Genomic DNA, 57,671 nt, shown 5'->3' with positions numbered 1-57,671 from the left:
ATGCAGGGTGTTCTGACCGGTAAATCGTGACGATGGCCGATCGAGAGGGTCATCCTTAATACTGGAAGCTGCCGGGTCCTCCTTTGCACTGATTTCCAGTACAAGGCGGTGGCCGGCCTCAAATACGATACTGGTTGGCCAAATCTCTACATCTACAGGTACAACTTCACCTGGCTGAAGCAATTGCTCTTCATCATGAGCATGAAACGGCCGATATGGGAGCGTCCGCTCTGGATCCAGCTTGCGGTGCGAAACACGTAACCATCCTTGTGCCAAAAAGGTCGGTTTACCGGTAGGACCGATGCCCCAGACGTCATTGCCATCTGGATCAAGGTTGCGAATACGAACAAAGAGGTCCATATCCTCACAGGAGGCTGAAACCCATAGACGCAGCGACACTGGGCCAGTAATCTCAGTCGCTTCACTAAATGGTTCAGTGCTAAAGCTGACTCCTCCCTCAGGCGCTTGATAGCTGAACTCGGATGAAGCGGAAGGGGCTGTTGTTGAGATACTTTGGCTTTCTGCATCCAGATAGTATCGTGTCCATTGGGTATCCGGCAGAGGCCAGGCTGTTTCGTCACGCATAGAAACACTATTGCCTCGGCGAATGGCGAGACGCACCGGCGGCTCCTCCATCCATCCTGTGTCCTCGCCTTTTAGCCAATAGCCGAAGAACCGTTCCTGCATCCGTTGTGCTTCATCAGAGTAAAATGGCATCAAATGATCCCCGACAATAATCCGCAGCCATTTGTGAGGTGAAGACGCGCGCATATAGGCTTCTGTATTTCCGCGTAGATGCAATAGGAGATTCCCCCAGTTTCCAACTGAGACGAAAGGCACTTTAATCTTGGACAAGTCCGGAAGCCACTGACGATAGAATTCATCATCGAACGGATGCGCGAGAGCAGACTCTGCCGGGTGGACGAATGCTTCCTTTCGTTCCTCTTCACTGACGGAGCCATCTGCCCCATATTGAATGGTCTGTAAGTTCTTTGACCAAAACCGCGGGAAGCCGGCGTTAAAGATACCCCCATGCCGCATAAAATCGCGATAGATATCCGCTGCTCCCTCCCAAGGCATCATGGCGGTCAGGTGCGGCGGTTGTAAAGCGGCTACCGCCCACATCGACATCGCGTAATAGGAAATGCCTAACAGGCCGACCTTGCCAGTACTCCATGGCTGAACGCCAGCCCATTCAATGGCATCATAGTAGTCTTGAGCCTGTCTTTCGGAGAAAACACTCATTATTCCAGGTGAAGCTCCTGATCCGCGAGAATCTACACGCACAACCGCATAGCCGCGGGGCACCCAATCCTCTGGATTCGGGGTTTCCCAATTAAGGAACGGCCCGCCGCCAAGCTCGTTAAAGTGCTCGAGATTTCGCTGCGCTAAGGAGAGATCTTTGCCATAGGGGCCAAAAGTCATTAAAACTGGATGTGGACCATCATTCACTGGACGATACACATTAGCATAGATCACATTTCCATCCCTCATAGGAATAGGAACATTGCGTTCATAGATTATAGATGCAGTCATTGAAATAACCCCTTTCTTTTTTATATTGTCTTAACCCTTTGTTTAAATCATGATCCCTAATAGGATTAAGCCCTGTTGAAATATGGCATCGAATTGTTTACAATAAGCAGGTGGAAGCTGCATTTTTATTAAAAATGCGAATGTCCCAAATTTTTCATTTAAATCGAGTATTCGGCTAATGAATGACTCAATTTAGTCTGTGATTTACCAAGGCACAATACCATTTTTGTCAAAAAAGCCGCCGGTTGGTCCATCTTCTGTAAGTGTGGCAAGGTGTACGACAATGGAGGCGCCTTCTGCTACTGGATGACCCACGTACCCGGTTAAATCAGTAGCTGTATAGCCGGGATCGGCGGAATTAACTTTAATAGGAAAATCTTTAAGTTCTTTGGCAAACAAAATGGTTAAAGCATTAACCGCTGCTTTCGAACTCATGTAAGCAAGCGCAATGTAGTTAAAGAAACCGGACTCTGGATCACTGTTTAAGGTCAAAGAACCTAAACTGCTTGATAAGTTCACGATTCTGCCAGAAGATGATTTTTTAATTAAAGGCAGCAGCGCTTTTGTAACAGCGAACGTGCCGAAAACATTTGTTTCGAATGTCTTTTGTAATTCATCCAATGCCAATTGGCTTGGAGATTTTCCGTTATCCACATTTATACCTGCATTATTAATTAATACATTAAGCGACCCGAATGCCTTATCAATTTGTTGCGCTGCGGCCTTAATTGTATCTTCATTCGTAACGTCCAACACAATAGCTTCAGCATTTATGTTTTCCTTTTTCAATAAAGCAGCAGCTTCTTGACCTTTCTTCTCATCTCTTGCCCCAATCAAAACCGTATATCCTTTAGCACCTAATTGCCTAGCCGTTTCAAAACCAATTCCTCTGTTGCCGCCGGTAATGAGTACAGTCTTTGTATTATTGATAACCGTTCCCTCCAGTTAATTTTTTTAATTAAAGCAGCCCCGCCTTAACCCGCCCTTAACTTAGCTTTATGACGCATGGTACACCATGCCTGCCTGGCCTTTAGTTTGATAGTTTTACTTCCTTGCCCTATAAATGTTGACATTGGTACTTACTTCATTTCGGTCTTTTGTTTTTTAGCTGCTTTCTTTTGAATCCGTTCAGGACTCATTAAGAGAATGAACACAACAGCAAGTAATGCTGGGATAAGTGCCCACATAAATGTTTGTGCAATAGAAGAAGATAGAGCCTCTGTAATTTTATTAAGAACAGCAGCTGGGATTTTCTCACGAGCTTCCGGCGACAACAGTGCACTTGAATCTCCGAAATTTCCATGCGCCCCCGTCTGTTTCATTCCGGAAAACGCATCTTTTAGCTTATCGGAGAACAAGTTTCGCTGAATAATCCCGAAAATCGTGATGCCGAGCGTCATACCAAGAGAACGGAAAAATGAGTTTGAAGATGTCGCTGCCCCGCGTTGTTTCATATCGAAATTATGAATCGCCGCCATGCTTAATGTAGAGAAGGAGAAACCAACGCCAAATCCCATAATGACCATATAGATAGTAACCATAGAACGAGCAGTATCCGGGGATAGCGTACTTAATAAAAATACGCCGGCGACAAAGAAGACAGCTGAGAAAATCATGATATTACGATAGCTTGTTTTTGATGCTAAAATACCGCCGATTTGGCTGCCGAAAACAGAGCCAAGCATCATTGGCGTCAAGATTAAACCAGAGTTTGTCGCTGTACCGCCAAATACCCCTTGAACGAAAATCGGAATGTACACTGTTGCGATGATAAATGTTGCACCATAAAAGAAGGTGACCGCGTTGCTTGTTGTAAATAAACGTTTCTTAAACATTTCAAAAGAAACGATCGGATCTTGCGCTTTTGTCTCTATATATAGAAAAGCAGCGAAGAAAACGGCAAATCCTGCAAATAAACTGATGATGACTCCTGAATCCCATGCGTATTGGTTTCCGCCCAACTCAAGTGCAAACATTAAGCAGACAATGGCAGCGACCAGAGTAGCCGCACCCCACCAATCAATCTTCTGTTCTTTATGCTCCATTGATTCTTTATAGAAGAAAGCAATCAAGCAAAGGGAAACAACCCCGATCGGCAGGTTGATGTAAAATACCCAGTGCCAGTTGATATATTCTGTAATATAGGAACCCAAGAGCGGTCCGAAAATACTCGATATGCCAAATACTGCTCCAATAAGCCCTGTCATTTTTCCGCGTTTTTCAGGCGGAAAAAGATCAAAAATAATCGTAAATGAAATTGGCATTAACGCACCGCCGCCAATCCCTTGAATTGCCCGGTAAATGCTGAGCTGAATCATGCTTTCTGCAGATCCGCATAGAAAAGAACCGATGGCAAAGACTAACAAACCAAAAACAAAAAACCGCTTACGCCCATACATATCGGACAGCTTGCCAAAGATTGGCGTTCCGGCCATGACAGCTACCATGTATGCAGAAGTGACCCAGACAAACTTGTCAAATCCGCCCAAATCAGCAACAATGCTTCCCATCGCCGTCGCTACAATAGTGTTATCCATAGCCGCCATTAGTACAGCCAGTAAAAGGCCTATGACAACAAACCTTGTATTATTTTTTTTGACTATCATGTCATTTCACTCCTTTTCATAGTGGTTTAAACCTAAATACCATCAATTATATTTTTGATTAAATCATTGATTATGATAAATACGCCTTAAAATTTTGCTTGACTTATATTAACTTTTCTTTAGTGAGATGATTCAACTCCCCATCTTCATCAAACAATACAATCAGCGGTTTTTAGTCTTTTCTAATCAACACAGTGTTGATTGATTTGTTATTTGAATTATAATTTGTAGTGAAGGTGAATTCAATAAACAGAGATCGTAAAAGTGACGGATACTGAACACCGTGCAGAAACCTGTTCATTATAATTGAGGAGGAAAAAAAATGCAGGAATCATATATAGACTTACGAATCGCTCGTACAAAAAGCGCCATCCGGGACGCGCTGACGAAATTAATAGAGGAAAAAGGTTTTGAATCCTTAACTGTTAAGGATATTACCACTAGAGCCGGTATTAATCGGGGAACATTTTATTTACATTATCGTGATAAATACGATTTATTGAAGAAATGCCAAAAAGAAATCATGGATGATATATCTAAAATTGTACAAAAAGGCTTTCTTAGGGACATTGTAAGTAAAAATTCGGCTACAATTCCTTTTCACTTTTCCGTTTCTATCTTTGAATACTTGGATAAACACGGAGACTTTATGAAGGCTTTATTAGGGCCCAAAGGGGATCTATCGTTTCACAACATGTGGAAGTCAGTATTTGAAAACAATCTAAATAACTTTATCAAGAGAGAAAATTTATTAGTGCCAGAAGAATACTTAATTTCCTATATAGCTTCCGCACATCTTGGTGTGATCCAACAATGGCTTCATAATGGCAGAAAAGAATCTCCCAAAGAAATGGCCAAAATCCTTTCATCCATTAACTTGAACGGACCGATAGTCGCAGCTGGCTTAAAAAATGATTGATGATCGCCAAGTTCTAAAGGAAATTTGCTTTTTATTTGTTGTACCAAATGATTTGTGCAAATTGATTTTTTTTAAAAAAAGTTTATAATGAGATTGTGTTAGTGATTACTAACAAAATTTTAGCCATTGGGGTTGTAACAAAGCCGATGACGACAACAAAAGAAAAAATCCTTTATGCCGCAATTGAATTGATGTCGGAAAAGGGATATAAAGCTGTCACGACTAAGGAAATAGCCAAAGCAGCAACCGTCAGTGAAATGACGCTTTTTCGGTGTTTTGGATCGAAGAAAAATATTTTAGATTGTGCAATCGATAAGTTTTCTTATTCTATGCCAATCAAAAAAGTATTTGAGGAAAATATCGTTTGGGATCTGGAAAAGGATCTATCCATGCTATGCCGTGTATATAAAGATGTTTTAAAGGAAAACAGGAAAATCTATTTGCTATTCTTTCGCGAAGCTAAAAATATACCGGAATTAAAAGAAAAGATCATTTATAACAATCCGCTAAGGTTAAAAAAAATGTTAGAGAACTATTTTTCAAAAATGCAAGAGATGAAAAAAATGGTGATGATTGATCCGGAAGTTCCGGCGATTAATTTTATATCGATTCTTCTTAAAGGCATTATCGGCATTGAAGAATTAGTTTCGACAATGGATGAAGAATATTACATTGATCAGACTGTTCAATTACTTATTAAAGCTTTAACACCATAAAAAGTTTTTTGGGTGTTAGCTTTTTTTCACCCATTATGTTAGTAATCACTATCAACAATTAAAATAGTGCAAACATTGTACTTGAAGGAAGGGGCACTTAAATGTATACAATACCTTTTAAAACAGCACACCAATATGACGGTTTGGTCGGGTCAAAGGCGAAAAACTTGTCATATATGTTAAATCACGGTCTTCCTGTACCCGATGGGTTTGTTATTACAATGGATGCTTTTAATAGATGTTTAGAAGAAAACAGTTTGGACATTAATGAAAAGCGGCTTGATGAAAAGCTTCATAACATTAAGATCCCGGAGACTGTTGCTAAGGATATAGAACATAACTTTAATGAATTGCTGAAATCTTATCATGCTGCAGCGGTTCGTTCCTCATCTGCAGCCGAAGATTTAGAAGGAGCTTCATTTGCCGGACAGTATGAAACATATTTAAACATCGCGGCGATAAGTGAGCTGTTTGAAAAATTAAAAGCTTGCTGGGCCTCAATGTTTACTGAACAAGTTATGAAATACTTAGAAACAGTGGCGGCTGATCTGAAACAATTATCTATGGGTGTTGTCGTTCAAGGTCTTGTTCATTCCGATATATCCGGGGTCATGTTTAGCGCGAATCCAATCACCCAAAATCAAAAAGAAATCATGATTAACTCAAGTTATGGTCTGGGTGAGGCCATTGTTTCAGGTATTGTAACACCAGACCAATTTATTGTTAATAAAGAAACAATGGCCATACAGAAGGAAAAAGGACTGAAAGAAACAAAAATGATCCCTTCTGATGAAGGCATCGAAACTTTGCAAACGACCGATGCAGAGCAAGGCCAATTTTCTATCACAGATAGACAGGCAAAGAATCTAGCGGAATTAGCCATAGAGGTAGAAAAGTTATATGGTCATCCTGTTGATATTGAGTTCGGCATCCAAGATGACAAAATATATCTGCTGCAAGCTCGGCCAATTACGGCGATCTAATTTTGCTGAATAGTGATCCGCATATCACGGGGTCTGGCCCCAATAAAATAAAGGAGAGAGAAAATATGTTAAGTACAAACAGAGCCACTGAATTTCAAAAAAAATTGTTTTTAAGCGAAGAGGATAAAGAAAATAATTTTTGGCTGCAAGATGATAATCACTACCCAGATAATAAAACACCTTTGTTTTTGTCTTACATGCTGCCTGGCTTTAGCTATGGCTTCAACAAAGCGATGATTGAAAAAGGCAAGAGTCCGATAGAGAAAATAGACTTAAAAAGTTATAAAGGGTATGTCTACCAATCAATGATTCCTTATCAGGGGGACCTTAATGAAAGATTAAAAGAACAAGAAGATCACGCCAGACCGCTTTTCCCTTATTTAAATGAAAGAATGCATCGAATAATCAATGAGTCCTTAATGCCTTATTACAGCCAATTGGAAGCCGACAGCAAGAAAAGCTTATCACTCCAAGAATGCCTTGAAAAAGTTGATGGATTATACCATTTTTACAAAAAAGCATGGGAAGTTCATTTCGATGTCCTTTATCCGACGACAGCTCTTAATAATAGACTTGAAAAACTGTACGGACAGCTTAAAAACACGGAAGAAACCGTTCAAGTCTATGAACTGCTGGTTGGGGTGATGAACAAGTCATTGGAAACAGAACGGGAATTATGGAAGTTTGCCGAAAAAGCTAAGCAAAAATCGGCGCTGTTAGATATTTTTAAGCATTCGCCGATCGATGAACTTGAGGATAATCTATCAAAAACAGATGACGGGCAAACCTTTCTATCATCGCTTAAAGACTTGATGACGGAATATGGTTACCGTAAAGAAAACACCCATGAATTTATTGGCCACACATGGCTTGAAGACCTTCGCGATCCGTTATCGGCCATTCAAGCCTATATTAGGGATGACTATGACTTTGAAAAGGATTTTAAGCAAAAAGTGCAAAAAAGAGAGGAAAATTACCAAGCTTTCTTGGCGAGTGTACCGGATGGCAGGACGAAAGAAGAATTTATTCAGGTTTATCAATGGGCACTCGATGCAGCAAGCATGCGTGATGATCACCATTTTTATATTGATGCTATGCTGACAGCTAAGTCGCGCCTGTTCCTTTTAAATGTTGGAACGACCCTGGTCAAACACCATGTTATCGATAACCCGGAAGATATTTTATTCCTATACCTTGATGAGTTAAAGGCACTGTGTCAACATCCGGAAGATGCAGCCTCATTAATTAATCAACGCAAAGCAGAGTATCAAGAAAACCGCAAGGCGAAGGTGCCAAAGTCATTCGGAACACCGCCAAAAGCATTAACATCATCAAAATTCTTCCAACAAATGTTTGGTTCGGTAGAAGAACAAAAATCAAACAAAGAAAATGCCATCAAAGGTTTTGCGGCATCTAAAGGGCAATATACGGGCCGAGTGAAAGTCATTCATTCACAGGATGAATTTGATAAGCTTCAAAAAGGAGATATTTTGGTTTGCAAAACAACAACACCGTCTTGGACCGTCTTATTCTCTGTTGCCGGGGCTGTTGTGACTGATGCAGGCGGGATATTATCGCACTCGGGGATTATTGCAAGAGAATACAAGATTCCGGCGGTTGTCGGCACAAAAGCAGCAACTGCAGCATTAAAAGATGGCGACCTCGTCACTGTTGATGGCTCAGAGGGAGTGGTCACCATTGAAAACCAAGAATAATGAATGGCTGCTCATCATTTCAATTTTAATGGGGACAACGCTTGTCCCCATCAATTCAACCATGATTTCAGTCGGTCTGTCCTCTATCTCGTCTTTTTTTCATGACAGTATTTCAAGCATCGCTTGGGTTGTCACTATTTATTTAATTGTAATGGCCGTAACGCAGCCGATATCGGGAAAATTAGGAGATATATACGGTTATCGCACAGTTTATATGTGGGGGCTTGGGCTTTTTTTTATTTCTTCAATGGCCTGTGCCTTTTCATTCAATTTGATATGGCTCATTATATTCAGGTCTATTCAGGCTGTCGGGGGAGCGCTGATTACACCAAATGGAATGGCTATTGCCCGCCATACAGTTTCTCAAGAAAGACTGCCTAAGGTGTTAGGCATTTTAGGAATGGGGATGGGCCTCGGGGCAGCTGTTGGGCCTCTGCTCGGATCAACTTTAATCACATTTTGGGGCTGGAAATCTATTTTCTGGGTGAATGTTCCATTCCTATTATTTGGTTTTATTGCCGGACTCCTCGTGATTCCCCGTGTCCAAGGAAGCAAAAGCTCTTCTCTTGATATTTTAGGTTCGATTTATTTAGCGGTGAGTCTCACGTTATTAATCCTTTTAACCAAATCGTATGGACTTTGGATGAGTATTGTAAGCGGCATACTTTTTATCTTATTTTCAGTTTTATTTATTTTACGGGAAAAACGAACCCATTCGCCATTGATCGATTTATCATTGTTTAAAAATCGATCGTTCACGAGTTCAAATGTTTCAATGCTGGCAAGCAACTTTATTATGTATACGATTCTCTTAGCCATGCCGCTTTTATTGGAAGCCGATTTTCATTTTGCGACGAAATCAGTTGGGGCTGTTATGTCCGTTTTTTCGTTATCATCCTCAATATTTGGTTTCTTCGGCGGTCAATTAGCTGCAAAATACGGTAATCGCAAGATGGTCACTTGGACATTTTCAATTATCACTGTTGGGACAGTCCTTCTGTTAGGGATCAAACCTGTCCATATAGTATTTTACCTCGTTATTGGTTTGATTGTGACCGGGATCGGCATAGGATTAGGTAACTCGCCGCTGCAAACCGCAGTACTGCAATCTGTCAGCAAGGAATTGTCAGGTACTGCTTCAGGGATTTTTTCCACTTTCCGCTATTTTGGAAGCATCATCTCGTCAACGCTAATCAGCATCATCACTGGATCAACCGCCTTATTTATATTGCTCCTTATCGTGGCAGTCCTTGGTATTTTTCTTGCACGCGGAATAGATCAAACAAAAAATGCCGCAAAAAGTAAAATAGCAAGCAATCAATAGGAAAAGAAGGGATTTCCCTGTCTTTTTTATAAAAACTAGAACCGAAAAAACAGATTAAAAAAGCGCGCGGCCGAAACCTGAGTGCCCCGCTGTCATATCCAACAAGGATTTCAGAATGGGATCAGCAGAAGCAAAATGCAGGCGGGAAACGATTTACCGGCACAGTTTGAATCAATTTAAAGAAAAGCATAGAAAATGCCTCTGAAGTGTACCGCCCGCTTCAGAGGCAAATGTCATTCATTAGCATTTAATGCAGTTGATTAATGGTTTGAAATACTTCCCCAAGCGTTCTGCATCCTTTATGCTCCCCATTTTCTTGCTGGATCGTCCAGCTTTGTTCTGCAATGGCTAATTCGTTTTTATCATTTTTAACAAAAGGAATATTTATCATATAAATTTTTCCATCTTTTCTAATCGTATAGCCTATATAATAATCCTTCCCTTCGCCTTCTTCTTCGTATATGCCAATATCTTCAAGCCCATAATCATCCATAATATTTTCCATTTCTGATTTCAAGTCGTTTAAGATCGTTTCTCTTGGAACATATTCCATATTCAAGACGTCCTCCTTAGTGCCATCTGATTATTTTACACGGGAACTTTATCCTCTATTTTAGGAAGGATTATCCAATAAAATACAGCTTATACATCAGTTTCATTTATATTGACTTTTAATCAAACGTTTCATTTAAAAACCTTTTGCTAACATTATTTCAGGCTCCCTCCGCCTCTTCTTATCTTTATAGCACTTTGGCGGTTTGCTGTAAAAGACAATGTTTCAGAATAAAGGGATTTATATTAAAATGAGGGATCATAAAACCAAGTTCCAGATAACTTTCATGAAAGAAGGTGAGTATGATGGCCAGCCATCAGCTGTATGCCATTTGCAAAAAATATACAACCTTATCTGAAAGAGATATAAAAAAGCTTCAATCGATTGCTGAGGGTCTGCAAATGACCGCAGATCTTGCACAAGCAAGTGTTTTCATTGATTGCCTTACGACTACAGAGACGCAAGCCATTGTTGCGGCCGAAGCCCACCCTAAGGAAGGACCTGTCTTATACCAACATTCCGTGCTGGAACAATTTGTTCACAAGTCCTATGAACCGGCTGTTATGAATACTCTCCTAAGCGGTAAACCAACATACAGAAACAGAGCCATTACTCAGGAAGGAAAGGTCGTTAAACAAAGCGTTATCCCTATTCAGAATGGAGCTTGTGAAATCATTGGTGTCATGGTGATGGAACAAGATGTCAGCGATCAGATTAAGCATGAACAGCAGCTTGAAGTATTAAGCAACGTTGCTCATCAGCTTAGTGAGACTCTTAGCGGTTTTCAATCAAAAGAGACTGTTATTTCCAATATTATTGAAGATGGACTGTTTATTATCAGTGCCAACAGCCAAATCATTTACGCTAATTCTTATGCGGTCAATCTGCTCGTTGATCTGGGGAATACCGATGAATATATTGGTTTGTCCATTTACAAGGCCTTAAATCTGCCAAATGATATTAATTTTTGTACAGAACCAATTTATTTTAAGGAATTTGCCGTTGATCATAAAACATTTTCACTTAAAAGCATTAGGCTAAATGAAAACAAAAGGTTCAGCGGCGCTGTCATACTTGTTCAAGATATGACAGAGCTGAGGGAAAAAGAACGCCAATTAATGGTCAAATCAACCGTGATAAAGGAAATTCACCATCGAGTGAAAAATAATTTACAAACGGTAGCCAGTCTGCTGAGGCTGCAAATGCGAAAAGATATCAGCAATAGCTCCAGGCTATCGTTTCAAGAGTGCCTTAATCGGATATTAAGTATTGCTTCTGTGCACGAGGTGCTTTCTAATACAGGGGCTGACAGCGTGGAAGCGGCTGAAATGATAGAGAAAGTAGGAACAACTGTCACCCGCAGCGCTGCCGATTCATCAAAAGACATTAACATCACATTTAAATATCATGAGCCCTTCTTTATTAAATCAGACAAAGCGGTTTCATTGGCCCTTATTGTTAACGAGCTGATTCAAAATAGTATTGAACACGCATTCAAAGAAAGGCATACAGGATTCATTAAAGTCGAATTATATAGACTTGCCTCTTCTATTCAGCTTATTGTCAGTGATAACGGCATTGGATATAGAAGAAAAGATCAAACACCATCGCTGGGGCTGGAAATAGTCAGCCAACTAACGAAGCATGACTTAAATGGCACTTTTAATATAAAGGGACAGGCTTCTGGCACAAAGGCTGTTGTTCATTTTCCAGAAGAGTATATCATTGACAAGACTAAAAATTAAATATTGATAATATTCTTATTATATTTTATACTATTACTAAAGTTAGAGCCGGATTTTTACGTTTTTATAAATCTCATGATATGTCTTTCATACGGTTCAAATATAAATACAGCAATACCTTGATTAGGAGATTGATAATGGGAAAGCAGATTTTGGTAGCCGAAGATGAGTCATTGGTTCGTATGGACTTAGTTTTAATGCTTCAAGACGCCGGCTATGAGGTGATCGGAGAAGCCGGCGACGGTGAAAAGGCGATTGAACTGGCTTATCAATTAAAGCCCGATCTGATTGTTATGGACATAAAAATGCCTAAAATGAATGGTCTGAAAGCCAGTCAAATTATCTCTAAAACATTTAACATTCCTATATTATTGCTTACCGCATACAGTCAAAAAGAATTCATTGACAAAGCCAAACAAGCTAACATTGTCGGGTATTTAGTTAAACCCGTCTCCGAAGCCAATTTAATCCCTGCCGTTGAGATTGCATTAAATCAAGGAGCCAAAACCAGTGAATATGAAAAAAAGATTGAATTGGCAAATAAAAAACTGCTTGACCGCAAGACAATCGAAAAAGCAAAAGGGGTTTTAATGACACGGTTTAACCTTGGCGAAGAGACCGCGTATAACAAGATGAGACAGATCAGCATGAATAAGCAAATGGCATTGGAGAAAGTGGCCAAGCAAATATTATTGAAATACGGTTCATGACATACAAGTGAATAGCATAAGCAAAGGCGCTTAGTGACATTTAAAATCACTGGCGCCTTTTTTGCCTTTTACACGATTTGAAAGGGGCTGATGCTCTATTTTAAGTGAATGAATCTTTTAAATCCAAGGTTTTAAAAGCAGGAAAAAAGAGGAGTGATATGAATATGGCGAATAACAGCGAAAATCAAAAGCTGGAAAAAGCGCTTAAACCGATTCACCTATGGTCGATAGGGGTTGGCATGGTTATTTCCGGTCAATATTTTGGCTGGAATAATGGTTTTACAGAAGGCGGGGTTGTCGGATTAATGCTGGCAGTTGCTTTTATGACTATTTTTTATACGGCCTTTATTTTTTGTTTTGCTGAACTGTCAACATCCATTCCTCACGCAGGAGGGTCATCTGCCTACGCAAGAAAAGCAATGGGTTCCTTTGGAGGTTTTTTAACAGGCATAGCCGTCTTAATAGAATTTGTTTTTGCGCCGCCGGCCATTGCGGTCTCTACAGGTTCCTACATACACTTTTTAAACCCATCCATTAATCCTGTATACGCAACAGTAGCTGTCTTTATTTTTTTCATTCTGATTAATATGATTGGCGTCAAAGGGACCGCAATTATTGAAATGGCCGCCACCATTCTTGCTCTTATTGGCTTGACGATTTACTACGTATCAGGCATTTCGCATGTTAAACTTCACTATATGACGAGTGTCAATGCCTTCCCTCATGGCTGGGCAGGCATGTTTATGGCTATACCGTTTGCCATTTGGTTCTATTTAGCGATTGAGGGAGGAGCCATGTCAGCGGAAGAGGTAAAGAACCCCCATCAAGATATTCCGAAAGGTTTCCTGTCAACGATCTTGACCCTCGCATTATGCACTATTTTGACTTTATTAGTGACAGCGGGCCTCGGCGGCGGAATAGGCAGACCCAGCGACAACCCCCTTCCGCAAGCCTTAGCTTCAGTTTACGGCGAACATGCATTTATTCCAAAGTTAATCGCTGTGATTGGTTTGGCGGGATTAATTGCAAGCCTTAACGGCATTATTATCGGCTATTCCAGGCAAACGTTTGCTTTATCGCGGGCAGGCTATTTTCCGAAGTTTTTATCAAAATTATCGAAGCGGCGTATTCCTACATGGGGGCTGATTGTTCCGGGAGCAATTGGGGTTATAGCGGCAGGCAATGCTGATTTTGCCAGCCAGTTAATTATTTTATCGGCTTTTGGAGCCGCATTGATGTATTTCTTAACAATGATTTCAATGATTATTCTCCGTCAAAAGGAACCTGATTTAAACAGGCCGTTTAAAGTCTATTATCCGTGGGTGCCGGTTCTTGCCTTAATATTTAGCGTCATTGCACTCTTTTGTGTTTTTTATTTTACTATTTTGGGAGAAACCATACCGCTGTTTGGATTGAATATCCCAATGATTGCAGTTCTAATCGCTATCTTTGGATTAGGCACCGGTTATTATTTCTTGGTTGGACGCCATAAGCTTTTGCCTATTGAAGAAGAATTCGGCGTACTTGATATATTAGACGAAGAAAACACCGAAACTGAAGAAATGACTAGCGCAAAGTCAAGCGGATGACTTTATTTAAGCGCCGCAGAATCTCTATATCGTGATTATCATTCATCACTTCCGGACGATGAAGTCTCTGAAAAAAATCAGTATGCAGTTTTTAAAAAGCCCCCCAAAGGTTAGATTGTTACTCTAGCTTTTGGGGGACAGTACATATTGTATAAGGGAAAGTGTCAACGATAAAAGGATGGCGGCAATTTTGGAAATAAGATTGTCATATCAACAGAAAGAGAGATAGGTTTATCTTGGAACTTACTGACGAGTGAATCTGAAATGACGTATTTGGAATTCTAAGAGTTTAATTAATTGCAGGCTTTAGATAAGAGGGATCATGATTTATAATTGAGAGAAAAAGGATTATGTTTTACAGGAGGAACGGGAATTAACAGAAGATGAACGGAAACAACTGAATCAAAGATTGATTGATCAAATAGAAGTGGAGTAATAAATATTTTTAAGTAAAAATGTGCAAGCAAGTACCTATTCTAAGGCACTTGCTTACATATTTTAGATGATTAAAAAGATAATATAAACAATTGTTTTAGCATCACTGCGAGGAACGCCAGCTTTAACTAATGCGTTTTCTAATGCTTTTCGAGTTCCTTTATCTAAATTATCTATAGCATTTGCTATTTTACGTCCGTTTCTTTTTGCTATAGTTGCAGCCTTTTTACTAAAAGGTTTTAACATCCAGGACAATGCAGTACCACCATGTCTGAAAACAGGAGCTAAACCTTTAATGGCTTTTAAAGTTGCTCCAAATCCCCCTCTTGGTTGAACCTTTCCTGGTGGTTGATTAGGTATTGAACCGTTTTTAAGTCCTAGTTTTACTTCAGAAAGGTCCTTCTCAAAGTTAGGATTTGCTTTTAATTGTTCTTGATAAAATTGTTGTTCAGTGGTGGTATTTTCTTTTGCTTGAGCCTTATTTTCTAGCAAAGGAACAAAGGCAGTAAAAATTAAAGCAAATACCAAAGTTGATAAAACTAGTTTTACAGTTTTTCTTTTAAGTAATAAATTCGACATTAAAGCCCTCTTTTTTCAAAACTTGATTTATTATACATAATGATCAAGGAGAGGAAAACAATGAAGTTTAATAAAAAAACCGATTTTCCAACGATTTTAGCATTTTTTCTCCTGATATTACTTGGATTAGGAGGAGTTATTTTCATATTATCAATACCCTTTTTTAGTATCTTTGGGTTTACCAGTATATTAGAACTTTTACATATAAAAAATCTAATATCAATCGACTCTTATAGTAGCTTTGCTTTAAGTTTTATTTATGTATGTGGTTTTATACTTTCGGTATGGGCTTTAATAATAATTTTGGAATTAATATTTGTCTTTGCTAAAAAAAGGGGGCTATTTAATATACATTCCAAATCACAAAAAGGTTTTTCGTTTATTGTTTTAATAGCTATTAGTACCTTTATAACCAAAGGAGTAATATTGGATATATTTCAAAGAATACATGCGTCAAATATCTTTGTGTTGGCTTTGTTCTTCATAATATATCTTATATTTTTTACAACTAGTGATACTTACAAGAAAATATAGCGATGTGTATAAGAATCATTAATGCTCCCTTTTTTATGAGGGAGCATTTTTTATTCGAATTCATGGCACCCTTAACTATTTAAGTCCTGCTGAATTCAGGCTTAAACACCTTAAAAAAGTTGTCTAGTTTAGTATTGACGATCCAGCCGTACTTGCCATTAACAAGAGGTGCCTTTAACTGTATGCGATTCAGTTAGATTCATATTTTCCAGGTAGCGGACCGCTGACTCACTCATAACAGCAGTGCCTATTGTCAGAGCCTTTTCATCAAAAATGACGCTGGCGTTGTGTAATGCAGCTTTCGATTCTCTCTTTTCATTATGTGTCCCTAACCGAAATAAGACACCTGGAATTTTCTCCGTATAAATCGAAAAATCTTCACTTCCCAAAGAAGGGTTTTCAAGATAAACTAATCGATCTTCTCCTAAAATATCACGAACGACACGATCGATTAAATCAACCATACGATCATCGCTGATTAGGGGCGGTGTTGCTGAAGTATAAGCCAATTCGGCGTCTCCTCTCATACTTTCAGCTGTTTTGCAAACTATTCTTTCAATCATTTCAGGCATTCTCTTCTGAAGCTCAGCATTGACTGTTCTCACCATCCCTGACAGAGTAACACCTTCAGGAATCACATTAGAGGCTGTCCCGCCGTTAATTTTGCCAATGGTGACAACAGCCGGTTCTGAAGGCGAAATCTCCCTGGCTACGATCGTTTGTAATGCGGATACAACATGGCCGGCAATAACAATCGGATCGACACATTGATGCGGGTGTGCTGCATGCCCGGTGTTCCCTTTAATTGTGATTTCGAGAAAATCGGCAGCCGCCGTTATCGGCCCTCTTCTGATGCCAATCATCCCTGCCGGCAGCTCCGGCCAACAATGCAGTGCGATAATAGCATCAACTCTTGGATTCTCTAGTACACCAGCCTCTATCACTTCTTTTGCGCCTGTCAACTTCTCTTCACCAGGCTGAAAGATTAATTTCACATTGCCTTTAATCTTATGCTTGCACTGGCTTAAAAGGATGGCACTTCCAAGCAAGACGGCCATATGCAAATCATGGCCGCATGCGTGCATGATACCGGGATGACAAGAGGCAAAATCGAGATTCGTCGCTTCGTCTATCGGCAGCGCATCCATATCCGCTCTTAACGCTATTGTTTTTCCCGGCAAATGCCCTTTTATTAAACCAATCACACCTGTGCCCGCAACATTCCGCTGAACTTCAATGCCATAATCCTCTAATAGATTGGAAATAAACGCAGCCGTTTTATATTCAGAAAAACTCAATTCAGGATATTGATGAAAATGGCGGCGAAATTGTACAATTTGCTTTTCTATTCCTTCTGCCATTTGTAAAAAAGACACCTTTCATCTCCCCTTGTTAACTCCAATAATCATTGTTTTATCGAAGGAGACCTTATCACTCTGATATGAATAGCAGCCCGCTGAACATTGATTTAACCTCTTTGTCTATCCAGCCTGCAGTCCCCCCTTATTCATCCCCATTACAATTCTTTTAAAAATAATTGGATGTAATACCGCCATCAACATTTAACAGCGCACCGTTTGTCCAATCCGATTCATCAGATGCAAGATACATAGCTGCATACACGATGTCTTCCGGTTTTCCGAATCGTCCGCTCGGCTGCCTTGATAAACGCACCCGCTTAGCTTCTTTATCCTTTACAAGCCATTCCATTAACAGCGGCGTTTCGATTGGTCCAGGACAGATCGCATTGGTGCGGATGCCTTCCGGACGGAATTGAATAGCCAGGGATTTTGTGAGGGCATTGACAGCGCCTTTTGAAGCGGTGTAAGCATCTTGCGGTACACTGCAGCCCATAAAAGCAACAAATGACGCAATATTGATTATTGAACCTGACTTTTGTTTTTGCATTTCCGGGATGACATATTTGCACATAAAGAAGATCCCTTTGACGTTGACATTCATGACTTTATCCCAAGCGTCTTCCGGTGTGTCGATGACAGAATGATCCTCTGAAATCATAATCCCGGCATTATTATAAAGAACATCAATTTTCCCGTAGTTCTCGACTGTTTTTGCCACTGCTTTCTTGACACTTTGTTCATCTGTCACATCACAGTGAAAGAATAGAGCATCCCCGCCAGTTTGGCAAATCCCTTCAGCCGTTTCGGCACCGTTCTTTTCATCCAATTCAAAAACGGCGATTTTCCCGCCTTCTTTCGCGAACATTTCGGCGGCGGCTTTTCCCATGCCGCTGCCTGATCCTGTAATGATGCATACCTTGTCTTGCAATCTCATATCCAATCCCTCCAAGCTATTCTATATTTTATAAAATTAGCATTGTTCAAAATAGCGGCGGCGTTCCCATTCGGTTACGGCCTGGTTGTACTGCTGTTGTTCCCATTTGGCTGTATAAAGATAATGATTTGCGGCTTTTTCGCCTAATATTTCTTTAACGACGTCACTATTTTCCCAACATTGAATGGCTTCATGAAGCGAGCCCGGAATTTTCGGAACATGGTGATCTTGATAAGCGTTGCCTTTAAACTCTGGTTCAAGATCGAGTCTCTGTTCAATGCCGTATAGCCCTGTGCCTACCAAAGCGGTATAGGCTAAGTAAGGATTCACGTCTGCCCCGGGAATCCGCGTTTCAATACGCAGGCTGTTTCCTTCGCCGACTATCCGGTATCCCGATGAACGATTATCATGGCTCCAAACGATATTCACGGGCGCCCAGCTTTCCTGTGCATAACGTTTATACGAATTAATATACGGCGCAAAAAATAATGTAAAGTCACGCGTATACTTTAGGACACCTGCCAAAAAATGCTTCATGATCTCTGACATGCGGTAAGTTCCGCCGGCCGGATCATAAAAAACATTTTCTCTTTTTTGTTTATCCCAAAGGCTGATATGAATATGGCCGCTTGAACCCGTCCACTGATGGTTCGGCTTCGCCATAAACGTTATCGACAATTGATCTTGAATGCACATTTCTTTGATACCATGTTTAAACATAATGTGATTATCTGCGGCCTTTAGCGCTTCGGCATAGCGCATGTTAATTTCGTGCTGTCCCATACAGGCTTCCCCCTTAGAAGACTCAATCGGGATATCAGCCCTTGCCATATTTCTTCTAATCTTTTGATAAAAAGGTTCATTTCGTGTGCCTTGAAGAAGATTATAATCCTCGTTATAGTGACCGGCCGTTTCCATATTTTCATAACCTTTTTGATAAAGCTCTTCAAACGAATCCCGGAACAAATAAAACTCCAGTTCACTTGCTGTAAAGATCTCAAAGCCTTTCTGCTCCGCTTTTTGAAGCTGGCTTTTTAACAAGTTTCTTGGTGCAATAGGAATCGCTTCGCCGCTCTTTTCATCATAGACATCACAAAGGACAATCGCCGTTTGATCAGCCCACGGCACTGCGCGCAAAGTTGACCAATCTGGAAGCGCAGCCCAATCGCCGTAGCCGTTATTCCAATTCATTGATTCATAGCCATCAGGGGTATTCATATCAAAATCAGTGCCTAATAAATAGTTGCAAAAATGCGTGCCTTTATCGAGACTGTTTTCCAAACAGTACTCCCTCGTTAGACGTTTGCCCATCAACCTTCCCTGCATATCGCAAAACGCTAATATCACAGTATCAATTGAACCGTTTTTCAGTGCTGCTATTAGCGCTTCCTTTGTTATAAGCCCATTCATTTTTGTACCTTCTATTGATTTAAAATTTGCAAGTGCCTTTTCGCTCACATCGGACACCTCCTTATTCATTTTCAAGCGTTAGTGAAATATACTTTAATTCCAAAAACTCTTCTAATCCGTAATGGCCGCCTTCTCTGCCCATACCGCTTTCTTTAATCCCGCCAAACGGCGCTTGCGGAACGCTGAGCTGTGTACTGTTAATGCCGATCATCCCGGCATCGAGCTGTTCAGCCATCCGGTAAACGCGATTAACATCGCGGGTAAAAAAGTAGGCCGCTAAACCGTACGGACTGTTTTCTGTGAATTCCAGAACTTCTTGTTCTTCTCGGAATGATAAGATCGGAGCAACCGGACCGAAAATTTCCTCCTGTGTCAGTTTCATATCGAGAGTGACATCGCTTACGACGGTTGGCGCAAAGAAATATCCGTTCATATGCGCAGCACTCTTTATCCGTTTGCCGCCTGTGAGGACCCTGGCCCCCTTTTCCTTTGCATCCCTGAGAAGCCGCTCTACATTGTTCAACGATGATTCATTTATGAGCGGGCCCAGCTGTACATTGTCAGTACCTATCCCGACTTTCAGGCGATTGACAAGGGCAGCAATTTTTTCCGTTAAAACCTCTCTAATTTCTTCATGGGCAAAGATGATATTAATTCCGTTGCACATTTGCCCGCAATTTTCAAATTTGTTTCCAACGATGGCTTCCGCAGCCAAATCGATATTGGCGTCAGGAAACACAATGACCGGAGCGTTGCCGCCAAGCTCCAGTGATATTCGCTTGACTTGATCAGCTGCTCGCTTCATTAATTGCTTGCCAACTTGAGTTGAACCCTTAAATGAGATTTTGCGTACCCGTTGGTCTCGAAACATTGTGTCTCCAATAACTGAGGCTCTTCCAGTAACAAGGTTTGCAGCCCCATCTGGAAGACCTGTTTTCATTAATTGTTCAAACATGGCAATTGCCGTTCTTGGTGTTTCGGCTGCAGGCTTTAAAATAACCGTGCAACCAGCTGCAAGTGCCGGCGCGACCTTCCTTGCGACCATGGCTCCCGGAAAATTCCAAGGTGTTATCAACCCGCAAACGCCTACCGGCTGCTTAATAACCGAAATGCGTTGATTTTCACTTGCCCCGGCAATCACGTCACCGTAAACGCGTTTTCCTTCCTCGGCATACCATTTAATAAATTGAGCAGAACCTTCAATCTCATCAAGCGATTCAGTTAACGGCTTTCCCTGTTCTTCAGTTAATAGCCTTGCCAGTTTTTCGCGGTTTTCAAGCAAGTTGTCCGCCCAAGCCAGAAGATAAGATGCTCTTCGATTCGGTGAGAGCTTGGCCCATGGTTTAAACGCTCGGTAAGCTGCATCAATCGCAAGCTTTGTCTCTTTCTCACCGCCATTTGGGACTTGGTCAATCACTTGACCTGTTGCTGGGTTGATCACATCAATGGTTTCAGGTACATCAAACTTTTCGCCGTTAATCCATAAATAATTCATTGTGGTTTGTTGCATGAGCCTGCCTCCTTCTTTTTATAAAGACAAATAAAAGCGCCCGGCAATACAACGTTTATTGTTTTGCCAGGCGCCTTTGCCTATGATCATGTTTACTTGTCTTTTTAGCTTTAAAAAATTTTCAAATTCAGCGCTGCCGATGATTCTCATGATGTTTGCGGGTTCATGCTCATTAGTAACCCGGCTATCATTCACCGCTGACTTTTTCATGTTTGACTATACATAAATATTAAACGATTATGCCAATTTTGACAAGCATGCGGCAAACAAAATTCATTAAGGTTTGTCAGTCGGCTTAGACATTTCTTATGTTAAGATAAATACAAATTGGTGTACTAGTCAAAATTTAAACAAAGGAGAGAGTCACATGAGTATATTTGCAAAAGACGCCTTAAAAGGCAAACATGCATTAGTCACTGGAGCCACCGGCGGCATCGGTTCCGAAACGGCAAAATTACTTGCTCAAATGGGGGCCGATGTAACAATTACAGGACGGCGGCATGAAAAATTAGATAAGCTCGCTAAAGAAATTAACGAAGCAGAACCTCATATTAAAGTATTTTCTTATGCGGCGGATCTCGGAAAAGAGGAAGATCGCGAGAAACTGGTTAATGCTGCCGAAGAAGCACTCGGTCCGATTTCTTTGCTTGTAAATAATGCAGGTGTATTAGGCGGCGGCCCCGTCGATGAACTTGAACAAGCGGAAATGGAACGGATTATGCACTTGAATTACACTTCCACCGTGCTGTTAACTCAATTAATCTATAAAACGATGAAGCAAAGAAAAGACGGTGCCATTGTAAACGTCGCATCATTATCGGGGCTAAGGGGAACACATGGAGGAACAGCTTATGCCGCATCAAAATTTGCTTTGATCGGATTTACCCATTCGATGGCTCTTGAAGCGATTGATCATGGCATACGGGTTAACGCTGTTTGCCCTGGCTTTGTTGATACAGAAATGGGAAGAACTTCTGTACAAAATAAAGCGAATCATGAACAGCGATCTGCAGCCGAAGTCATTAAAGCCTCCATTCCATCTGGTCGTATTACGACGCCAAAGGAAGTTGCCAATACAATTGCCTTTTTATTAACAGATGCGGCAGAAAATATCGTCGGCGAGTCAGTCAAAATATCAGGCGGCAGCGTGCTGCGATAGAGTGTTGGACAGCTGATTCATTCAATCGGGCCGCTTATCATCTGATGGAATTTCGCTTAATTTGATTGGTTGACACGATGATGCACTATCCCGGCAGATAGATTTTGGCTGCGAACGTTCTTCATTGTTCATGATTGTACGCATCAGCCGTTTTTGAACAGTGGGTCTATTGTAAAACCAAGATATTATAAACTTTATTTCGAGAAAATAGCTCGCATACCATTGTTAGGCTGATCCGATAAGACATATAAATTTTTAGGGTCAGCCAATTATTTGCAGAGAATATGGAAGCTTTATCTAAATGGGAGGCTGTATTTTAACAAAAACAAAATATAATCCGTCTACCAATATCTTGTTCCCAACAGTTCACTTGATTATTTAAATAGCAAAAGGTGCCATTTCATTTTTAAAGTCGAAACACGTCATTATTTCCCGGAAAATATTCTTGAGAAGCTCTTGGAAATAGAGAAAATTCCACCAAAAGTTTTCAGGCTAAAAAATAGAGATGGGTTGATTAATTCTTGTAAATATATTCAAAATACATGCTTTTTCCTTTCATGACGAAGCAATTAGTTATTCTGGAATCAACTTATCCGAAGCTGGTTTGGGGCCGCTTATTACAGCCGCCTCACTATACATTTTTGTCTTGGGCATTGAAAGTAAATCGGTAAAGAATCGTTATCAAATTTTGATTAATTAAACGTTTATTTAAAAATGCTCTGGATTTCTCCCGGGCATGTAATATTTTCTATTAAATTTCTAAAAACTTGCCTAAAAAACACCCTTCATTTTAAAGACATGTTCAAGGCAGCCGCAACATTTCTCGCTGTATTTTCGATATATTTAGCGGCATTTTCATACGCATCCTGCAGATGAGTAACCCCCGGTACAATGCTGAACAAAGCATCGATCCCGTGATCTAAAACGGCATCACAGTCATTGGAAAGGGAGCCCGCCAATGCTATGACTGGCACACGGTATTTCTTTGATGATTGTGCAATACCTATCGGGGTTTTTCCGTAAATGGTCTGACTGTCAATCCGGCCTTCTCCGGTGACAACCAGCGATGCGTCTTTTACTTGATTTTCAAAATCAACAGTCTCGAGAACAATGTCAATACCGGATTTCATTTCATCTGATAAAAAAGCCGACAATCCTGCGCCGAGCCCTCCGGCAGCACCTGCGCCAGGGATGTCCGTTATTTGTTTTCCAATCGTTTGTTCAATCACATTGGCATAATGATTAAGATTTTGATCAAGCAGATAAACCATGCCAGGGTCTGCGCCTTTTTGCGGTCCAAACACGGCTGATGCGCCTCTTGGACCTGTCAGCGGATTATCGACGTCACAGGCAGCTTCTATCTTAACTTGTTTCAAGCGCGGGTCTAAATTATCCAAATGAATGGCCGCCAATTCAGAAAGTGAGCCGCCGCCCGGACCAATCTCACGGCCATCTCTATCCAAAAGCTTTCCTCCAAGGGCTTGAATCATCCCGGCTCCGCCGTCATTTGTCGCACTGCCGCCGATCCCAATAATAATATGGCTAACCCCTAAGTCCAGAGCCGCTTGAATCAGCTCGCCAGTACCTTTGGTAGTTGTTATGAGCGGGTTTCTCTTCTTCTGCGGAACGAGATGGAGCCCTGAAGCAGCAGCCATCTCGATGACTGCTGTTTTACCGCCGCCTAGAAGTCCAAAGAAAGCTTCGACTGGATCTCCTAATGGACCGGCAACTTTTTTGTGAATAATCCTCCCCTTCGTCGCATCGACTAGGGATTGGACAGTCCCTTCACCGCCATCAGCCATCGGCAGCTTGGTATAATCTGCATGAGGGAAAACAGCCTTAAAACCTTTTTCTATTGCATTCGCCGCTTCAAGCGCTGATAAGCTTTCTTTAAAAGAATCAGGGGCAATAATGATCTTCACGATATCCTCCTCCCCGCAGTTGCTTTGAACAATGTTTGGACTCGCCGCACACAAATGGCAGAGACTGCCATAATAAGCCCTATTGCTGAAAGAATAAATTCAATCCCATTGACACAAGAACGAATATGATGATTTCTAAGCGGCTTAAACCCTTTTCCTGTCTAAATAAAACTGCTTACGATGAACTTTCTTATCACTTTAATTGTCTTTTAAGAATTAATGGCCGCTAATTTTTTAAGGTGTTCATGACTGTTGATAGTAATAAATGCCGTATCTCTGCCATTCATATCAATCATCGTTATGCCTGTATTATATTGTTTAATAGCCCGATAATTCGAAAGCGGCTTTAAGCAATATTTGGGTTGTTTCCCACCACATGATCGGCGCTTGCTTTTCTCCTAACCATAAACCCCTCCATTTTCTTCTTTTTTATACAGGCGAGATTCCGCCGTCCACGTGTCTCCGGGTTTTAATTCAATGAGACCTGTGTGACTAGACGGCAAGTTCACATTAGGACTGTTCACCATGCCCGTTTGCGGTTCCGGGCAAAAGAAGCCGCTTTTGGCATCTTTGTTATAAAACATCCAAAAATGATACTGATTGCCGACATCATAGACAAGTGAAACCTTTTCCTTTTTATCCGTTAATATCATGCAATTGCCACCATTATTTACAGCTGAGTAATGATGGTCAAGGGGGTTAAAATAAGGTGAAATCCCTTCCGCTGCCAGTTTCTTCTCATTTTCATCCAAAGGCAATCGCTTTCCCGTTGGCAAGGAGCGTTCATTTAAATCTATCCTGTCCTTAATGGCTAAATATACTGTATAATCTTCCGGTTTGCTGTTCTTGGCAAAAGGCGCATGGATTGACGTATGAAAGCCAAGCATTAACGGCATTGATATTGTCCCCTTATTGATAACGGAGACTTTTTGACTTAGGCCTTTTGAAGACAGCGAATAACGTAAAATGATTGTAAATGGATGCGGAAAATATCGATAAACTTCCGTTTGTTCATCAATCGTTTGAGAGAGTTCAATATAGCAGCTGTTTTCAGTTTGTCCTTTCCCAGCGACTTCCCAAGGTCTATCATAGAAAAAGCCGTGCAAATGATTGTTCTTAGATTTTTCATTGATTGGAAATTGATAGACATGTCCCTGGAATTCAAATGTGCCGTCTTCATAACGATTGGGCGGAAACAGGACGGGAATCCCGTAAAGACATGGATTTTGTTTAAAATCTTCAATATCTAGAGGTTCCCGAATAAAACGATAGTCTTTTTCGACATCACGAAAGGCGACAAGGTTCCCGCCAAATTCAGGAATAACGACAGCTTGATATGGAAAATGATTTAATTCGTATGCTTGGAATCCATTAAATATGATTTTCTTAACCCCATTATCTTGTTTCTTCTCTATTGCCATATAAGATCACATCCTTTTCTGAGTTAACCCATTATGTGAAACATCTTGCTTGTAAGAAATGGCAAATCTCAAACTCTACAATGATAACAAACATAGTTTATAAATATAAGTTTCCAAGACACCCCCATTATTGCGGTTAGCAAATTTAACATCATGCATCCAGTAAGATAAACTTGGTCCCCTTATAAACGGAAACCCTGTCATGCTTGTTTTATTTTAAAGCGCTATAATATACTTGTCATTGCCTTTTTCAAGGGGCTGATGCCACATCTTCCAAAAATACGTTTAGTAAAAGGCGCTTGAGCTGATGAACGAAGGCTTTGATCTTCCATTTATTCACCGGTTGGCGGGCTCATATCTGTATTGGACAATGAGAATTTAAAAGGTTTCAATTTCAGCGCTCTTTACACCATCCATTGTTCTAATAAGAAAATAAACATCCGTTGTATGCAATTTATCAAATGCCATAATTCTCAAGTCCAATTGAAAATTTCCATCAGGCAAATCTTTAATCCGCAAATTTTTTACTTTTATTTGATTGGCTTTTAATTCACTTAAAATCTCCGTTAGCTTATCGCTCTTATCTATTTGGATAGATACTTTCAATTCTTGATGAAACAGTTTTTTCGGACCGAAACGGGATATAAGAAAGGGCAAGATTTTTAGGGTGAACAAGATTATGATCGCACCCGTGCCAGCCTCTGCATAAAAACCTGCGCCGGTGGCAATGCCAAGACCCGAAGCTCCCCAGATGATAGCCGCTGTTGTCAGTCCTGAAACGCCCAAGACGCCTCTCCTTAAAATAGCCCCTGCTCCCAAAAAACCGATCCCGCTTACAATTTGTGCTGCCAGCCGCATCGGATCAGTTCTAATATTTTTATTCACATCACTAAATTGCAGGGATGCTTCAATAGATACTATAGTTAAAAGACTGCTGCAGACGGAGATGATAATGCACGTTTTTAAGCCTAAAGGTTTTTGCTTTAATTCACGTTCCAAACCAATAATTAATCCGAAAAAAGCAGCAAGCCCAAGTCTTAATACAACAATTTCAATCCCCATGACTCACCGCCTTTAATTTTTTAGTTTTTATAGTTTATAATTGAATGCCAATCAGCTATTCGTTTGATCTATCTTCGTCATTCGAACGACATGATATGAATATTAAACGGCCAAGACTTTTCCAAATGCTTCTTGTCCATTCATTTCAATAGTGCGCCGGTTTTCCAGCTTGAAGCAGATATCATCTTTCTGCTGGAACAGCTTCCTTATCAATACTCTCCATTACTTTCCCCTTTGTTAAATAAATCAACTTGTTTTTTAATTATAGTTTACTTCTGATAGTATTGAAGTATGTTATGCAGCGGCATTTTTTCTAATCGCGCTCATTTTTTCGGAAAAATTGACGGCTCCTGAAATTTTCAGGAGCTTTTGTTTTTCCGGTCGACTGACTTTATATTCAATTTTCAATTATTTTATTTCTTTAAACAGATATTAATCGCATGATGCCTATAAGTCAAATAGGTTCGAAAGGTTATTAATTATGAAAAACCTCTAGAGAGACATTCGGCCCAAGCTTATCAGCACGAAAAGCAACTCATTAAGCATATTTTTCTGAAATATGCTTTGAATAATCGGTAAAGTTAACTTCATCATGCCACATGGTGTTATATTTTTCGGTCCATTCTTTTGCGATCTTTCTGCTTTTGATGATCACGATAACCTCATCATGTCTTTCTTCAGCGCTTCTTGTAAAATTATAGGAACCAACAGAAACCGCTTGATTATCCGCTATCATGACTTTTAGATGCATGTATCCGTCATGTGTGCTCACTTTAACTGGTATACCTTCATCAAGCAAGGCACCTATTGTATTCTTAGCGTATCGTTGGGCTTGTTCGCCATCCGTTATAACCCTTACTTTAACGCCTCGCTTTTTCGCTTCAATGATTCGTGCGATGATTTTATCTTGGGTAATAATAAATACTGCTATATCCAAGGTCTTTTTTGCTTGGTCAATGACTTCATTAACTTTTACCAAGGGAGATGGATATTGATCTGATTTCGTAAAACTGTAATCAATCTTCTCCGCGATATCCGCGTTTGAAGTTTGTCTTTCTTTTCTGCCCTGCCGATACTGAGATACCGCATAACCAATCACCCCGCCTGCGGCTAACATCGAACCGGCCCAAGTCAATAAAACCATGCTGAGCACCCCTTTAAGATGTTACTCAAATATCTATGCCGCAGCGTGATTGTCTCATAACCACTTACATCTTGGCTTAAGCGCACCTGCACACCGTTCTTCATGAACGTTAACCTGCCCTTTCATACGCCAAATTCCCGCATGTCTTCTCTTGCTAACCCCCTTTTAGCAAATCTTCGATAATGAGGTATATAAGCAACTTAACGGGAAAATCATAATAAAAAATGTCTCTTTTATATAAAATAGGCTGAACAAAAGACACGGAGAAAGGATATCAAAAAAATGAACCATAGAGCATTTGATCTTAAAAACGATTCTGTACAGGTTTATTTTTGCGAAAATGATTTGAAAGATAACTGTATAGTCGCTGTTCCCCAATGGAACTGGTGCTTTCTAATGGACTATAATATCAGTTTTGAAGATGAGAAGCCGATGCTGATTAAAGCCTTATCCCGGAAACTTAATCATCAAGAAGCCGAAGATTTAGCTGATAAGTTGTACAACTTTATTTCAGGTCAAAAATAGCGCCCGCCATTAACTCGCTGGATTGTTGGCAAAACTCCATTTGTCAAAAAAATATAAATATATTAATATGTAACAATGATGTCAGATAAGCGTTATGGGGTTGGCCTTTTATTTTAATAGAATAAAAGAGAAAACAAGAGATTTTGTTTTACTTAATATAGATAAAACAGGCACCTAAAAGCAAGGCAGCCTTTATTATCCCTTGTTTGTCTGATTATCCAAGGGCCGAGCAAAGCGAAAAATCGGCTATCATTACAAAATCACTTTGATGCTTTCCCATAAAATTTCTTAATCTCCTTTTTATGATACTCAGAGGATTTTCTTTACCCCATGAAAAGCAGTTATCCAGCACAGCCGTTTTTTCTTATATACGTCTATTGACCCATGATGGAATAATATGCTATTTATTATAATAGCAGTAATTCGGCATATATGGTATTTGTTCCTGCTGCTCTGTATGGGCAGCAGTTTTTTGTTTAAAGCTAAATTATCATGCCGGTTTGCCGATATTAAACATGTGGATACTGTGTTGCATCTCCGTGTTTAACCCTCTTACAATCAACCTCAAAACAAAGCTTCAAATACACAGCCGTCATAGCTTTTCAGCATTAAAATGACTAATGTTTCCTTTCTTTTTTATCTGTAGTTTGAATAAAAATCATTCACTTGCCGTTGATTCATGAATTTTAGCATGTGAGGCATAATAATTGGAATAGAATGAATGCAGGCGCATCCCCCAGTCAATCATAACGATCTCATTCACTCGCCATTCTGTTAGGTTCGGACCGGATTTAGGAATATTGAAACAGGCGTTTTTTTACATATACAAAAGTTCATTTATAATGCCCCCGTTTCTTCAAAAAATACAAAACAGACAAAGTGTTTGGAGGTCTGCACATGAAAAAAACGATAGGCTCATTTTTATCAGTTTGTCTATTCACAGGTTTAATCGGGTGCAGCAATCATTCTTTAACAAGTACCAATGCCTTTCTCTCTTCCCCTACAGCAAATGCCAAAGAAAGTAAAATCGTTCATCTTCATGAACAAGAAAAGCTCGACCATTGGTTTCAAACGGCAAAAAAAGAAGGCCCCACAAATAAACGTATAAAAGCGTTAGAGAATATCGCCATGTACTATAATTGGCACGGCGGCCATATTAAAGAAGCAAAAAAGTTCTTTGGCAGCATGCCGTTACGTGACAATTTAGATGTCGTCGAAGCGGCATTCCGGGAAGCGGCTGTAATGGATCCATATGATATGGATCTGAAGTATGATCTTGCCTCAACTCAAGTATTCCATCATGAAGTGCCCAAAGCCCTGAAAACTTATAAACAAATTTTGAAAATGGATAACAATAACTTTAAGGCAAGATTAGCCTATGCGCTATACTCAAAAGCTGAGGGAGATGAGCAAGCGTTCAAAACAAATTATAATCAATTAGAAAAAATAAATAAAAAAAGAGCCAATAAATATAAAAGCCGATTAAAGGATGTTGAGAGAATTGAGGATATGAAGATAAATGGGGAAATCCCCAATCATCTCCCGGATAACGGCAATCACGCTTTTGTTGTGCTGGGAGCTGGTTTATCCGATAATGGACAAATTCAAAAACCCCTTTTAGAAAGATTGAAAGCAGCGAAAAAGGCAGCGGAGAAGTATCCTCATTCAAAGGTTATCGTCACAGGCGGCGTGCCTAGGAAAGGACGGACGGAAGCGGCAGCTATGTATCATTGGCTGGTCAATAACGGGATTAAGAAAGACCGGATCATCAAAGAAGACATGGCCATGGACACCGTAGAAAACGCCTTATTTTCAATGGATATTGCAGAAAATCAAAAAATAAAAGACATCACGCTTATCACAAGTGCCAGCCATATGAAAAGGGCTCTGGTGATTTTTAACGAGGTCAATAAAGACGTCTACAATGACCCGCATAGAAAAATAACTCATATCGCATATATGGATGAAGACCAAAACAGATCAAAAATGAGCAAACAAGAGGAAATAGCCGTATACCGGGACTTGCTCAGAGCATCTGGCATTTGGGTCTTTCCCGGCTTGCAGAGGTAACCTGCCTCATTTGGTTTTAAACGCTTATTACATTGTAACAAGAACTTTTTTATATATAATTGTTGATAAAACGATAAGGTGGTTGGTCATATGTGCGGCCGCTTCACATTTGTGCATGAACTTAATGATTTGTTTGCTTATTACAATATCGCGCAAATTGATTTACCTTTCGATAAACGATATAACATTGCCCCTTCTCAAAACGTTCTGGCTGTTGTAAACGATGGAAATAACAATAGGATAGGCTATTTAAAATGGGGATTGATTCCGGCTTGGACCAAAGATCCAAAGGCAGGCTATAAAATGATTAATGCCCGCGCTGAGACAATAGATGAAAAACCAGCCTATAGACGGCTGTTGAAAAGACGCCGATGCATTATTCCTGCAGACAGTTTTTTCGAATGGAGAAAAGCAAATGATAAAAAAATACCGATGCGAATTAAAATGAAGGACGACAGCATTTTCTCTTTTGCCGGACTTTGGGACAGATGGGAAAATAACGGCCAAATGATTCAATCTTGTACGATAATCACAACAGCCCCAAACGATTTGATGAAGAACATTCACGACAGGATGCCGGCGATTTTGTCCAAAGACGCTGAATCAGCGTGGTTAGACCGAAGCATTGATGACGAAGACTGCCTTAAAAGCCTCCTGACACCGTATGATGCAAATCAAATGGAAGCATACGAGGTTTCGACACTAGTTAACAGCCCTAAGAATGATGTTGAAGAGGTCATTGAAAAAGTTTAAATAGGTGTCTTTTCTGTTTTTTTTATTTTCATTTCTTCAAAGCCATATACTCATAGACGAACGCAGGAACAATCATAAACTTTATATAAATCACATTGTAATGCTAGTCAATTAAATAAATAAAACAGGAGCTGAGTGTCACTCCTGTTATTTCGTCAAATTTTAATTACTTTCTTATTAAAGCCAAGAGACCAGAGATACCAATTAGAATGCCGCTTAGAATACCGAAGTAGCTCACAAATACTATATTTAAAACACCGCAAATCAAAATAATAATTCCAAAAAGAATGCGGCTTTTGTTAATAATGCAAGAAAATATGATTGCTAAAATAGAGACAACAATACAAGCAGTTCCTAAAACTACAAATCCGCCTTCACTTTCGGTAACAACTTGGGCAATCACTTCAAGAAATATGGCAAAAAGACCTGCAATAATGCCAAAAATACCCCCTGCAATACCTAGAACCATTTCGGCCACTCTGCTTGTAGGGTTCTTAACGCTTTCACTATGTTGCGTTGCCATTTTAATTCCTCCTATATAAATAGATATGTAAACTCTTTCTTAGAGTAAACACCAGATAAATTAAGGATATTGAATGTCACTTTTCGGTAACTTCCAGATTATCTTTTTCTCTTTCAAAGAAAATGGTGCTTCGTACTGTAACTCATAGACATTAACGTTAGGAATATCATAAAAAAGTTTTCCGGTTAAAGTTTTACCGGGGTTTATCCTATCAGAGGCTGATATAGCCTCTTCATCATAGCCATAATAATCTTTATCCATATTTCCGGTTGCATCGGATAAAGAAAAATCAGTACTGTCAATTACATCTGATGAATCTGAAATGTTTTTCACTCGTAAATCCAGTGTTAGAACACTGCCTTTTTTAGCGGGAGTATATTCATCTGGTTTAGTGAAAGTTGCATTTGTTATTGTAATTTCAAAGTTTCCTATTTTAGCTGTCTCGCCAATCTTATATATTTTATTTGACTGGACAGTTTTATTTTCTTCTTGAGGTTTATCGGGTTCTTCCTTTGTTTTCTTTGATTCTTCACTAGCGCTTTCTTTTTCTTCGTTATTCTTATGATCTTGCTCTTTAATGTCTGTCTCTTTAGAGTCTTTACTGCTGTTTGCAGGTTCTGTATCACTGCAAGCAGAAAGAATGCCTAATACTAAAAATACTGATAAAAAAGCAAAAATAATTTTTTTCATATTTTTCTCCTTTACCATAAAATCCTTTTCTTCCTAAAGGTTAATAAAACTATTTTGGACTGTATGACCCTATCTAAGCCAATAAGAGTATAACGGCTGTTACCTTTTCATAACCCCCAAATAACCATTCTTGTCACCGAAATAATTTATTGATTAAGATTATTTGCGATTTGTATAAGTTTGCTATAAAAACTTATACTCTAGTTAATGGATATTCCCCGCTATATCATTAACAACGGAATTAGGCACTAATTACTTGTCGAGCGCTCAATTGTTTTTTGGACTCGCAACATTTCTATTGAATACTTTCAAAACAAACAGTTCGTTCAGCTATATGATATCTCTATCGGTTGAAAAATCTTGTTTTAGATGCAGTGCTCTAATTTGAGATATACCTTTTTTCAGTTCCCTAATTATTTCATTCATTTTATGTATCATTAACTTTTGGGAAAAAAGTAACAAAAGGGCCAGCCGCCAGTGCTTCTTCAAATAATCTTTACCCATGGGCATTTGTGGCTCACTCCAAACCCTCTGTTATTATATCACAAAAAATGTAAAAGCAACGTCATTTTTAAAAATTATCCATCTGCTTTTACATAATAAATATTCGCAATATTAGCACTCGAATTGGCTATTTAGTGTCAAAAAGACCCCAAAGGTTAGATTGTTACTCTAACTTTTGGGGTGCCATACATTAAGGGGCTCTTTTGACCGTATTTTTATAGAATCATCAATCCTTAGATGCAAATATCTTTCACACAAAGAATAGCATGAATCGTTTCTCATGTACTGATAAAAAACGACAAACTTTTTTTTAAAAGTATTCCCACCGGCGCGCTCCAAAAATTCCTTCCGATTATGTAACTTTTGGCGTTTATAAAAAGGCTTGGTACTGGTTTTTGTTGCTGTCAAGTCTTGCATAAAAGTTCGCACCATCCGAATCAGGCAATAAATCGGGAACCGGTTCTTTTGTAACGCGCGTATTATCCGTAATAACATTGAATTGGCTATTTAGGCGATAAATAGACTGATTTCCATTTTCCAGACGATTGTTTCTAATCATATTAAAGTTTGAATCTTTCATATAAATACCCTTTTCACCTGATCCAGTAATTGTATTATTTAATATTCTGGAATAATCCACACCGTTCATGCTTATTGCATCTTTTCTGTTTTTATCAATATCATTGTTTTTTACAATCACGTTATCATAGCCTGAAAGACTAATGGCCGTATCTTTTATATCTTCAAAGACATTATTTTCTATCGTTATATTTTGGGACTTTAATATATTTCCGTTTTTGTCTCTGGCTATCCCGTGAGTGCCTACGCCTCTGATAACATTTTTAAAACGATTGCCTCGAATGGTAATATTTTTCGATATTGTATCGTCATATAAACCATAGGAAGGAAAAGAAACTTTATTTGCTACCTCTATTTGAATGGTTTCATCCAAAAGACGGTAATGACTATAATTAATGAATTGATCACAGAACTCATTATTTTCGATTCTAATATTTTTTGAACTCGCAATTTGAATGGCATGGCCTGCCTGAAAATTATAAAACTTGGCGCCTTTAATCGAAACATTATTGGCATGGTTGATATTAACAAAGAAATTACTTTTATCCATAGGAAGGTTTTTTATATTAAAGTCAAAGTTTCCGCCAATGATATGGATATTACCCTCGCCATCATATTTACCCCGCTGTTTGTATCCTTTATCCTGACCGGCATTCATAAACATAACAATTTGCTCGCCGGTTCGAATAAGGGTTGCGCGCTTATCAAAAATCAAAGTCGTGTTTTGATATAGAGATAAGGCTTTATTAACTTTATATTGCCCCGCAGGAAAATACAATTTAACGCTGCCTTTTCTTTTGGCATAATCTAATGCTTCTTGTATATTATCCGCTGTATTATCATTGTTGTTAAACCAAGTAACATTGGTGACGCCATGATTAAAAAACGTTTTGATTTCGATTCTATTCCAACTGTATATAAGATACACAATAATGATGATAGCAACTGATACGACAATATATCTCACTTTCATAACGCTAATTCATTCTCTACGATATCTTTTAAAACAATTTCATTTAATTGACTAAAGAAATCCACATAATATTTTTTGGAAAAGTGCCACGGCGAAACGCCAAATGCATGCGCACCGTCTGAAGTATAAAAATTGATGTCTTGCCTGATAAAGTCAATGTCAGGGTACTTTTGTTTAATTATTTCATAGAGTTCTCCATAAATTTTGTTTTCTTTATCCAGGAAGCGGTACTTTTTCTTGCTGAAAAATTCCATTTCATTCGCTTCATTAATATATACGTCTGTATATTTAAATTGATTTAATAATAGTTTCGTCTGGGGCAGGTTATTGTTAAGCCATTCAAGCAAATCATCTAATGATGCCATTAACATTTTGAAAAATCTATTTTTGTCGACTCTGTAATTAATTTTTTCATCGAAATGAGTATTTTTATAAAAATCGGTGTGCCTTAATCCATTTGGATTATCTGTAAAACAGCTGTCAGCATACTTCACCGTTCCATATCTCACATCAGCATATAAATCAAAAATGATATAATCCGGTTGAATATCAATCATTTCATCGCGGTACGGCTTTGTTAAATCTCTTAATACGGTATTTTGTCTATGGCGGCTTTTGATGTTTTCAAGATTTAAGTCTTTGGGGACCTCAGGCACTGATTTAGATACAAAGCTAATTATCGAAGATTGCCACGCTGTACTGACACACTCGTAAATGTCTTTATAGTTATTTATAAATTTGCTATTAAAAACATCCCTTGATACACATGAACCGATAACGCCTACTTTTATTTTGCGACTCATCTTTATATCTGATTCCTTTCTAATGTCCTAACAAATCACCAATAATATATGTTAATAGTTTTTGCTGAAAATCAATATAATAACTGGATTCATAATGATTGAATCCTATTCCCCATTTATGTTTCGAATTAGAAAAATATTTTTTGTCTTGCATACTAATGACATGAACGGGCAAGCCATGCGATAGAGATATTTCTTCGAATTGATTGGAAACGCGGTTAATGCGCTCCGAGCGTTTTAAAATGTCTGTACGATTCAAACTGCGCAATATATAATGATCATCATAATATGCTCCTGCAAATTGCGGTATATGAATGATTATTTTTGTATTCGGCAAATGATCTGAAAGGAAACGGCATATCGCTTCAAAGCGATCTTTCAGCAGACCTTCGAATGCTTCCCTATTATGATTAAAAGAATACTTTTCAATATGATCTTGTTCTTCAACAAAAAGTTTCAATCGGCTATTATTTGTAATAAATGAATCCTTGATTAAACATACTCCATAATTGACTTCCGCTAAAAAGTCAAAAATAATATATTCAGGATTAAACTCTAAAAGCCGCTTAAACAAATCTTTATCAATGTCCTGCTTGATGTTTTTTGCGCTAAACGCCGATACATCTTTTAGCTTATTAAAATCAATGTCAAATGGTTTATCCGATGCATAGCTGATAGCAGAGCTTTGATACTGCAGAAGTTCCCAGTTAATTATTTTTTCTAACTTATTTCTATCCGCTAGTTCAAAACAACCCCTTGTAGCGGCTGTACCAATAATCGCTAATTTGATCTTTTTCATAGTATCTCCTTACTGTTATGGATTGAATGGGTTAATCAGTTTTCAACTTCTTCCCCTACCTGTCATTTTGAAATCTTTTTCATGACTGTAAAATGAATGCTTTACAGGATGAAGTATATTAGAAAGTAAAATCATTTTATTAATATATCAAATTGGTAAATCACAGTCATTTTTTCGAGAGAATTGTAAATTAATCGTAAAATAGCCTGTTTTTTTATGATAAGCGCCGAAAAAAATGAGCCTTAGAAAATTAGGCTCATTCTTGGTATAGCATTTTTGCAACTTCTTTATCAGTCGGCATCCCGGCTTGTGCCCCTAACTTTGTCACAGCGAGTGCTCCAACTGCGTTAGCGTAACGGCATGACGCCTTAAGCGATTCACCTTTGGCAAGCCGCACGGCCAATGCACCATTAAAGGAATCTCCAGCGCCGGTAGTATCGACGACGTTTACCTTATAGCCTGGAACATGAATGTCTTTACCGTCCTCAAAGAAAACTGTCCCTTCGCCGCCTTTTGTGATAACGAGTTTTTGCTTAAGGTCTTCCGGGTCCCCTTCATAATCTTTCATCAGTTGTTCGTATTCGTGTTCATTAGGCGTGATAACATCAGCATAATGAATCAGTTCGTCGGGCAGTTTTTGAATCGGCGCCGGATTGAGAATGACTTTGACCTTATGATGATGAGCCATTTCAGCTGCCTTAACAACGGTTGAGAGCGGAATTTCCAACTGCAAGAGAACGGCATCGCTTTGGGCAATCGCTTCTTCGTATTCTGTGATTGAAGCTTCAGTTAGGGCAGCATTGGCGCCGGGGACAACAATAATGCTGTTATCGCCTTCCGCTAGCGTGATAGCGGCGATGCCAGTTTCACGATCTGCTAATGTTTTGACCTTACTGGTGTCAATGCCTTCTTTTTTTAAATTCTCAATGAGCTCTCGACCGAAGACATCATCACCGACACAGCCAATCATGGTTACCGCTCCGCCGAGACGTGCAGCCGAGACAGCTTGATTGGCTCCCTTTCCGCCGGGTATCATCGAGAATCTGTCGCCAAGAATCGTTTCTCCCGCTTCCGGTCTTTTATTTGATTCGGTAACCAAATCCATATTGATGCTTCCGACCACAGTGATTTTTGGTTGTGACATACTCATTCTCCTTTAAAGCGTGCTTCCCTTATCTTTCACAAGCGAACAATTATTTTTGCAATCTTTTTTCTAATTTTTTGTTTCATTTATTTTAATTCGGGGTATATAAAAGTATAACCATTGATTGACCAATGCCTTTTCTTTTCATTACTTAATTCTCCCTAAAATATTGAAACCAACCACGCAAAAATTTGTGGTTGGTCTTTTTTTGCCTTCACGGCAGGGAAACCCTGTCATTTTCATCGTTAGCGCGGCATACGTTATTCCTGTTTGTCGCCTAACGCAAACATCATTTCAGTTTCGCAGGCAACCTCTCCGTTTACTGTCGCGATGCCTTTGCCTTTACCCATCGTGCCGCGAACACGAGTCATTTCGACTTCAAGCTTTAGTTGGTCGCCAGGTCTTACCTGACGCTTGAATCGGCACTTGTCAATTCCAGCAAAGAAAGCGAGCCGTCCGCGATTTTCTTCTTTCTTAAGCATAGCTACGGCACCGACTTGAGCAAGCGCCTCAACGATCAAAACACCAGGCATAACAGGATAACTTGGAAAATGACCATTGAAAAACGGTTCATTGGCAGACACATTTTTTAACCCTACTGCCTTCTTGCCTTCCTCGACTTCAAGAATTTGGTCAATTAATAAAAATGGATAACGGTGCGGAATAATATCCTTGATTTCATCAATCGTTAGCATATCATCTCTACCTTTCGAAATAGTTTTTCATACGATGTATAACATTAGGAAAACAGCCGGCTGAATATCTTCAGCGCAGCTTTCGGGCAGCGGCATTGCTTCCTCCGAGTATGCCGCCGGTACAGAAGTAACGAATCAAATTTTTCTTTATGTATTCATTTTATCTTAAACTGTTGGCCAATCCCATCATCTGATCAGCAATAGATATAGCTCTAGCGTTCATTTGATAGGATCTTTCCATGCTGATGAGATCTGTCATTTCTTTTGAAAGATCAACGTTCGAAGCTTCAAGCGCCCCTTGCTTGATATTAGCCTCAGCCTGTCCAACCGGCTCAACGACATCATTCACAGTATACCCTAATCCGTTCAACGGCGGTAGGGTATATATATTTTCGCCGTTTGCCTGCAAAACTTGCGGGTATTTAATATTGACAACCCCAATGGCTCCCGCTTGAAAGTTCTCCCCATCAGTACGCAACACGTTGATGACGCCGGATTTATCAATTTTAATGCCGCGAACATCCGCCGGTACGTAGATAGGCTGGTTGTCTGAATCCAGGACATCATTGCCGTCAGCCGTAACGAGCTTCATCGCGTTATTTTGATCGGGCCGTAAATAAAAAGTACCGTTACGCGTATACATGATGGTTTGTTCACCGCGGTTGTTCTTTACACCAATTTTGAAAAAGTGATCGGGGTTCAGTAAGGCTAGATCAAGGGATCGCCTTGTCGGTTTCATTGAACCTTGATTCATATTCAAATCGATATTTCCAAGTTTCGCTCCTGTACCTGCGCGAATACCATCAGGCGTTAAGCGTCCGTTACGATCTTTTCCTGAAAGATTATTAAGTTGTTGAACGAGCAAATCCGCAAATTCAGCTCCCTGTGATTTATAACCTGTTGTACTGGCGTTAGCCATATTATTGGATATTAAATCCATTTTATTCTGTAATTGACCCATTGTTACAGCGGCGGTCATGAGCGAACGATCCATGGATTTCCCTCCTTAAACGTTACCATATATTATGGTCAGCCTTTCGCTATCTTTGCGCCATCATATCATCAATCAAAACCTTCATTATTTTACTCTCCCAAACAAAGTGCCATTTCGAAGTCAAACAGAACATATTTCCTGATCATTTATAAGAACATCACCCGATTTGTCCTCTCAAATTTATAAATTAGCCGCCATTTCAGCTAATGGCGGCCAATTCTTTATATATTGTATTTCAAAAAACTAACCTAGTCGCCCGACCTCATTTACAGCTTTGTCCATGCTGCGGTCATAGGCTTGCAAAACTTTTTGATTAGCTTCGAATGTTCGGTATGTTGACATGAGGTCAGTCATTTCTTGTTCAATAGAAACATTCGAGCGTTCGAGTGCCCCTTGCTTTAATTTAAAGTTTATATTTGGGTTGTTATTGGCTGCAGGCAGGGCTTGACCATTTTCCGTTCGGAAAAATGTTGAACCTTCTTTAATGAGACGGTTGGGATCAGCTGCATACGATACGCCTATTTGGGCAAATGGCTGATCATTAATGAGAATTTGCCCGTCATCAAGTATTTGAAATTTGCCAGTCGGCAGCTGAATTCTATTGCCTTCAGAATCTAGTACGTACCCACCGCCGCCGTCTGTGGCAAGATAACCTTGGCCATCAATTGTAAAGTGTCCGTTACGTGTATATTTGACGCCGCTTGGGGTTTCAACAGGGAAGAATAATGCGCCTTTTCGTCCGGTTCTTGGATTAGCGGGAAGATTGGATTGAACGAATGCTATGTCTGTTTTGTTATTGGTTTGTTTGATAGGTCCTTGGATAAAGTTCGGGATAACCTCTTGCATATAGACGCCTGTTGATAATGGGCCCACTTTCCTGGTGCCTGATTGATCGCCGCCAAGGCGGCTTAACAGCATTTCCGGAAAGCTCTTCAGGGCGGCTTGGTCTGCTTTATATCCGGGCGTATTGGCATTGGCAATATTATTTGTGATCATTTGCTGACGGCGGTTTTGTGCGATCATGCCAGCAGCCGCTGTATAAAATCCCCTAAACATGGAGCCTCCTCCTTACAAAAAGATAAGACGACTAATGGTCAATCTTTATCTCTGCACTCAGCAATTTTTAAATAATTCTCAGCCAAGTTTCGGTCGGCGCTTGGTCAGTTTGTCTAAATGCTCAAGCATAAGACCTGTACCATTTGCTACACAAGACATTGGATCTTCCGCTACGACAACCGGAACTTTTAATTCTTCAGCCAGCAGCTGATCAATGCCGTGCAGCAGGGCGCCTCCGCCTGTTAAGATAACACCCCGGTCAATGATGTCCGCGGCGAGTTCAGGCGGTGTTTTTTCCAAAATGCCTTTGGCTGCTTGTGTAATTATTGAAATTGGCTCTTCAAGCGCTTTTTGTATCTCATCAGAATGAATCGTTAATGTTTTCGGCAAGCCGTAAACCATGTCTCTTCCGCGAATTGTGATTTCTTCACTTCGGGAGCCTGGGAAGACGGTGGCGATATTCGTCTTAATGTTCTCAGCTGTACGTTCACCGATGAGCAGCTTGTACGTTTTTTTAATGTAATTAAGGATTTCTTGGTCAAATTTATCTCCTGCCATTTTTATGGACGTGGCGGTGACGATATCACCCATAGATAATACAGCAATATCAGTTGTACCACCGCCAATGTCAATTACCATGTTGCCGCTTGGCTGAAAGATATCCATCCCTGCGCCGACAGCGGCGACTTTTGGTTCTTCTTCAAGAAAGATTTGTTTGCCGCCGCTTTTTTCGGCTGCTTCGCGTATCGCTTTTTGCTCAACAGCTGTAATATTTGTTGGCGTACAAATAAGAATTCTTGGCTTTGAAAAATATCCTTTAACATTAATTTTATTAAGAAAATGACTTAGCATCATTTCCGTAATGTCAAAATCTGCAATGACCCCGTCACGGAGCGGCCTGATGGCTACAATATTGCCTGGTGTGCGCCCTACCATTTGCCTAGCTTCTTCACCTACGGCTAAAGCTTTATTAGTTGTTGTATCAATCGCTATCACTGAAGGCTCATTAAGGACAATTCCTTGACCTTTAACGTAAATCAGAACATTAGCCGTTCCAAGGTCTATTCCAATATCCCTAGAAAACATGCATTATCCTCCCTGTTTCAAACTTCAACATAATTCGTGTTTTTTCGATTTAAATCATCTTTATATTTTAACATAGAAATTTTCAAACAGGGAGTGCTTTCTTTAAAAATATGGTATTTTTCACTGACAAATTGACTATTTTTACTTTTTCAATCACATTGATTAATGCTGGTATCAAATTTCCTTATCCTTTTATATTTTAACTTCATCTTGTTCGGAATCCTTGCGATACTTGAGACGCGTGGCTTCTCCACCGCGAAGATGCCGGATAGATTTGTGATAATCGAGGACACTCTTCACTTCATTTGCGAGTTCAGGGTTAATTAACGGCAACCTTTCAGTCAAATCTTTATGGACGGTGCTTTTCGAGACACCGAACTCCTTTGCGATCACTCGCACTGTCTTTTTTGTCTCCACGATATGCTTTCCAATCTTGATTGTTCGCTCTTTGATGTAATCGTGCACACCACTCGCCTCCCAAAAGTATTAAGACATGCGAAATGAGACATTGAGCGACGGTGTCAAGGCACACGCTGGACCAATCCATTGACTGCCCCACCCCATCATGCTCACCTCAAACCCCTTTGCGGTTTTGTAACATTTTATTAAAGGGCTGAGAGTTATATGCCTAAAAGTCAAGGAGGACAAGGGATTTTGCGGAGTTTTTTAAATTGAATGACATTGAAAAAGATGCATTTGAAGCTTTTATTGTATAGCGCTGTAACCGCGGCCTGAAAATAAACAGGCATCATAAGAGCGTTATAAGATAAGGAAAGCTTTATTGAAGATAATTTGTTCATCTCTGGCATACAGATGGCCTAATTTTTTGCGGTTAGATTTTGTACTGCGATAACAAGTGTCAGCAGCGGCTCATTTATTTTATGTTTAAGTTCATTTCTATAAGTATGTTTGATTCCAACAGCTTACTGTTTTATTTTCTGACCAGTGCCGTCGCGGGCGTCTAATGGATTTAATAAAAGTCTATCGTGTCATGGCCATTTCCAAGTGCCTCTGAGGCTCATAAATCCGCCTATGCCGCTAAAAATGACAATCTAATTCCCCTAAATTTGTTTGAACCAAAATGCATTTATTCCCATGACAATAAATTAGTGAATCAATGAATCATTCAAACATAAACACACAAAAAACGAGACCATAATGAGTTCTAATTTTATTAGATAAAAAATACGTTTCTTTATTAAGCAATCGTTTTCATGATTTCTATCTTTAGTGCAGCTACTCCCGTTTTCTTATTCAGTTTGTTTCACGCTTGGTATGGTTTTTGAGTTTACAAATAGCTTGATATTTTTCCTTGATCTTTCTATTCTTAATTTTCTCTCTTAATTTCCATCTTCTTTCTAATTCTTTATGGGACAACTGAAGCATGCTAAACCTCCCAGAAGAATGATATAAAAAATAAAGGTCAGACCGCATGAACATCTTGTTCACGAGACCCAACCCTTCAATTACCGTTCATTCCGCCACTATTTACTCTGCAAAAGCATCCTTATGATCATAAGCATTGCGATGAACTATATCAGAAGTAAGGTACTCATAGATTTCACTAACGATTTCGATGCCGTTCTTTCCATATTCCTGTTCCCTTATATCGGCATCTTGTCCAGGGTAAAGCACCTGCTTGAACCCTGTTGCTGGTTTGATATGGTTTAAATCTCTCATTGTATTTGTAATATTTTGCATAAATTCAGTTAAGTTCGTAAAAAATTCAGGATTAATGACGATATGGAGCTGTCCGAGATTTCGATATTCCGAAAGGTCGCGATACATGGAAGAGACCTTATTGCCAAAAGGCAAACCTAAAAGAACACCTGATAAAACATCTACCATCATCGCAAGCCCGTACCCTTTAGGCCCGGCAACAGGGAGTAAAGCCTTGACATGAAACGGATCTGTGGTCGGCTCTCCGTTCTCATTGACTGCCCAGCTGTCAGGAATTTCTTTATTTTTGCTTCTGGCATCGAGAATTTTTCCCCAAGCCTGAACCGTTGTAGCCATATCAAATGTTAACAGCTCGCCATTAATGCCTGGTGCACAGAACGCAATCGGATTCGTGCCGTAATAGGGTTCGGCACCGCCAAAAGGAACGACCATCGGATCTGACTGGCAGACAGAAAGGCCGATCAGATTCTTTTTTGCAGCTTGCCTAGCATAGTAAGAAATCGCTCCGCTGTGCCCCATTCTCCTAACACCAACAATAGCCGCACCATTTTCTTTGGCTATAGTTACCGCTTCATCCATCGCTAATTTTGCAGCAACATGCCCCACACCGTTATCGCCGTCAAATATAGCAGTACAAGGGCCTGTTTTCTCGAATTTGAAGTCAGGGTTAGTATTAATTCCGCCTTTGGCAATACGTTCAGCATAGTATTCTACCCTGACAGCACCATGAGAATGAATCCCTCTCGCATCAGCAAACGCTAGGACATCGGCAACAGTTTCTGCATGGTCCTCATTTAATCCCGCTTTGTTTAATTTCGTTTTTATTAACTTTTTTAATTTATCTTTTGTAATTCTCAAGATGTCCCACCTCAATTCTAGTTACAATAACGCATCTCGATTACAGTCTTTGGAATAAACATAAGATAATTTTTCCCGGCCAACAGCATAGCAAGCTTGCAGACAATACGGTCCCATGAAAATATAATCGCCTTTCTTAACAGGAATCCATTGATTGTCCAAATTGTACATGCCTTCTCCTGATAATAAATAAGCGCCGTGTTCTTGAATATGAGTTTCAATAAATGGATGGCTTGCAGCCGGATCAAACGTCAAAATATGAAAATTCATATCGAATGCTAAATCATCGGTCGGCAAAAGGTCTTTGATATGAACATTTTCCATGTCATCATAGATCTTGTTTTCTAGATCATTGGCATTTCCCGAGACAATATAAGGATTGTATCCTTCAAGCGGACGATACTTTTGCTTATAAAGAAAGCACCTGGATTCCCCATCTGCTAAGTTTTCCAAATACATTTTTTCGCCTGGAGGACAATAGAGATAGCCGCCTTCTTCAAGTTCAAAGGATTCATCATTTGCAGACGCTTTAATGCGCCCTTCCAAACAATAGACAAAGGTTTCTACGCCTTCATATCCGAATCCTTGGCTGTTCCTCCCGCCTTTATGCATAGTCACGATATAATCGACAAAACTCGCGCCTAACTTCGGGGAGCCCAAAATTGATATATCGCAATTTTCAAACCCAGGAATTACATTATTAACTAGGCCCTCAGGCGTAATAAGCGCAAACTTGCCATGTTTAACAATTGATCGATTTGATAATAAATCTTTAGGATAACCCATAACTTTCTCTCCTTGTTAGATAATGTAACAACTCTTGTGTTTATTCTTTAATCACTTACTTGTATGATCGCCGCCTGCGTGACGCTGTTCCTTGTGAAGCCTTTTCAGCTCTCAAAACCGTTCATGAAGATTATTCGTACGCTATTCATGATATAAAGTTCATATAGGAAGGTAGATCAGCTATTTTGCAAAAGCATCTTTTTTGTCATAGGTATTGTTATGAATCTTGCCGGAAATCAGATATTCATAGATGTCATCTACAATCTCGATGCCATTTTCTTCATATTCCCTTTCTCTTTCAGCGCTCCTTTGTCCAGGATAATACACTTTATCAAACCCAGGAGCAGGCTTTATATTGTTTATATCCTCCATCGTTTGCGAGATATTTTCCAAAAAACCATTTAAATTCGTAAAGAATTCTGGATTAATGACAATATGGAGTTGTCCGAGATTTCTGTACTCCGTAAGATCGTGATACATTGAAGTCACATTATTCCCAAAAGGCAGTCCCAGGAGAATCCCAGATAAAATATCCACCATCATCATTAATCCGTAGCCTTTGGGACCGGCAATCGGCAATAGCGCTTTGACGTCGAACGGATCTGTTGTCGGTTCACCCTTTTCATTAACTGCCCAGGTATCGGGTATTGTTTCATTCTTAGATCTGGCGTGAAGGATTTTGCCCCATGCTTGTACAGTTGTTGCCATATCAAATTGTATGAAATAATCGTCTTTTCCAGGTGCGGCAAAGGCAATTGGATTAGTGCCATAGTATGGTTCAGCGCCTCCGTATGGAACAACCATTGGATCTGATTGGCAAACGGAAATGCCGATCAGCTTTTCTTTAGCCGCCTGCTGCACAAAATAGGAAAGCGCTCCGCTATGGCTGATTCTTCTTACACCGATCACTGCGATGCCATTTTCTCTTGCCATTTGAATAGCCTCATCCATTGCTGACTTGGCCGCAACATGTCCCGCCCCGTTATCGCCGTCAAATATGGCAGAGCAAGGACCCGTCTTCTCGAATTTAAAATCAGGATCTGTATTTATCCCGCCTTTTGCAATTCTTTCAGCATAGTATTCAACCCTCATTGCACCATGGGAATGAATGCCCCTTGCATCGGCATGCACAAGAACATCCGCAACGATTTCCGCGTGCTCTTCGGTTAAACCTGCTTTATTTAACTTCACCTTTATGAGTTCTTTTAAATGATGTTTCGCAATTCGCAAGCTCAACCCTCTCTTTCCCGTACCTATTTTTTGAATTAATTGAAAACCATGGGCGCCAAGCTTCCTTCGAGAATCACTTTACAGCTTAACCGCTTATGTTTTCTAAACATTTTTAGACTGTTTTTCTTTTGGCAAACCATAGCGATCCCATGAAAAAAAGTTTTCTAAAATCAGCGCCAGCAAAATGCCGACAAGCAGCCCGTTGCTCATTATGGGACGAATGATGCCCGGAAGCGTCGCAAATGTTGAAGGGGGCAATGTCATGATAATGATGCCAACAAATACTGGAATGGCTGATCGATAGACATTAACTGTATTAAACTTTACTTGTTTAAAGAAATGAAATGACGAGTTAAAAAGCTGCAAATAAGCAACAAACAATACAGCACTTCCAACACTCAAGGGCAATAAAGAGAATAGATGTCCAATCAGCGGAATAACGCCCATGATAACAAACATAAAACCGCCGATGATAAACGGGATTCTTTTTAAAATTTGTGTTTGGCTCAGAAAGCCGATCGACGACACATAAGGGGCAAAAGGAACAAGGCCGAATAATCCTGAAATACTAACAAAAAGACCTGAAATCGTCAGTGATGAACGATATTGTTTCTTTGTTGTTTCCGACTGGTACATAGCGTCCGTCCCTTTTAATGCACCGAACGTATTCGCTAAATTAAGTAAACCGGCAATCACAGCTGTAATGATAATACCGCTGTTCCAAGCTGGTTCGCCAATCGGAAAAATATGAAAGCTAAACGAACCCGCTTCTTCAGATGAATGCTTAGAATGAAACAAAATTGAATAAACAGTCCACCCAACAATAATGCCTATTAAAAGTGCGTAGCGGGCGATATAAGCTGGCGCCTTGATACTTATAATCATAACAATGATTGCAATGATAATCGATAATAATGCAACTGGTACATTCACCGAAGCCTTTTCGGCATTGCTGCCAAAAGGAAGCCCCAGCATCCCTTTTAAAAAGATGCGAATTAAATTAGTGCCGAAGAGAAACATGAACACACCCATGACGGCGGGATTAAAGAACTTAGACAGGTATTGTCCTGTTCCGGTCAAACCAATAATGATTGTCAAAATCCCGGAAATAATAATCCCTGTTGCCAAGCTGCCGCCCAATGTTTCTAAAGAAATCCCTTGTATACCTGCGGTCGAGCAAAGCGTCAAAATAATTCCCCACCAAAGACCGGACTGACCTTCCATAATTGCCCGTCTATGTCCAATCAAGGCTTGAATCATACAAGCAATTCCTACAGTTATAAAAGAAAATTGCAGAAGAAAAATAATTTTTTCTTGCGAAAGTTGAAAGGCAGCGCCAATGGTGACAGGTATAACAACCGTATTGGCAAAAATAAAGAAAAGCCACTGCAATCCTGATATCCAATTACTCGCCTTCAATAATTCATTCAAAACGACCACCACCCCCTATAACATATACACAAGTAAAATATAACAAATGAATTGGTGGTGAGTCTTAAAAAGCGTTCAATATTAGATGGCTTACTATAGCATCGGTTTACGCGTGAAACCGCAATCCGTTATTGATTTACTGACAGCTGCTGGCATTGAAACCTCGTTTCAGCAAAACCGACATTAATGACGCGAGGTTTATTTGAAATAACTGCATCCGGTTCTAATGTTGCAATAAGCTCGCTTTGTGCTTTCTCCTCGCTATCAGCGGATTTAAGATATTTAATGATTTCGATCGCGAGACGGGTCGCCTGTGCATTGTTTCCAGCAACTATGGCACCAGCTTCTTCAAACTTCTTGACTTGTTCACTGTGTTTTAGCGGGTCTCTTTCACTCCCTGTCACTGATACGATAAAAACTAAAGGCCTGTTTGCTTTTGCTTCCTTAATAACCGGCGCAAAAACACCTGCCATATCTTCATGGCCACCGCACCCAATCACATGATCAAGCAAAATAACTGCAGTTTCGGGATAATTGACCGCCTCACTTACAAAATCAACCCATAGAGAAGGATCGATCATTGGGTGCGCCCGTCCTTGTGTATATGCATCATCGCCTAAGTTAATGATTTCGGTTCCATTGTGTCTAAGCATAATGCCTTCAGGGTATTCAACTGCAGGATCAATATTGAAAACATCTTCGATGATCATCGCTGCTTCAAGAGCCAATGCTCCGCCGCAGTAATAGCCTTTGATTTCACGCTGCCCTTCATTTGATTTTATTTTCTTGATATCCTCATTTTCACGAATCCATTGTTTGAGATGGATATCGCTGTTCCTTGACAAGTCAAGAGCAATGCTCGCCGTTTCTTTGAGCGTACAAGCATAGTGGACATTATCATGATCTTCACGAGGCTTTTCACCAATAAACGCAGCAACCACAGGCTTATTTAAGGTTATAAATACATTAACGACTTTATCGCGAACTTCCGGTGCCGGCGGCTCAGAAATAAATACAATAATATCTGTTTCGGGGTCGTGCGCAAGCGTTTCAAGGCTTCTAATTGCCGCTACCGCTCCAACCCCCTGCGATAAGTCACGGCCGCCGGTGCCAATTGCATAGGAAATGCCTCCGCCTTTTCTTGAGATGATGGCTGCCGCTTCTTGAATACCGGTCCCTGAAGCACCGACAATACCTATATTCCCCTTCTCAATCACATTGGCACACGCAACAGGATCTTCTTGAAGAATACCAGTGCCGCAGTCAGGCCCTATTACAATAAGGCCTTTCTCCTGCGCCTTCTGTTGTTTCGGCTGAACTTCTTCTAAACTATTTTCGACAACCATTTCATCATCTGAATCAATAATGGTACAAAGATCGTTTGGACTTGCATCTTCGGATTCATCCTTATAAAACCATGAATTCATAAAAATATCTTTGTTAGCCGAGGTGCCCATCATGACTGACACTTGATTGACACCTTCTGTCGATAATAAGGATTTAATAATAAAATGAGGTTAACGGAGTCCTGATATGTGTTCTTTTTAACCACTGTATAAAGCACATTTTTCACTCCAAACTTTTAGGAACCATTAAATGATGTTATAACTATTCATTCATTTAGTGCCTTTTACTCCTAAAGGCATTACAAACGATACTAGTATGAAAAGCTGAACTAATAGAGTTTGCTACTAGATTCCACATTTTAAACAGTGGCGGCTAATTGATCGACATTTTCATAAATGCCTAAGGCTGTTTGCAAGGCTTCTCCACGGTTCACCTTAGCGCCATATTTTATTAGTGTAGCTTCCAAAGCGCCAAGGACCTTTAGAATATTTTCCTTGCGGCAGCTGTAGCCCATGGAACCAATTCTCAATATTTGACCTTTTAATGGACCAAATGCCGCTGCAATTTCAACGCCGAAATGCTCCAGTAAAGTCCTGCGAATATCCTCTTCCTTAATGCCCTCAGGGACTTTGATGCACGTCACATTAGTCATCTTATGTTCAGTATCGCCGAATAACGCAACACCCATTGCTTCCAAACCTGCAACAAGGGCTTTCTCGTGTAATTTGTGGCGCTTAAAACGTGCTTTAAGGCCCTCCTCTTTTATGACACGCAGCCCTTCACGAAGCCCATAAAGCATTGAAGTTGCTTCAGTATGGTGATTCAGGCGATCCGGCCCCCAATAATCTTGAATTTGGCTTAAATCAAGATAATTGCTTTGAATTCTTCTGCTATTCGAAGAAAACTCTGATAGGCCCCGTTCAATTTTTTTACGCGCCTTAAGAATCTTTTCAATCCGTTCATTATAGGTGAGCGGCGCCATACCGGACGGAACGCCCAAACATTTTTGCGTGCCGGTAATAACTGCATCCAAACACCATTCATCTGTTCTTACGTCAATGCCGCCTAAAGTCGCAACAGCATCAACAGCAATCAATACATCGTTTTCGCGGCAAAAACGTCCTATTTCTTCAAGAGGCTGTAAGCGTCCTGTGGATGTTTCGCCGTGAACAATGACTACCAACTTTGGTTTCACCCGCTTAATGGCTTCAATGACTTCTTCAGGATCAAATACTTCTCCCCACTCTTTTTCTAACGTATGGATTTCAGCATTGCAGCGGCTTGCGATTTCCTGAAGCAAATAGCCAAAACGTCCAAAGATAGGGATCAGCACCTTATCACCCGGTTCGATGACACTGCATAAGAGCGCTTCGAGACCGGCCCTAGATGTACCGTCTATTGGAAATGCCCACTTATTATTTGTCTGAAAAGCATATTTCAAAAGGTCCATTGTTTCATTCATAAGCTCTAAAAATTTAGGATCAAACTGTCCGATAATCGGCGTTGTCATAGCTCTTAGAACGCGCGGGTCAGCTTCTACCGGCCCCGGCGTCATAATCGTTCTCATCGGCGTATCCAAATCAGTATAACTCATTTCTAAACCCCTTCTTCCTGATATCCTAATTTGTATAATGCTCCTATTAGAGCTTTAACACCCTCGGCCAAATCACAGGGCTCTGTAAATTCAGCCGGATTGTGACTAATACCTTTGCGGCTGGGAACGAAAATCATCGCTGCCGGCACCACTTCTGCAAAATTTTGTGCATCGTGGCCGGCACCGCTGTGCATTAACCTGTAATTTAATTTGTTTTCATCACATTGATTTTGAATGATTTTCACAATTCTTTGGTCCATCGGTACAGGATCAGCATCCATCCACATGTCTATATTGATTTCTACACCTAGCTTGTCTGCAATTTTACGCATTTTCGCGGTCACTTTATCAGCAAATGCCTCAAGTAACGCCTTAGATGTATGCCTTATATCAAGCGTAAAAACGGCCTTTCCCGGTACGACGTTAACTATATTTGGCTCAAGCATTATTTTGCCGACTGTCGCCACTAAAGGATCGCCATACGATAATGCCAATTCATTTATTTCACAAACCATTCGGCTGGCTGCATTCATTGCGTCTTTGCGATATTTCATTGGCGTTGTGCCGGCATGATTGGCTTGGCCTGTCACTTCGATTGTAAAACGTCTTTGACCGACGATATGCTCAACAATGCCTATTGGAAAACCCTCTGTTTCTAAAACATTCCCTTGTTCAACATGAAGTTCAATATAAGCTTTTAAATCGTCGCGAATCTTTTCAGGGTTTTTCTTATAATCGCATCCCGCCTTATGCATGGCTTCTTCAAATGAAATGCCATCAAAATCCTTTAGTTCTTTCACATCTTCTTTTCTCGCTTTTCCAACGATATTATTTGATCCCCAAAAAGTATAAGGAAAACGGCTGCCTTCCTCTTCAGCCATTGACACTACCTCAATATTGCGAAGAGGCTGACCATACTTTCTTTTCAAATATTTAATCGCAATAAAGCCGGCAACAATTCCGTATTGACCGTCATATAAGCCTCCGTTTTTAACCGTGTCGACATGGGAGCCTGTAAGAATCGTTTCATCCTTATATACCGATCCTTCAAGTCTTCCAAATAAATTGCCGACTTCGTCTTGGTGGACGGTTAATCCCTCATCCTCGAACAATTTTGCGAGTGATCTTTGAGCATCTATCCATTCTTGAGTATATAAAAGTCTTGAAATCCCGCCTTCTGAATCACGGCCAAATTGTCCAAGCCATTCCAGGGTTTTGACCGTTTCTTCTTCTATATTAAGGTCAACTTTAGTATTCATCAGCTCCACCTTTCACTTCTTTTTTGTTTACTTAATCTAAACTGCCTTTTAATCTAATAGAACCAGCCAGCAGGATCTCCTGCACGTCTTTTTCGATAATCATAGACTTTATGACAGAACAAAGGAGATATCGTGGTTTCGAAATTCATCTTTCTTCCTATATAAAGGCTGAATTTATTTTTTTATATTGAAAATTTCTTCTACAGCTATATCTGCTTCCTTACCCAAACATTAATCCGTGTCCCTAGCCCCCCATCTTTTTATCTATGAAAATGCCTTAAAACTTCAAGTAATGTACAAAATTTTCTTTATTTATAAGTTTAATTGTTCATTATTTTAAAGTCATTGTCTAAAATTAATAAATTTTCTTTTGATTTTTATGCATAATTAACATAAAATAGATTTTAATAAAAAACAAAAGGAAAATTCGAGGGGTTATTGTATGAAAACTGTTAATGATTTATTTATTTTGGAACCGCTTAAAGCATGCAAAATCCTTGCCGGCCACCGGGGGTTAGAAAGAACCGTGACATTTGTAAACACTTCCGACACACCGGATGTAAATCTATTTTTAGATAAACATCATATGCTCCTGACTACTGGTTACGGATTTAAAGATGACAGCGAAGGATTTTGCGAATTAATTAAAGAAATGAACAGAAAATCTTGCGCAGGCATTATCATCAAACTAAAACGCTTTCACAAACACCTTCCTGAAGAAGTTAAATTACTCGCAGACGACCTGGCCATGCCAATAATTGAATTGCCGATGTCGTTTACCTTAGGCGAAGTTTCCCAGCAAATTTTAAATTATTTAAATAATGATAAATTAGAAGAATTGTTTTATGCGATCCATATTCATCAAAAATTTTCAGAAATGATGATGAAAGAATATAGTTTAAGTTCACTTGTTGAACAACTCGGCTATTTTTTGAAACGGCCTGCTATGCTGTTAAATCATCGCGGCGAATCTTTGGCTCTTTCTCATGAGTTTCGAAAAGATTCAATGAAAGAAATGAAAGATATGATTCTAAATAAAGTTAGAAATCATTTAGAAGCTGCCAGCAGCGGCGCCACATTTGAACCTTTTGCTGTAAAAGGGCAAGGTGAACGATCGATAACTACATTCCCAGTAATAACCAAGCACCAGACACCGAGTATATTGGTCATTGTCGATGCTTCAACCTTGCCATATCCGGCTTCAAAATTAGCCATCGAACAAGCTTCAAATGTTATATCATTTACAATTATTAAGCAGCAGGCGATTCAAGAAAATGAAAAACAATTTAAAAATAACTTTTTTGCGGATTTAATTGATGGAAGGATAACTTCAGAAGATGAAATTTTAACCGTCGGCAATTATTACGGGTTGGAAAAGGATAAGCATTATGTCTGTGTCGCTTGCCAATTGGATGGAGAAAACCATAGAAACGATCAAGCCAATAATATACAAGCAGATGAAATAGGCAAGCTGCATAATGCCGTTTATGACTTTCTTGAAGATGAACTCGCCCAAACAGAGATAAACGGTGTTCTATTTACAAAAGAAAAATATTATGTCATGCTTCTCCAATTTTCGACATACAATTCAGAAGCAAAAAGAATGACTTCATCTTTCTTAAAACGCATACAGGAAAATTCATTAGATAACCCTTTATCATTCGGCGTCAGCAGTCATGTACAATCGGTCAATAATATACCCACAGCATATCATGAAGCCATAGATACGATTAAGCACGGCTATGAATTAAATAAAAGCCAGTTTATTCAACACTATAAAATTAAGGAAATGAAAGAACTCTTACTAATGATTCCATCTAAACACTTAAAAGAATTCTGTGAAAATACCCTTCGTGATCTTGCGCATCCTAAATCAAAAGAGGATGCTGAATTATTAAAAACCCTTGAAATCTTCCTTAATTTACAAGGAGAAATATCAGAAACATCAAGGAAAATGTTTATTCACCGCAATACGGTTAAATACCGGATCAATAAATGCGAATCCATCATGGACTGTTCAATCCAAGATCCTGAAGATACTTTACGGATTCGCGTCGCTCTTTTAATTATGTCTCTTTTATAAAAATAGAGCAGGATAACTTTTATACATGTTATCCTGCTTTTTTCGTTGAAAGCTTTTTTTAAATGAAAGCTCCGTGTTAAAAGTATCACAACCAAAATTCCACATACATATCACGATTTATGGGTGACATCGGATGACAAAATGACTCAAAACTTAAAATAGGTTCAATTAAATTTCTCATTTAACTTTTGATTTCTCCTTATAAAAAATCATTATAATCATCCCTAAAACAAGGACAATAACCGCTGAGTAAAATCCAGAGGCCATGCTGCCTGTTTTATCCGAGAGAAGCCCTGTAAACCATGGTGCAATAATTGAGGATATCATACCTATAAAATTATAAAGGCTAAAGGCTGTACCATAAGTTGTTTTACTGACATTCTCGGAAACTGATGATATAAGTATCGGATCAAGAGCAATCTTACCGAACATCCCATAAATAACCAAGGCAGCAATCAACAATGGAACGCTTTGAATATAAATAGTCGCCCATAATGCTATTGCAGATACTGGGATAAGAACGAAAGCGAACGGTTTTTTACGGCCCATTCGATCTGAAATATAACTTGCTATAAGTGCCCCAGGAATGGAGGCTAATGGGACCAAAGCTGATATCAGGCCGACTGCGCTGCCTTCAAACCCTCGTTCTGTCGTTAAAAACTTGGGCAGCCAAGTAACGATAACGGTAAAGCCATAAATAGAGCAAAATAATTCAAGAAATATAATCAAAAGATTTCGATTTTTAAGAAGGGCAATAATTGATACTTTCTCTCCCTTTTCTTCCCCCGATGCAGCCGCTGTCTCGCTTTCTTGCTTCGGCTTCTTCCTATTCTCCTTAACTGTTATGGCTATAAATATCCCGACCAGAACAGTAAGTGCTCCGAAGATATAAAAAGGGACACGCCAGCTTATGCCTTTATCCAATACCAATGTGCTTGAGAGAATAAAACCCAATGCAGTGCCTATGCCTGATCCACTGTTAATGATTGCGCTTCCAACTGTTCTGTGTTTTTCCGGAATGGCTTCAGATGACAGCGCAAATTGCGGACCGTACCATGTTGACGCGGTAAGCCCCGCCAATGCCCTCGCAACTAAAAAACTTATAAAGCCAGCCATTAGACCGCTTACGCCTGTGAAAATGCCAAATAATATAAATCCAGTAACAAGCAATAGTTTCCTGCCGTATTTATCACTGAATGTTCCCACAGGAACCTGAGCAAATGTGTAGGTCAGATAAAAGATGCTGTTAACAAGTCCAAGCTGTGCGTTATTAAGATGATAATCCGCCCCGATATCTCCTAAAATTGGATTTAAAAAATATTTGTCCGCATTTATAAACATCCAGCCTAATGTAAATGCAATAACTGCTTTCCACCAATATGGTATCTTACTTTTTGTTTTATTGAAGCTGTTCGGTTCTTCTCTCTTTCCCGTCATCATATTTTGACGCTCCCCCTTTTCATTCAATAGTCGATTTTTTTGGACAATATTCGACATTTTCTATTTCATTTTAAAAGATGAATAGGATTACTACATTGGCCAAATAAAACAAATTTTTAATGTTTTATTATTTAATATGCTGATAATTCGCTTTCATTTTGTAATAAATAAATAACGATATGTACAAATTGTATAAAAAATGTTTGTTATTTATTAATATTAAATAGTCATTGCCCTTTACTTTTGTTTAACTTAAATAGTGAGATAATTTAGATTATTAATTATCATTAATAAAACACTTTCAAATGCGACAAAGCATTTAGTCCCGCTGAATTTTAAATCTTACATTAATTTAAGAGGAGGTTATTTCATGAACGGTTATAATCAAAAGAAGCAAACCGAACAACGCTGGAAGGTACGGTACACTGTTTTGCTGTTATTATGGGTCTGTTGGATGCTTTCGTTTTTAGACAGAATGGTTATCACTATAGCTTTGCCTTTTATAGGGAAAGACTTTAATATCGGCGCTGCTGCACAAGGCCTTATTATAAGTGCCTTTTTCATTGGCTACGCTATCTTTCAAATCCCCGGCGGCATACTGGCAGATAAATTTGGCTTTAGAAGGGTCATGAGTTTTGCCATTGGCTGGTGGTCGTTATTTACTATGTTAACTGGTGTTATTTTCTCTTTTCCCCTTATGTTAGCCTGCCGTTTTTTATTTGGTTTAGGCGAAGCGCCTTTACCCGGTTCATCGTATAAAGGGATTGCAACCTACTTCCCAAGCAAAGAACGAGGAACCGCAACCAGCATACAATCTACAGTTAATACCTTGGGGCCCGCTGTCGCCACAATCGCTGCAGCAGCGATTATTTCATCTTTTGGTTGGCGCCCTGTTTTCATTTGTATAGGAATCCCCGGTCTATTTATTGGCTTTTTAATCTGGTTCATCATTAAAGATAATCCGTCAGATCATCCAAAGATAACAAAAGCTGAACTTGAAGAGCTTAAAGAAGATGAAGAATTTGGACAAGGTCAGCAAAAACAAAATATCAGCTTTAAGGAGGTTCTTAGAAAGCCCATACTATGGCAGACAACGCTGATTTGGTTCTTTTTTGACATTACTTTCTGGGGGTTTACGTCGTGGCTTCCTTCTTATTTGATAAATGTCCGCGGCTTCTCCTTAATGTCGACGGGAATCTTCAGTGCATTACCATACTTAATTGGCACTGTTACCATGGTTTTCGGCGGCTATCTATCTGACCGCTTTCAAGGGAACAGGAAATGGATTTTTATTCCGAACGTTTTGATTGGCGCTGTCGTCCTTTACTTAATGTTTCAAGCACCGACAAACACGATGGTTATTACTTATCAATGCATTGCCGCATTTTTTATGTTCATGGCACAAGGATCTTTCTGGGGATTGGTTGTTGACAGCTTGCCATCCAAAATTATGGCGACCTCTTCCTCTGTTGTGAATTGCGGCGGCTCAATCGCCGGGTTTATGTCGCCATTTATTATGGGTCTTTTGATTGAAGCCAGCGGCGGCAATTATAGAACAGCCTTTATATTTATTGCTATCGCTCTTATTATATCTGCAGCCATTGCGCTTACTGTCCGTTCCAAATCGAATAATAACAAACGGAATACGGCAGAAACTATTGAAGCATAACGCTAAAAAAAACGTTCCTCCAAAGCAGGAGGAACGTTTTTTATCAGCGGTTAATTAACTGGTCATAGCTGCATTTGCAAAAAGTCTATTAATAAACCGTTTTGCGTTGCAAAGTAAACTTCTATTGATGAACTTCACTTTCTATTAATTTAAAAACTGCCGTTAAATTTGCCGATGTACTGTTCGCTAAATGTTCCAAACATTCACTGCACGCATAAGGATAAGGGGGTGTTGCTATAACATGTCGGTTATAAGGGATATCGTTAATTGCTTTCATCACTGCTGGCCAATTCGTATCCCCTTCAAGTATTGGAACAAAATCACCAGCCCTTAACCGGTAATCTTTTAAATGGATGGCAACAATTCTAGAGCCCAGCAAAGAAATGAAGTGTTCAGGGAATCCCGTTACTAATGCATTTCCATTGTCAAAATACGCCTTCAGGGAAGGATGGTTGATTTCATCGAGAAACCGGGTAAATTCCAGTGCACTAGGCAAAAATTTATTGCAAACATTTTCAATGCCTATAGTGACACCATAGGAAGAAGCTTTAGATGCCAAACGACTTAAAGATTCCTGAGCAAGGCTATAAGCTTTTTTGTAACAAGTCTTTGGATTAACAGTACCAGGGACGATCTGCACTACCTCAGCCCCCATCTCCGCTGCCATTTCCAGCATATGTAATGCTGTCTCTTCACCCCGCCCGCGAAGTTTGCTATCTTCAGAGGAGAGAGGATAATAATTAAGCAATCCAGTTGAAACAGAATAGACTTTTAAACCAAATTCCTCAGCCATTTGTTTCACTTCTCTTGCTTTATGCGGCTTGGTATTAAGTGTAAGATCTCCCTCCGATTCACGGATATTGAGCTCAACACTACTAAATCCAGCATCACTTGCTACAGAAAGGAATTTTCGAACCTCCCATGCAGGGATGAAAACGGCATCACTCAAACCTTTTTTCATTGTTATACAACACCTCCATACTGTTGAATAACAAAATCATACCACGCTATCATTCTGAATTCAACAAAAATTACAGCAAATTGCACAATCGTTTGTTCAATATTGCTCAAAAATTCATCTCGAATCCTCATTATACACAATTGGCCGTTCATAAATTTTTTGCTGCAAGTCTTTAAATAGGTTCTACGTCAAATGTTGGGGTAGGAGTAATAGCTTCTACTCCTTAACCCAACTGATATCCCGTTGATTTATATTGATGATGTAATAATATA

At 39.7% G+C, this 57,671-nt stretch carries 49 protein-coding genes (1 of these 49 running past the window's edge); 15 read left to right on the top strand and 34 right to left on the bottom strand.

What is annotated here, in order from left to right; genetic code table 11:
* From JOD45_RS10430 to JOD45_RS10420, 3 genes are all read right to left on the bottom strand, one after another.
* Positions 1–1,536: the 5' portion of a CocE/NonD family hydrolase gene (locus JOD45_RS10430; RefSeq protein WP_205003832.1), read on the bottom strand. It extends 75 nt beyond the left edge of the window; the window shows 1,536 of its 1,611 coding nt (coding positions 1–1,536); the start codon lies at positions 1,534–1,536; the stop codon falls past the left edge of the window.
* A gap of 204 nt (positions 1,537–1,740) precedes the next feature.
* Positions 1,741–2,442, bottom strand: coding sequence for an SDR family oxidoreductase (locus JOD45_RS10425; protein WP_338056076.1), 702 nt, complete (start codon positions 2,440–2,442; stop codon positions 1,741–1,743).
* 173 nt (positions 2,443–2,615) lie between these two features.
* Positions 2,616–4,142, bottom strand: a complete 1,527-nt coding sequence (locus tag JOD45_RS10420; RefSeq protein WP_205003831.1) for an MDR family MFS transporter — start codon at positions 4,140–4,142, stop codon at positions 2,616–2,618.
* Positions 4,143–4,464: 322 nt separating this feature from the next.
* Here JOD45_RS10420 and JOD45_RS10415 point away from each other — a divergent pair, with 322 nt between their 5' ends.
* From JOD45_RS10415 to JOD45_RS10395, 5 genes are all read left to right on the top strand, one after another.
* A complete protein-coding gene (locus JOD45_RS10415) occupies positions 4,465–5,061 on the top strand; it encodes a TetR/AcrR family transcriptional regulator (RefSeq protein WP_205003830.1) in 597 nt (198 codons plus the stop codon).
* A gap of 101 nt (positions 5,062–5,162) precedes the next feature.
* Complete coding sequence (locus JOD45_RS10410) at positions 5,163–5,777, top strand: TetR family transcriptional regulator (protein WP_205003829.1); 615 nt, start codon at positions 5,163–5,165, stop codon at positions 5,775–5,777.
* Between the two features lie 101 nt (positions 5,778–5,878).
* Complete coding sequence (locus JOD45_RS10405) at positions 5,879–6,760, top strand: PEP/pyruvate-binding domain-containing protein (RefSeq protein ID WP_205003828.1); 882 nt, start codon at positions 5,879–5,881, stop codon at positions 6,758–6,760.
* A gap of 65 nt (positions 6,761–6,825) precedes the next feature.
* Positions 6,826–8,475, top strand: coding sequence for a PEP-utilizing enzyme (locus JOD45_RS10400; protein WP_205003827.1), 1,650 nt, complete (start codon positions 6,826–6,828; stop codon positions 8,473–8,475).
* Positions 8,476–8,503: 28 nt separating this feature from the next.
* Entirely contained in the window at positions 8,504–9,799 is a 1,296-nt protein-coding gene (locus JOD45_RS10395) for an MFS transporter (RefSeq protein WP_239549214.1), read from the top strand.
* A 247-nt stretch (positions 9,800–10,046) separates the two neighbouring features.
* On the opposite strand, the gene JOD45_RS10390 is transcribed toward JOD45_RS10395, so the two are convergent.
* Entirely contained in the window at positions 10,047–10,352 is a 306-nt protein-coding gene (locus tag JOD45_RS10390; protein ID WP_239549213.1) for a DUF5634 family protein, read from the bottom strand.
* A gap of 305 nt (positions 10,353–10,657) precedes the next feature.
* Between JOD45_RS10390 and JOD45_RS10385 the strand changes: the two genes are divergently transcribed.
* The 3 genes from JOD45_RS10385 (at position 10,658) to eat (ending at position 14,396) form a co-directional block, all read left to right on the top strand.
* Positions 10,658–12,097 (top strand): sensor histidine kinase, encoded by a 1,440-nt coding sequence (locus JOD45_RS10385; RefSeq protein ID WP_205003824.1) that lies wholly within the window; start codon positions 10,658–10,660, stop codon positions 12,095–12,097.
* 137 nt (positions 12,098–12,234) lie between these two features.
* On the top strand, positions 12,235–12,807 hold the full coding sequence (locus JOD45_RS10380; RefSeq protein ID WP_205003823.1) for an ANTAR domain-containing response regulator: 573 nt from the start codon (positions 12,235–12,237) through the stop codon (positions 12,805–12,807).
* A 164-nt stretch (positions 12,808–12,971) separates the two neighbouring features.
* A complete protein-coding gene (eat, locus tag JOD45_RS10375; protein ID WP_205003822.1) occupies positions 12,972–14,396 on the top strand; it encodes an ethanolamine permease in 1,425 nt (474 codons plus the stop codon).
* A gap of 498 nt (positions 14,397–14,894) precedes the next feature.
* Here eat and JOD45_RS10370 read toward each other — a convergent pair whose 3' ends face one another.
* Positions 14,895–15,410 (bottom strand): hypothetical protein, encoded by a 516-nt coding sequence (locus JOD45_RS10370; protein ID WP_205003821.1) that lies wholly within the window; start codon positions 15,408–15,410, stop codon positions 14,895–14,897.
* A gap of 60 nt (positions 15,411–15,470) precedes the next feature.
* Between JOD45_RS10370 and JOD45_RS10365 the strand changes: the two genes are divergently transcribed.
* Positions 15,471–15,944, top strand: coding sequence for a hypothetical protein (locus JOD45_RS10365; RefSeq protein ID WP_205003820.1), 474 nt, complete (start codon positions 15,471–15,473; stop codon positions 15,942–15,944).
* A gap of 158 nt (positions 15,945–16,102) precedes the next feature.
* Here the strand turns inward: JOD45_RS10365 and JOD45_RS10360 are convergent, their stop codons facing one another.
* The 4 genes from JOD45_RS10360 to JOD45_RS10345 form a co-directional block, all read right to left on the bottom strand.
* Complete coding sequence (locus tag JOD45_RS10360; protein WP_205003819.1) at positions 16,103–17,320, bottom strand: amidohydrolase; 1,218 nt, start codon at positions 17,318–17,320, stop codon at positions 16,103–16,105.
* Positions 17,321–17,471: 151 nt separating this feature from the next.
* Entirely contained in the window at positions 17,472–18,239 is a 768-nt protein-coding gene (locus JOD45_RS10355; RefSeq protein WP_205003818.1) for an SDR family NAD(P)-dependent oxidoreductase, read from the bottom strand.
* A gap of 36 nt (positions 18,240–18,275) precedes the next feature.
* Positions 18,276–19,697 carry a glutamine synthetase family protein gene (locus JOD45_RS10350; protein WP_338056075.1) on the bottom strand — a complete coding sequence of 474 codons (1,422 nt, stop codon included), beginning with the start codon at positions 19,695–19,697 and terminating at the stop codon, positions 18,276–18,278.
* Positions 19,698–19,710: 13 nt separating this feature from the next.
* Positions 19,711–21,159, bottom strand: a complete 1,449-nt coding sequence (locus tag JOD45_RS10345; RefSeq protein WP_205003817.1) for an NAD-dependent succinate-semialdehyde dehydrogenase — start codon at positions 21,157–21,159, stop codon at positions 19,711–19,713.
* A gap of 367 nt (positions 21,160–21,526) precedes the next feature.
* Here JOD45_RS10345 and JOD45_RS10340 point away from each other — a divergent pair, with 367 nt between their 5' ends.
* Positions 21,527–22,318: an SDR family NAD(P)-dependent oxidoreductase gene (locus tag JOD45_RS10340; protein ID WP_205003816.1), complete on the top strand. Its 792-nt coding sequence runs from the start codon at positions 21,527–21,529 to the stop codon at positions 22,316–22,318.
* Between the two features lie 785 nt (positions 22,319–23,103).
* Here the strand turns inward: JOD45_RS10340 and JOD45_RS10335 are convergent.
* The 4 genes from JOD45_RS10335 to JOD45_RS10320 form a co-directional block, all read right to left on the bottom strand.
* Complete coding sequence (locus tag JOD45_RS10335; protein WP_205003815.1) at positions 23,104–24,240, bottom strand: glycerate kinase; 1,137 nt, start codon at positions 24,238–24,240, stop codon at positions 23,104–23,106.
* Positions 24,241–24,638: 398 nt separating this feature from the next.
* Positions 24,639–25,661, bottom strand: a complete 1,023-nt coding sequence (locus tag JOD45_RS10330; protein WP_205003814.1) for an aldose 1-epimerase — start codon at positions 25,659–25,661, stop codon at positions 24,639–24,641.
* A 378-nt stretch (positions 25,662–26,039) separates the two neighbouring features.
* Positions 26,040–26,723, bottom strand: coding sequence for an MgtC/SapB family protein (locus JOD45_RS10325; protein WP_205003813.1), 684 nt, complete (start codon positions 26,721–26,723; stop codon positions 26,040–26,042).
* Between the two features lie 538 nt (positions 26,724–27,261).
* Positions 27,262–27,867: a phospholipase D-like domain-containing protein gene (locus tag JOD45_RS10320; RefSeq protein ID WP_239549208.1), complete on the bottom strand. Its 606-nt coding sequence runs from the start codon at positions 27,865–27,867 to the stop codon at positions 27,262–27,264.
* 282 nt (positions 27,868–28,149) lie between these two features.
* Here JOD45_RS10320 and JOD45_RS10315 point away from each other — a divergent pair, with 282 nt between their 5' ends.
* The 3 genes from JOD45_RS10315 (at position 28,150) to JOD45_RS10305 (ending at position 31,215) form a co-directional block, all read left to right on the top strand.
* The gene (locus tag JOD45_RS10315) at positions 28,150–28,392 is read left to right on the top strand and encodes a YueH family protein (RefSeq protein ID WP_205003812.1); all 243 of its coding nucleotides are present in this window, start codon (positions 28,150–28,152) and stop codon (positions 28,390–28,392) included.
* A gap of 897 nt (positions 28,393–29,289) precedes the next feature.
* Positions 29,290–30,462: a YdcF family protein gene (locus JOD45_RS10310; RefSeq protein WP_205003811.1), complete on the top strand. Its 1,173-nt coding sequence runs from the start codon at positions 29,290–29,292 to the stop codon at positions 30,460–30,462.
* A 90-nt stretch (positions 30,463–30,552) separates the two neighbouring features.
* Positions 30,553–31,215 carry an SOS response-associated peptidase gene (locus tag JOD45_RS10305; RefSeq protein ID WP_205003810.1) on the top strand — a complete coding sequence of 221 codons (663 nt, stop codon included), beginning with the start codon at positions 30,553–30,555 and terminating at the stop codon, positions 31,213–31,215.
* Positions 31,216–31,381: 166 nt separating this feature from the next.
* Here the strand turns inward: JOD45_RS10305 and JOD45_RS10300 are convergent, their stop codons facing one another.
* From JOD45_RS10300 to allC, 19 genes are all read right to left on the bottom strand, one after another.
* A complete protein-coding gene (locus JOD45_RS10300) occupies positions 31,382–31,738 on the bottom strand; it encodes a DUF4064 domain-containing protein (RefSeq protein ID WP_205003809.1) in 357 nt (118 codons plus the stop codon).
* 60 nt (positions 31,739–31,798) lie between these two features.
* Positions 31,799–32,428: a DUF4352 domain-containing protein gene (locus JOD45_RS10295; protein ID WP_205003808.1), complete on the bottom strand. Its 630-nt coding sequence runs from the start codon at positions 32,426–32,428 to the stop codon at positions 31,799–31,801.
* An 874-nt stretch (positions 32,429–33,302) separates the two neighbouring features.
* Positions 33,303–34,484, bottom strand: coding sequence for a right-handed parallel beta-helix repeat-containing protein (locus JOD45_RS10290; protein ID WP_205003807.1), 1,182 nt, complete (start codon positions 34,482–34,484; stop codon positions 33,303–33,305).
* The gene (locus tag JOD45_RS10285) at positions 34,481–35,287 is read right to left on the bottom strand and encodes a DUF6270 domain-containing protein (RefSeq protein ID WP_205003806.1); all 807 of its coding nucleotides are present in this window, start codon (positions 35,285–35,287) and stop codon (positions 34,481–34,483) included. Before JOD45_RS10285 ends, JOD45_RS10290 begins: the two co-directional genes overlap by 4 nt.
* Before the next feature lie 19 nt (positions 35,288–35,306).
* On the bottom strand, positions 35,307–36,086 hold the full coding sequence (locus tag JOD45_RS10280) for a DUF6270 domain-containing protein (protein WP_205003805.1): 780 nt from the start codon (positions 36,084–36,086) through the stop codon (positions 35,307–35,309).
* Positions 36,087–36,342: 256 nt separating this feature from the next.
* Positions 36,343–37,230, bottom strand: coding sequence for a ribokinase (rbsK, locus tag JOD45_RS10275; protein ID WP_205003804.1), 888 nt, complete (start codon positions 37,228–37,230; stop codon positions 36,343–36,345).
* 260 nt (positions 37,231–37,490) lie between these two features.
* On the bottom strand, positions 37,491–37,925 hold the full coding sequence (fabZ, locus tag JOD45_RS10270; protein ID WP_205003803.1) for a 3-hydroxyacyl-ACP dehydratase FabZ: 435 nt from the start codon (positions 37,923–37,925) through the stop codon (positions 37,491–37,493).
* 160 nt (positions 37,926–38,085) lie between these two features.
* Positions 38,086–38,919: a flagellar hook-basal body protein gene (locus JOD45_RS10265; RefSeq protein ID WP_205003802.1), complete on the bottom strand. Its 834-nt coding sequence runs from the start codon at positions 38,917–38,919 to the stop codon at positions 38,086–38,088.
* A gap of 243 nt (positions 38,920–39,162) precedes the next feature.
* The gene (locus JOD45_RS10260) at positions 39,163–39,975 is read right to left on the bottom strand and encodes a flagellar hook-basal body protein (protein ID WP_205003801.1); all 813 of its coding nucleotides are present in this window, start codon (positions 39,973–39,975) and stop codon (positions 39,163–39,165) included.
* Between the two features lie 78 nt (positions 39,976–40,053).
* On the bottom strand, positions 40,054–41,061 hold the full coding sequence (mreB, locus tag JOD45_RS10255) for a rod shape-determining protein (protein ID WP_205003800.1): 1,008 nt from the start codon (positions 41,059–41,061) through the stop codon (positions 40,054–40,056).
* Positions 41,062–41,253: 192 nt separating this feature from the next.
* Complete coding sequence (gene spoIIID, locus JOD45_RS10250; protein WP_205003799.1) at positions 41,254–41,526, bottom strand: sporulation transcriptional regulator SpoIIID; 273 nt, start codon at positions 41,524–41,526, stop codon at positions 41,254–41,256.
* Between the two features lie 789 nt (positions 41,527–42,315).
* Entirely contained in the window at positions 42,316–42,447 is a 132-nt protein-coding gene (locus tag JOD45_RS16770) for a hypothetical protein (protein ID WP_275583952.1), read from the bottom strand.
* Positions 42,448–42,549: 102 nt separating this feature from the next.
* On the bottom strand, positions 42,550–43,599 hold the full coding sequence (allD, locus tag JOD45_RS10245; RefSeq protein WP_205003798.1) for an ureidoglycolate dehydrogenase: 1,050 nt from the start codon (positions 43,597–43,599) through the stop codon (positions 42,550–42,552).
* Positions 43,600–43,620: 21 nt separating this feature from the next.
* Positions 43,621–44,385, bottom strand: a complete 765-nt coding sequence (gene allE, locus JOD45_RS10240; protein ID WP_205003797.1) for a (S)-ureidoglycine aminohydrolase — start codon at positions 44,383–44,385, stop codon at positions 43,621–43,623.
* Between the two features lie 180 nt (positions 44,386–44,565).
* Positions 44,566–45,615: an ureidoglycolate dehydrogenase gene (gene allD / locus JOD45_RS10235; RefSeq protein WP_205003796.1), complete on the bottom strand. Its 1,050-nt coding sequence runs from the start codon at positions 45,613–45,615 to the stop codon at positions 44,566–44,568.
* 102 nt (positions 45,616–45,717) lie between these two features.
* On the bottom strand, positions 45,718–47,046 hold the full coding sequence (locus tag JOD45_RS10230) for a uracil/xanthine transporter (protein WP_205003795.1): 1,329 nt from the start codon (positions 47,044–47,046) through the stop codon (positions 45,718–45,720).
* A gap of 128 nt (positions 47,047–47,174) precedes the next feature.
* Positions 47,175–48,506, bottom strand: coding sequence for an acyl-CoA synthetase FdrA (locus JOD45_RS10225; RefSeq protein WP_239549211.1), 1,332 nt, complete (start codon positions 48,504–48,506; stop codon positions 47,175–47,177).
* A 245-nt stretch (positions 48,507–48,751) separates the two neighbouring features.
* Entirely contained in the window at positions 48,752–49,987 is a 1,236-nt protein-coding gene (locus JOD45_RS10220) for a pyridoxal-phosphate-dependent aminotransferase family protein (protein WP_205003793.1), read from the bottom strand.
* A 2-nt stretch (positions 49,988–49,989) separates the two neighbouring features.
* Positions 49,990–51,246 carry an allantoate deiminase gene (allC, locus tag JOD45_RS10215; protein WP_205003792.1) on the bottom strand — a complete coding sequence of 419 codons (1,257 nt, stop codon included), beginning with the start codon at positions 51,244–51,246 and terminating at the stop codon, positions 49,990–49,992.
* 442 nt (positions 51,247–51,688) lie between these two features.
* Between allC and JOD45_RS10210 the strand changes: the two genes are divergently transcribed.
* Entirely contained in the window at positions 51,689–53,329 is a 1,641-nt protein-coding gene (locus JOD45_RS10210; protein ID WP_205003791.1) for a PucR family transcriptional regulator, read from the top strand.
* 177 nt (positions 53,330–53,506) lie between these two features.
* On the opposite strand, the gene JOD45_RS10205 is transcribed toward JOD45_RS10210, so the two are convergent.
* Positions 53,507–54,769: an MFS transporter gene (locus JOD45_RS10205; protein WP_205003790.1), complete on the bottom strand. Its 1,263-nt coding sequence runs from the start codon at positions 54,767–54,769 to the stop codon at positions 53,507–53,509.
* 370 nt (positions 54,770–55,139) lie between these two features.
* Here JOD45_RS10205 and JOD45_RS10200 point away from each other — a divergent pair, with 370 nt between their 5' ends.
* On the top strand, positions 55,140–56,438 hold the full coding sequence (locus tag JOD45_RS10200) for an MFS transporter (RefSeq protein WP_205003789.1): 1,299 nt from the start codon (positions 55,140–55,142) through the stop codon (positions 56,436–56,438).
* A gap of 121 nt (positions 56,439–56,559) precedes the next feature.
* Here the strand turns inward: JOD45_RS10200 and JOD45_RS10195 are convergent, their stop codons facing one another.
* Positions 56,560–57,399, bottom strand: a complete 840-nt coding sequence (locus JOD45_RS10195) for a sugar phosphate isomerase/epimerase family protein (protein ID WP_205003788.1) — start codon at positions 57,397–57,399, stop codon at positions 56,560–56,562.
* Between the last annotated feature and the right edge of the window lie 272 nt (positions 57,400–57,671).

The organism is Scopulibacillus daqui (genome assembly GCF_016908855.1).
Taxonomy (GTDB): domain Bacteria; phylum Bacillota; class Bacilli; order Bacillales; family Sporolactobacillaceae; genus Scopulibacillus_A; species Scopulibacillus_A daqui.
The sequence above is the reverse complement of the archived record's forward strand: the minus strand, read 5'-3'. Positions and strand labels throughout refer to the sequence as shown.

Coding starts and splice junctions, on each gene's coding strand:
- JOD45_RS16770 (WP_275583952.1), bottom strand. CDS start 42,447: ATGCTTCAGTTGTCCCATAAAGAATTAGAAAGAAGATGGAAATTAAGA.
- JOD45_RS10210 (WP_205003791.1), top strand. CDS start 51,689: ATGAAAACTGTTAATGATTTATTTATTTTGGAACCGCTTAAAGCATGC.
- JOD45_RS10370 (WP_205003821.1), bottom strand. CDS start 15,410: ATGTCGAATTTATTACTTAAAAGAAAAACTGTAAAACTAGTTTTATCA.
- JOD45_RS10365 (WP_205003820.1), top strand. CDS start 15,471: ATGAAGTTTAATAAAAAAACCGATTTTCCAACGATTTTAGCATTTTTT.
- fabZ (WP_205003803.1), bottom strand. CDS start 37,925: ATGCTAACGATTGATGAAATCAAGGATATTATTCCGCACCGTTATCCA.
- JOD45_RS10345 (WP_205003817.1), bottom strand. CDS start 21,159: ATGCAACAAACCACAATGAATTATTTATGGATTAACGGCGAAAAGTTT.
- JOD45_RS10400 (WP_205003827.1), top strand. CDS start 6,826: ATGTTAAGTACAAACAGAGCCACTGAATTTCAAAAAAAATTGTTTTTA.
- JOD45_RS10295 (WP_205003808.1), bottom strand. CDS start 32,428: ATGAAAAAAATTATTTTTGCTTTTTTATCAGTATTTTTAGTATTAGGC.
- JOD45_RS10385 (WP_205003824.1), top strand. CDS start 10,658: ATGGCCAGCCATCAGCTGTATGCCATTTGCAAAAAATATACAACCTTA.
- JOD45_RS10320 (WP_239549208.1), bottom strand. CDS start 27,867: ATGGTTTTATTGACTTGGGCCGGTTCGATGTTAGCCGCAGGCGGGGTG.
- allC (WP_205003792.1), bottom strand. CDS start 51,246: ATGAATACTAAAGTTGACCTTAATATAGAAGAAGAAACGGTCAAAACC.
- JOD45_RS10340 (WP_205003816.1), top strand. CDS start 21,527: ATGAGTATATTTGCAAAAGACGCCTTAAAAGGCAAACATGCATTAGTC.
- JOD45_RS10305 (WP_205003810.1), top strand. CDS start 30,553: ATGTGCGGCCGCTTCACATTTGTGCATGAACTTAATGATTTGTTTGCT.
- JOD45_RS10265 (WP_205003802.1), bottom strand. CDS start 38,919: ATGGATCGTTCGCTCATGACCGCCGCTGTAACAATGGGTCAATTACAG.
- JOD45_RS10200 (WP_205003789.1), top strand. CDS start 55,140: ATGAACGGTTATAATCAAAAGAAGCAAACCGAACAACGCTGGAAGGTA.
- JOD45_RS10420 (WP_205003831.1), bottom strand. CDS start 4,142: ATGATAGTCAAAAAAAATAATACAAGGTTTGTTGTCATAGGCCTTTTA.
- JOD45_RS10390 (WP_239549213.1), bottom strand. CDS start 10,352: ATGGAATATGTTCCAAGAGAAACGATCTTAAACGACTTGAAATCAGAA.
- JOD45_RS10280 (WP_205003805.1), bottom strand. CDS start 36,086: ATGAAAAAGATCAAATTAGCGATTATTGGTACAGCCGCTACAAGGGGT.
- JOD45_RS10225 (WP_239549211.1), bottom strand. CDS start 48,506: ATGATGGGCACCTCGGCTAACAAAGATATTTTTATGAATTCATGGTTT.
- JOD45_RS10325 (WP_205003813.1), bottom strand. CDS start 26,723: ATGGGGATTGAAATTGTTGTATTAAGACTTGGGCTTGCTGCTTTTTTC.
- JOD45_RS10285 (WP_205003806.1), bottom strand. CDS start 35,287: ATGAGTCGCAAAATAAAAGTAGGCGTTATCGGTTCATGTGTATCAAGG.
- JOD45_RS10415 (WP_205003830.1), top strand. CDS start 4,465: ATGCAGGAATCATATATAGACTTACGAATCGCTCGTACAAAAAGCGCC.
- JOD45_RS10205 (WP_205003790.1), bottom strand. CDS start 54,769: ATGATGACGGGAAAGAGAGAAGAACCGAACAGCTTCAATAAAACAAAA.
- JOD45_RS10290 (WP_205003807.1), bottom strand. CDS start 34,484: ATGAAAGTGAGATATATTGTCGTATCAGTTGCTATCATCATTATTGTG.
- JOD45_RS10355 (WP_205003818.1), bottom strand. CDS start 18,239: ATGAGATTGCAAGACAAGGTATGCATCATTACAGGATCAGGCAGCGGC.
- mreB (WP_205003800.1), bottom strand. CDS start 41,061: ATGTTTTCTAGGGATATTGGAATAGACCTTGGAACGGCTAATGTTCTG.
- JOD45_RS10330 (WP_205003814.1), bottom strand. CDS start 25,661: ATGGCAATAGAGAAGAAACAAGATAATGGGGTTAAGAAAATCATATTT.
- JOD45_RS10405 (WP_205003828.1), top strand. CDS start 5,879: ATGTATACAATACCTTTTAAAACAGCACACCAATATGACGGTTTGGTC.
- rbsK (WP_205003804.1), bottom strand. CDS start 37,230: ATGTCACAACCAAAAATCACTGTGGTCGGAAGCATCAATATGGATTTG.
- JOD45_RS10195 (WP_205003788.1), bottom strand. CDS start 57,399: ATGAAAAAAGGTTTGAGTGATGCCGTTTTCATCCCTGCATGGGAGGTT.
- eat (WP_205003822.1), top strand. CDS start 12,972: ATGGCGAATAACAGCGAAAATCAAAAGCTGGAAAAAGCGCTTAAACCG.
- JOD45_RS10220 (WP_205003793.1), bottom strand. CDS start 49,987: ATGAGTTATACTGATTTGGATACGCCGATGAGAACGATTATGACGCCG.
- JOD45_RS10260 (WP_205003801.1), bottom strand. CDS start 39,975: ATGTTTAGGGGATTTTATACAGCGGCTGCTGGCATGATCGCACAAAAC.
- JOD45_RS10315 (WP_205003812.1), top strand. CDS start 28,150: ATGAACCATAGAGCATTTGATCTTAAAAACGATTCTGTACAGGTTTAT.
- JOD45_RS10310 (WP_205003811.1), top strand. CDS start 29,290: ATGAAAAAAACGATAGGCTCATTTTTATCAGTTTGTCTATTCACAGGT.
- allE (WP_205003797.1), bottom strand. CDS start 44,385: ATGGGTTATCCTAAAGATTTATTATCAAATCGATCAATTGTTAAACAT.
- JOD45_RS10300 (WP_205003809.1), bottom strand. CDS start 31,738: ATGGCAACGCAACATAGTGAAAGCGTTAAGAACCCTACAAGCAGAGTG.
- JOD45_RS10380 (WP_205003823.1), top strand. CDS start 12,235: ATGGGAAAGCAGATTTTGGTAGCCGAAGATGAGTCATTGGTTCGTATG.
- JOD45_RS10395 (WP_239549214.1), top strand. CDS start 8,504: ATGGGGACAACGCTTGTCCCCATCAATTCAACCATGATTTCAGTCGGT.